The sequence below is a fragment of the Nostoc sp. DedVER02 genome, assembly GCF_034530675.2.
Lineage (GTDB): Bacteria > Cyanobacteriota > Cyanobacteriia > Cyanobacteriales > Nostocaceae > Nostoc.
The window spans coordinates 634,386-692,056 of the sequence record NZ_JAVRCP020000001.1 but is presented as its reverse complement, the minus strand read 5'-3'; the positions used below and the strand labels follow the sequence as shown (position 1 = coordinate 692,056).

Annotated in this window: 39 protein-coding genes and 1 tRNA gene (2 of these 40 cut by a window edge); 22 read left to right on the top strand and 18 right to left on the bottom strand. The window is 40.2% G+C overall.

The window, feature by feature from the left end:
* From RMZ41_RS02945 to thrC (RMZ41_RS02930), 4 genes are all read right to left on the bottom strand, one after another.
* Positions 1–750: the 5' portion of an integrase gene (locus tag RMZ41_RS02945; RefSeq protein ID WP_322644335.1), read on the bottom strand. It extends 363 nt beyond the left edge of the window; the window shows 750 of its 1,113 coding nt (coding positions 1–750); its start codon is at positions 748–750; the stop codon falls past the left edge of the window.
* 169 nt (positions 751–919) lie between these two features.
* Positions 920–990, bottom strand: a tRNA-Cys gene (locus tag RMZ41_RS02940).
* Between the two features lie 277 nt (positions 991–1,267).
* The gene (locus tag RMZ41_RS02935; protein ID WP_322644336.1) at positions 1,268–1,882 is read right to left on the bottom strand and encodes a chromophore lyase CpcT/CpeT; all 615 of its coding nucleotides are present in this window, start codon (positions 1,880–1,882) and stop codon (positions 1,268–1,270) included.
* Between the two features lie 332 nt (positions 1,883–2,214).
* Positions 2,215–3,306: a threonine synthase gene (gene thrC / locus RMZ41_RS02930; RefSeq protein WP_322644337.1), complete on the bottom strand. Its 1,092-nt coding sequence runs from the start codon at positions 3,304–3,306 to the stop codon at positions 2,215–2,217.
* Positions 3,307–4,091: 785 nt separating this feature from the next.
* Here thrC (RMZ41_RS02930) and RMZ41_RS02925 point away from each other — a divergent pair.
* Positions 4,092–4,283, top strand: a complete 192-nt coding sequence (locus RMZ41_RS02925; RefSeq protein ID WP_322644338.1) for a hypothetical protein — start codon at positions 4,092–4,094, stop codon at positions 4,281–4,283.
* 104 nt (positions 4,284–4,387) lie between these two features.
* On the opposite strand, the gene RMZ41_RS02920 is transcribed toward RMZ41_RS02925, so the two are convergent.
* A complete protein-coding gene (locus tag RMZ41_RS02920; protein ID WP_322644339.1) occupies positions 4,388–6,763 on the bottom strand; it encodes a hypothetical protein in 2,376 nt (791 codons plus the stop codon).
* A 270-nt stretch (positions 6,764–7,033) separates the two neighbouring features.
* Here RMZ41_RS02920 and RMZ41_RS02915 point away from each other — a divergent pair, with 270 nt between their 5' ends.
* Both RMZ41_RS02915 and RMZ41_RS02910 read left to right on the top strand, forming a co-directional pair.
* On the top strand, positions 7,034–8,689 hold the full coding sequence (locus RMZ41_RS02915; protein ID WP_322644340.1) for an iron uptake porin: 1,656 nt from the start codon (positions 7,034–7,036) through the stop codon (positions 8,687–8,689).
* 592 nt (positions 8,690–9,281) lie between these two features.
* Entirely contained in the window at positions 9,282–9,635 is a 354-nt protein-coding gene (locus RMZ41_RS02910; protein ID WP_322644341.1) for a hypothetical protein, read from the top strand.
* Between the two features lie 544 nt (positions 9,636–10,179).
* Here the strand turns inward: RMZ41_RS02910 and RMZ41_RS02905 are convergent.
* The gene (locus RMZ41_RS02905; protein WP_012407540.1) at positions 10,180–10,455 is read right to left on the bottom strand and encodes a ubiquitin-like small modifier protein 1; all 276 of its coding nucleotides are present in this window, start codon (positions 10,453–10,455) and stop codon (positions 10,180–10,182) included.
* Positions 10,456–10,532: 77 nt separating this feature from the next.
* Positions 10,533–11,849 carry a threonine synthase gene (thrC, locus tag RMZ41_RS02900; protein WP_322644342.1) on the bottom strand — a complete coding sequence of 439 codons (1,317 nt, stop codon included), beginning with the start codon at positions 11,847–11,849 and terminating at the stop codon, positions 10,533–10,535.
* Positions 11,850–12,682: 833 nt separating this feature from the next.
* On the opposite strand from thrC (RMZ41_RS02900), the gene RMZ41_RS02895 reads away from it, so the two are divergent.
* The 5 genes from RMZ41_RS02895 to RMZ41_RS02875 all read left to right on the top strand — a co-directional run bounded on the left by RMZ41_RS02895 (position 12,683) and on the right by RMZ41_RS02875 (position 24,869).
* On the top strand, positions 12,683–15,199 hold the full coding sequence (locus RMZ41_RS02895; protein WP_322644343.1) for a hypothetical protein: 2,517 nt from the start codon (positions 12,683–12,685) through the stop codon (positions 15,197–15,199).
* 278 nt (positions 15,200–15,477) lie between these two features.
* On the top strand, positions 15,478–16,041 hold the full coding sequence (locus tag RMZ41_RS02890; protein WP_322644344.1) for a hypothetical protein: 564 nt from the start codon (positions 15,478–15,480) through the stop codon (positions 16,039–16,041).
* A 259-nt stretch (positions 16,042–16,300) separates the two neighbouring features.
* On the top strand, positions 16,301–17,848 hold the full coding sequence (locus RMZ41_RS02885) for a hypothetical protein (protein ID WP_322644345.1): 1,548 nt from the start codon (positions 16,301–16,303) through the stop codon (positions 17,846–17,848).
* Entirely contained in the window at positions 17,845–21,678 is a 3,834-nt protein-coding gene (locus tag RMZ41_RS02880; protein ID WP_322644346.1) for a TonB-dependent receptor, read from the top strand. The genes RMZ41_RS02885 and RMZ41_RS02880 overlap by 4 nt, the downstream gene beginning before the upstream one ends.
* Positions 21,679–21,929: 251 nt before the next feature.
* Complete coding sequence (locus RMZ41_RS02875; protein ID WP_322644347.1) at positions 21,930–24,869, top strand: lamin tail domain-containing protein; 2,940 nt, start codon at positions 21,930–21,932, stop codon at positions 24,867–24,869.
* 47 nt (positions 24,870–24,916) lie between these two features.
* On the opposite strand, the gene miaB is transcribed toward RMZ41_RS02875, so the two are convergent.
* The 3 genes from miaB to RMZ41_RS02860 all read right to left on the bottom strand — a co-directional run bounded on the left by miaB (position 24,917) and on the right by RMZ41_RS02860 (position 29,821).
* Complete coding sequence (gene miaB, locus RMZ41_RS02870) at positions 24,917–26,281, bottom strand: tRNA (N6-isopentenyl adenosine(37)-C2)-methylthiotransferase MiaB (protein WP_322644348.1); 1,365 nt, start codon at positions 26,279–26,281, stop codon at positions 24,917–24,919.
* A 417-nt stretch (positions 26,282–26,698) separates the two neighbouring features.
* The gene (locus RMZ41_RS02865) at positions 26,699–26,917 is read right to left on the bottom strand and encodes a type II toxin-antitoxin system HicB family antitoxin (protein WP_322644349.1); all 219 of its coding nucleotides are present in this window, start codon (positions 26,915–26,917) and stop codon (positions 26,699–26,701) included.
* A 198-nt stretch (positions 26,918–27,115) separates the two neighbouring features.
* Positions 27,116–29,821: an NACHT domain-containing protein gene (locus tag RMZ41_RS02860; RefSeq protein ID WP_322644350.1), complete on the bottom strand. Its 2,706-nt coding sequence runs from the start codon at positions 29,819–29,821 to the stop codon at positions 27,116–27,118.
* Between the two features lie 105 nt (positions 29,822–29,926).
* On the opposite strand from RMZ41_RS02860, the gene RMZ41_RS02855 reads away from it, so the two are divergent.
* Complete coding sequence (locus RMZ41_RS02855; RefSeq protein WP_322734405.1) at positions 29,927–30,751, top strand: Uma2 family endonuclease; 825 nt, start codon at positions 29,927–29,929, stop codon at positions 30,749–30,751.
* Positions 30,752–30,829: 78 nt separating this feature from the next.
* Positions 30,830–31,684, top strand: coding sequence for a bifunctional class I SAM-dependent methyltransferase/HIT family protein (locus tag RMZ41_RS02850; protein WP_322644352.1), 855 nt, complete (start codon positions 30,830–30,832; stop codon positions 31,682–31,684).
* A 487-nt stretch (positions 31,685–32,171) separates the two neighbouring features.
* Here RMZ41_RS02850 and RMZ41_RS02845 read toward each other — a convergent pair whose 3' ends face one another.
* The 3 genes from RMZ41_RS02845 to RMZ41_RS02835 all read right to left on the bottom strand — a co-directional run bounded on the left by RMZ41_RS02845 (position 32,172) and on the right by RMZ41_RS02835 (position 35,090).
* Entirely contained in the window at positions 32,172–32,891 is a 720-nt protein-coding gene (locus RMZ41_RS02845; RefSeq protein WP_322644353.1) for a Uma2 family endonuclease, read from the bottom strand.
* Positions 32,892–33,224: 333 nt separating this feature from the next.
* Complete coding sequence (locus tag RMZ41_RS02840) at positions 33,225–34,874, bottom strand: PRC-barrel domain-containing protein (RefSeq protein WP_322644354.1); 1,650 nt, start codon at positions 34,872–34,874, stop codon at positions 33,225–33,227.
* A gap of 18 nt (positions 34,875–34,892) precedes the next feature.
* A complete protein-coding gene (locus tag RMZ41_RS02835) occupies positions 34,893–35,090 on the bottom strand; it encodes a hypothetical protein (RefSeq protein WP_322644355.1) in 198 nt (65 codons plus the stop codon).
* An 839-nt stretch (positions 35,091–35,929) separates the two neighbouring features.
* Here RMZ41_RS02835 and serA point away from each other — a divergent pair.
* From serA to RMZ41_RS02810, 5 genes are all read left to right on the top strand, one after another.
* Positions 35,930–37,510, top strand: coding sequence for a phosphoglycerate dehydrogenase (gene serA, locus RMZ41_RS02830; RefSeq protein ID WP_322644356.1), 1,581 nt, complete (start codon positions 35,930–35,932; stop codon positions 37,508–37,510).
* A gap of 177 nt (positions 37,511–37,687) precedes the next feature.
* Positions 37,688–38,608, top strand: coding sequence for a 50S ribosomal protein L11 methyltransferase (gene prmA / locus RMZ41_RS02825; protein ID WP_322644357.1), 921 nt, complete (start codon positions 37,688–37,690; stop codon positions 38,606–38,608).
* 199 nt (positions 38,609–38,807) lie between these two features.
* The gene (locus RMZ41_RS02820) at positions 38,808–40,097 is read left to right on the top strand and encodes a hypothetical protein (RefSeq protein WP_322644358.1); all 1,290 of its coding nucleotides are present in this window, start codon (positions 38,808–38,810) and stop codon (positions 40,095–40,097) included.
* A gap of 368 nt (positions 40,098–40,465) precedes the next feature.
* Complete coding sequence (locus tag RMZ41_RS02815) at positions 40,466–41,017, top strand: hypothetical protein (RefSeq protein WP_322644359.1); 552 nt, start codon at positions 40,466–40,468, stop codon at positions 41,015–41,017.
* 331 nt (positions 41,018–41,348) lie between these two features.
* The gene (locus RMZ41_RS02810) at positions 41,349–41,771 is read left to right on the top strand and encodes a hypothetical protein (RefSeq protein WP_322644360.1); all 423 of its coding nucleotides are present in this window, start codon (positions 41,349–41,351) and stop codon (positions 41,769–41,771) included.
* A 5-nt stretch (positions 41,772–41,776) separates the two neighbouring features.
* On the opposite strand, the gene RMZ41_RS02805 is transcribed toward RMZ41_RS02810, so the two are convergent.
* Positions 41,777–42,628: a hypothetical protein gene (locus RMZ41_RS02805; protein ID WP_322644361.1), complete on the bottom strand. Its 852-nt coding sequence runs from the start codon at positions 42,626–42,628 to the stop codon at positions 41,777–41,779.
* Positions 42,629–42,765: 137 nt separating this feature from the next.
* Here RMZ41_RS02805 and RMZ41_RS02800 point away from each other — a divergent pair, with 137 nt between their 5' ends.
* Genes RMZ41_RS02800 through RMZ41_RS02775 form a run of 6 tightly spaced genes read left to right on the top strand, consistent with a single transcriptional unit; the run spans position 42,766 to position 49,742 of the window.
* Complete coding sequence (locus RMZ41_RS02800; RefSeq protein ID WP_322644362.1) at positions 42,766–43,545, top strand: hypothetical protein; 780 nt, start codon at positions 42,766–42,768, stop codon at positions 43,543–43,545.
* A 34-nt stretch (positions 43,546–43,579) separates the two neighbouring features.
* On the top strand, positions 43,580–44,407 hold the full coding sequence (locus tag RMZ41_RS02795; RefSeq protein WP_322644363.1) for a hypothetical protein: 828 nt from the start codon (positions 43,580–43,582) through the stop codon (positions 44,405–44,407).
* The gene (locus RMZ41_RS02790; protein ID WP_322644364.1) at positions 44,391–45,296 is read left to right on the top strand and encodes a hypothetical protein; all 906 of its coding nucleotides are present in this window, start codon (positions 44,391–44,393) and stop codon (positions 45,294–45,296) included. Before RMZ41_RS02795 ends, RMZ41_RS02790 begins: the two co-directional genes overlap by 17 nt.
* A gap of 9 nt (positions 45,297–45,305) precedes the next feature.
* On the top strand, positions 45,306–47,300 hold the full coding sequence (locus tag RMZ41_RS02785) for a hypothetical protein (RefSeq protein WP_322644365.1): 1,995 nt from the start codon (positions 45,306–45,308) through the stop codon (positions 47,298–47,300).
* A 20-nt stretch (positions 47,301–47,320) separates the two neighbouring features.
* On the top strand, positions 47,321–48,415 hold the full coding sequence (locus RMZ41_RS02780; RefSeq protein WP_322644366.1) for a hypothetical protein: 1,095 nt from the start codon (positions 47,321–47,323) through the stop codon (positions 48,413–48,415).
* On the top strand, positions 48,387–49,742 hold the full coding sequence (locus RMZ41_RS02775) for a vWA domain-containing protein (protein ID WP_322644367.1): 1,356 nt from the start codon (positions 48,387–48,389) through the stop codon (positions 49,740–49,742). The genes RMZ41_RS02780 and RMZ41_RS02775 overlap by 29 nt, the downstream gene beginning before the upstream one ends.
* Here RMZ41_RS02775 and RMZ41_RS02770 read toward each other — a convergent pair.
* The 4 genes from RMZ41_RS02770 to RMZ41_RS02755 are packed head-to-tail and all read right to left on the bottom strand — an operon-like array spanning position 49,723 to position 56,374.
* Entirely contained in the window at positions 49,723–50,277 is a 555-nt protein-coding gene (locus tag RMZ41_RS02770) for a hypothetical protein (RefSeq protein WP_322644368.1), read from the bottom strand. The two genes, RMZ41_RS02775 and RMZ41_RS02770, sit on opposite strands and share 20 nt — an antisense overlap.
* 50 nt (positions 50,278–50,327) lie before the next feature.
* On the bottom strand, positions 50,328–53,255 hold the full coding sequence (locus RMZ41_RS02765) for a hypothetical protein (RefSeq protein ID WP_322644369.1): 2,928 nt from the start codon (positions 53,253–53,255) through the stop codon (positions 50,328–50,330).
* 2 nt (positions 53,256–53,257) lie between these two features.
* Positions 53,258–55,306, bottom strand: a complete 2,049-nt coding sequence (locus RMZ41_RS02760) for a hypothetical protein (protein WP_322644370.1) — start codon at positions 55,304–55,306, stop codon at positions 53,258–53,260.
* Positions 55,307–55,333: 27 nt separating this feature from the next.
* Complete coding sequence (locus tag RMZ41_RS02755) at positions 55,334–56,374, bottom strand: hypothetical protein (RefSeq protein WP_322644371.1); 1,041 nt, start codon at positions 56,372–56,374, stop codon at positions 55,334–55,336.
* 295 nt (positions 56,375–56,669) lie between these two features.
* Between RMZ41_RS02755 and RMZ41_RS02750 the strand changes: the two genes are divergently transcribed.
* Positions 56,670–57,671 carry the 5' portion of an EcsC family protein gene (locus RMZ41_RS02750; protein WP_322644372.1) on the top strand. It continues 168 nt past the right edge of the window, so only the first 1,002 of its 1,170 coding nucleotides appear in the window; its start codon is at positions 56,670–56,672; the stop codon falls past the right edge of the window.

The following is a 57,671-nucleotide window of genomic DNA, read 5'->3' as shown; positions in this document are numbered from 1 at the left end:
ACCAGTCTTTCCGCGCAGTACCCGCACTACTGGGAAATCTTCCAAGTCAAGACGGAAGACCTCATGCGATCGCAGCCCATAGGTAGCAATCATTCCATACAGCCATTGCCAAGATTGACTTTTGATATTTTCCCGATACTCCGCAATCAGCTTATCGCTGGGTAATTTTCTCGGCTGCACTGCGGACGCAGAGTAGTTGCCAATCAGATCCTTGATCGCGTCCACGCCCTCGATGGCGGCGAATTTCCCCAGCTTATATAGATAGGTGCAAGTCTTTTTCCTTGTCCGGGAATCTGGTTCTGTTGTCCTCACAACTTCCAAAAGAGCATCAAGGGTGAGGGTGCGATCGCAATCCAGTTTGTTGAATACCACCCGATAGTCTTTCCAGGTTGTCAGCGCTGCGTCTGTGCGCTTGGTTCGTTGCCAGTGGTCATCCTCAAATCGTTCCAGCCAACTGGAAATGGTTTGTGTTTCCTCTGGTGTTTCAACCCAATTATTCCAAGAAAAATTTCCAGAGTCTAGCTCAAGCCCCATTGACTTGGCCTTGATAAAGGCTGCCTGCACACCTGCTGGTGTGGCGTTTATATCAAGGGAGACTTTTTGCTGATATGGCTTCTGCTTATTGATGTGGGGTTTAGGCGGTAGGGTTGCCCTTAGCCAAAGCTTGTTTCCTCTGCGTTCAATTGATACTCTGGTGTTCGCAGCCCGAAGCTTGTTGTTAACCTCGTCAATTCTTTCGTCAATTGTCACTAAATTTGTAACTATTTTGTCGGCATACTTTGACGTATTTTGGCATATTTTGACATATTATGAACCATTTAGTTTTATCCCAGTTGAGGGTTTTGGCTGCTTTTTATTTGCTATAATAGACAGCAAACCCCTTGTGTTGCAAGGGGTTGTGACAAATAATTTGTTAAAAAGGCGGCACCCGGATTTGAACCGGGGGTGGAGGTTTTGCAGACCTCTGCCTTACCACTTGGCTATGCCGCCATGCCTACGCTAGAAAGCCTTTTTGCTTACCGCTTGATAGCTTAAGCAGTCAACAGCGTTAGTCCAACAATAGTAGCACAAGATTGTGAGGTAGAGATAGTGGGTTAACTGGATGTTTCTGGTAATTTTTAGTCTTCCTGTTACCGTCCAGGTTATCGTTATATCTGGATTAGCGATCGCTAACCAAAACTTCTCTTATGATGAGGCAGGGATAATTTAGCATACCTTAACCCGCTCTTGTTGAGCTTTCTGCTGGTCTAGGAAGATTGCGATGCGGCTAAATGTGAGAATCTAGCTCGTTAATTAGCTTGACTTCATCAGCAAAATTCGCCCATCGGACAAAGTGAAATGGGCCAGCTATGGAACCCCACAAACGCTCATCAGTGTCTAAATCCCTTCCCCGGTCGAGGCTGAAAAATTCTTTAGCGTCAATCTCAAATTCGTTATCTAAATAAGTATTTTTACCGTCACGAACCACAATACAGCCTTTACCAGGTTCAACTTTGCCTTTAAAGCTCTTACCTGTCCACTCTACAACCATGTTGCAACCTGACATTTTTTCTAATTGGCCAAGGGATAAAACTTTTAAACGTTCAGGTTCACGAGATGCACCGTAAAATTTTTGTTCTTCTTTAACTGTGTAATGTTCAATAATAATGTGGTTTTCTGCCGGAATCAAGTTCATTACCCGCATCCGGTAGGGTTGATTGAGCATAAAATCATAAGCTTGTTCGAGAAATAAACTTACCCCTGAAAATAATTCCAACGGAAGGGGACGTATACACACGCGAATGTGGGCATAAAAAGGCGGATTTTCAAAAGCTTGTTCTTGATTACTAAAGTCAGCCGCCATCCACCGGGCTAAGGTAGCAATATCAGTAGAATGAGTCACGTCGCTTTGCTCCGAATTCAAAATTCAAAATTCAAAATTCAAAATTAATAATCCGCACAAATAAGCTTAGTTGCTCTGTATGCTTTTTTATCGATTCTTATTAAGATAATCAATCTCTTGTTTAAAATTTATTTAGTGATTATACCATCTTAAATTTTAGATTTGGGATTTAAAATCATCTGGCTGTGTCTGGCTTGGCGTAAATTCATTTATCACAATTATTTTGCGATTTGGGATTATTTTGACACTTGCTAGACTAAAAAAATATTAGGTGCGATCGCAATTTTTAAATTAACAATTTAATATTACGATCGCTTGTTTTTCCAGGCTGCTTAAAATCCCATTGCCTGGGCGACTGCGCCCAATTCGGCTGCAATCCCCTGTTTAAATTGACTGTGATTGTGTTTAATGGCTGTATCTGGGTCTTTTAGACCATTGCCTGTGAGGACACAAACCACTGTTGCCCCTGTTGGAATTTGGTCTTTTACCTGCAATAAACCGGCTACAGAAGCGGCGCTAGCAGGTTCGCAGAAGATCCCTTCTGATGATGCCAAAAGTCGATAAGCGTCGAGAATTTCTGCATCGGTAACGGCGTGAAAATTTCCCTGACTTGCGGTTTGGGCTGCAACAGCTAATTCCCAGCTAGCAGGGTTGCCAATGCGAATTGCTGTCGCTAGGGTTTCAGGATGCGCCACGGGCTGACCGTGTACTAATGGGGCTGCACCTGCGGCTTGGAATCCCATCATTCGGGGTAAGCGATCGCACTTTCCATCTTGATGATATTGACAAAAACCCATCCAATATGCTGTGATGTTTCCCGCATTGCCCACAGGGATACATAGCCAATCTGGTGCATCACCCAGCGCATCGACGATTTCAAAAGCTCCTGTTTTTTGCCCTTCTAGGCGGTAGGGATTGACCGAATTCACCAATGTTACCGGATAGCTTTCGGCCATCTCGCGGACAATTTCTAGCGCTTGGTCAAAATTACCTTTAATTGCCAATACTTCTGCACCGTAAAGTAATGCTTGGGCTAATTTGCCCAGTGCTACATAACCGTCGGGAATTAATACGAAGGCATTCATCCCCCCACGTCTTGCATAAGCTGCGGCGGCGGCTGAGGTGTTACCCGTGCTGGCACAAATTACTGCTTTTGCTCCTGCTTCCTTGGCCTTGGAAATTGCCATAGTCATCCCCCGGTCTTTGAAGCTGCCGGTAGGATTCAGACCATCATATTTTACAAAAACCCGTACTTGTCTGCCAATACGTTCTGCGATCGCTGGCGCTGGTATTAGAGGTGTGTTGCCCTCCAAGAGAGTGACCACCGGTGTTTTTTCGCTCACAGGCAAGTATTGGCGATAGGCTTCTATCAGTCCGGGCCAGGATTGGCGATAAGATTTAGCAACAGACAGGCTCAAAGTCACAGGATTTAAAATTTCTTAATGTTAAGGATTGGATATTTAGAGAAAGTGGCAGATGGAAACGGAAGAGGAAGAAAGCTAATTTTTCTTTGCCCTGTCCCAGTCCTTATAATTCCAAAAGAATATTACTTATAGAATATTATTTTTTGTGGTGCAGGTGTTTCACTTGCCATTTTTATTTAGAATACCAGTTAAGTAGGCAATGCGCTGCCTTTCCTTGGCCGTAGCCTTGGGCGAGTGCTTGCTTAAGTCATTCCTAACATTTTTTCAATCTTGCGCTTCGTTGCCATTCCACCTCAAAAGTTATTCCAAGGCTAATAGTCCTCTCAAAAAGACTAAATCCAAAATTTTCATCCAAAAATGTGGATGAAAAGTGCTGAGTGCTGAGTCAATTTAAGAAGTACTCAGTACTTCCGCACTACAGTAAAAGCCCCGCCCACAAGTGGCGCGGAATCTTCTTATAGAGAGAAGGTTGATAGCCCGACCCTTATGGGCGGTCTTTCAACTCTTAGCCGAGGCACTTGGAACTCAGCACTCTTCATCATAGTGCGGAAGTAGTGAATAATCTTCTTGCTACTCAGCACTCAGCACTCAGCACTGAGTGTTGTAAACAGACTTGGAGTAGTGTTTTCTTTGGAACACAGCCATTACGATCGCCGTCTCTTATGATTGAACCTGAAATCCATTAGAGTAATTGATGAAAAATATACAATATTTTAATAAAGCTTAAAAGAGCATTATTATAATATTTCTAATGGTGTGAGTTAAATTGTGGATTTAATTAGGCTATGTCTACTTGTTTATCTAGTGTTTCCGATCGCGAATCCCACGCTAACTGGGTCAATAAGCTAACGAAGTCTTATTATCAAGACGATCAGCAAGCTAAATTTATGCATTTACAAGCAGAGGTAGACTCTCTGTTGCAGCAGTTGGAAAACCTGAAGAACCAACGTCTAGCTGAAACTAACCAAAAAGAATAAGTCAATTTTGGAAATAGCGATGTCTACGACGGGCTATGACGCTCGCAGACTCAGCTATCTGCATCGCCAGTGCCTCTTTAATTTAAATTTGATGAAGAGGCGTACTATTGAAAGCGCTGATTTTTCTCTGACCAGCGCCTCAAACTGTAGTTATGAGCATTTTCTACTAATAAAGCTAAGGATTGCATATCCGAAAGCTTGGCGATCGCAGAGAGTCTTTGTAAATCATTTCCTGTAAAATCAGTGTAAATGACTTCATTGCGATCGGACAAAATTATAGTCCGGTCGCGGCGTTGCTCTGTGTTTTCTAGCTGAATTTCAGGTGTAGACTGATTCAAGGATGTTATTGCTGCTGCTGAGATAGTCAGTATTATTTCTGGTTGAGCATTATTTGTTAAATCAATTACTTGAACAGGCCAATCACCCAACTTTTCCTGCATCTGCTCAAAGCTAGGAATAGCACCAACTGCAACTTCACCAGATTGCTGTAAAGATTTCCACAGACTCGATAATATTACCTTCACCCCTTGGGGATTTTGTTGATACAGTTCTTGTAGAGTAATGGGAGATGGTTGTACCCATTCCAGCGCTGCATTTGTCAAAGCTAGAGGTTTGGGTTGGATAACATCGTTTTGATTCTCTGGAATTTTTGGGCTAGCAGCTAATAGGCGTAAAACATTACCCCGTAGTTGCACCGCTTTGATAGCCGCTATAGTAATTTGTTGTTCTCCATTTGGCAACCAGACTACAATCTGGATTTCTGGGTCAGAAGTGATTCCCAAAGTTTTCCAGAAAAATTTGGCGGTATCAGTTTTGGGCGGGTTCAAATTCTCAAAGGGGGAATTTAACCAGCGTTTTCCATTATTAAATGCACTCACCTCTACCTGATACCAAACTTGATTATCTGTGAGTTTCAAGTCTGCTGAGGACTTTTGTTGCAGCCACTCGCTACTATTAACTTGAGTAATTGGTTTCACTGTACCAACAATCTGACTAAGGTGAGTAGAGGATATTTGCGATGCACCCTCACCATTGAGTCTTGCTAACAGACCTTGAATATAGGCAAGATTATCTTTTGTAATTTTTGGTTGCCTCTTTAACCAGGAATCAGCATGTTCTTCTCCCTGTTGAACTGCTAAAATCAAGGCGAACCAAGCTTGCACCTCTACTCTATTTGGGTTCACCCGCAACGCCGCCGCAGTGCGATTCCACAATCGGTTTTTATCCGCTTTGAGTAGAGTAGCAATTTCTTGGGCATTCTGTGGTGACGCTTCAAACACCTGTAAAGCTTTCTCCCAGCGACCATCAATCAAGTTTGCTAAAACCTCTTGACTAGGACTTGCCCATTTCTTCTGGGCTTGGGTTTTAGTAAGTTGGGAATGCAAGCGAATCAAATCCATTTGCGCTTGCGCCGCCTGTGGAAAAACTCCTTTGCGCTGTTTCTTAATAAATTTCAACCATTCAAAAGCTGGTGTCCACAGTCCACTACGGGCAATTGCTAGGGCGTTTTGATATCCAGAATCCTTGAGGACTGGTGATTTGAGGCTAATCGCCTCCAATTCAATTGGTTTGAGTAATAACTTCACAGGCTTGACTTGGTAAACCTGTAAATACGGTTCTAAACCTATAGTTTGCTCGATAACTAACTCTTTTGCACCATCACCAGTTACCTGTTCCCATTGGGGTAATTGTCCGTTTGGGCTTGTCCAAGACAACATTTGTATTAAATTGGTGCGCTCTGGATTGTAGTATACAACGTGACCGTAAGCGATCGCACCACTTCCTTGTTGGCGTTTACCCCACAAATTAAACCAAACCCCTGGTGATGGTGTCCCACTATCAAAGCGTTGCACTTCAGTTAAAGGTAAGGGAATACTGATATCTTGGAGTTCTAATGTCCCATCAAGTGAGGGAGAAATCGCAAAGGATTCTTCTGGCCCAGTTACAGATAGTTGAGTCGTTAGATAATAGTAATTTTCTGACTGGGATTTAAACTCTAACTCTTCTGAGCGCTCGTAAACCCTGATTTCCACAAGTGTTTTACAATCAGATTGACAATTAGCACGCTGTTGCAAAACTGGCAGTAAAAAAGAGTTTTTCCCATCCTGATGTAAAGGCAGAGTTTCCCCAAATATTTGGTTTTTTTGACTCAAATCGAGTTGAATTTGTTTGATAGTTTTGGGGCGTTCGTGCTTACCAAGGGGGATTTGCGCCCATGCAGGTAAAATTTTATTTAGCCAGCTTACCTGGTCAGGATTGAAGATGAAGAGAACGCTAATCCAGGCAAAAGCCATAATTAGACTAGCACTACTCACCAGAATTGCGTAGCTTGCCGCCGTAGGCATCGCTAACGTTGACGATAACCAACTTCCCCCTTTAAGCTTCTTTCGGGGTTTTTTTACGATGCGCTTTATCACACCTGCATGAGGTTTATTTTGTTTAGAGGCTTTTGGTATCAGCTTGCGTGGACGATTTGCCATAGATTGGGGATTAGAAATAGAGGATTGGGAATTGAGAAAACTCTTTCCTAGTTCCCAGTACCTAGTCCCCAGTCCCCAATACCCAATACCCTGTTATACTCGTCCTTTCAGAAGTTGCCCAGAAACATTAAAGTCGAATTTTGAACAAAATCCGTAAATTTTCCCAGGTGAACGCTAAACAATAGCGAATACACTCTTCACTTAAGTATGTGAGCAGAGTGTAAAAAGTTGAAAGGTATAGTTATTAGCCGCAGTCATCAAAAAACCTGGATGCTCGCATGGTTACTAATTGCGGGAGTAAATGGAGTTGCCCAAAAAGCATCAGCACAAGAGTATATCAATATAGAAACTACTCAAGCGCACGAGAGTACAGATTTAAATTCTCCTCCCCTGTCCCCAATAAATCCGATGGCGCAAGTTACATCGGTATCTCAACTCAAGGACGTACAACCCAACGATTGGGCATTCCAAGCATTACAGTCTTTGGTGGAACGCTATGGCTGTATAGCAGGATATCCAGATAGTAGCTATCGCGGTAATCGCGCTTTGACTCGGTATGAATTCGCTGCCGGGATAAATGCTTGTTTAGATAGAGTCAACGAATTAATCACTACAGCCACCAGCGATTTAGTCACCCGCGAAGATTTAGCAATATTACAAAAATTGCAGTCAGAATTTGCCCCTGAATTAGCAACTTTGCGGGGTCGCGTCGATAGTTTAGAAGCCAGAACCGGCGAAATTGAAGCCAACCAATTTTCAACAACTACTAAACTTAGTGGATTACTAATAGTTGGTATTCAAGGGCGGACTAGCAATCGTGGTGATGTAAATCCTAGAGATGGGCAAAAAGATACAAATGATACGGGGACAAACACTAATGTTATATCTCTGGCGCAACTATATTTAACTAGTCAAATTACTCCTAGTAGTTACTTATTTACAGGTTTGATAGATGGTAATGGTAAAACTACACCTAGATTTACCAATAGTGTTTCTCGGAATGATGTTTTACTTGGCTATGAATTTCCTACAGATGGCTTGATTGTAAGCGACCTCAATTTTCATTGGTTGGTGACAAATAAATTAGCAGTGATGGTGGGAACAGAAGGTGTAAGTATGCCTGCTGCTTTCCGAGGCCCCAATCGGGTAGAAAGCGCTGCAACAGGGCCGTTATCTTATTTTGCCCAAAGAAACCCAATTTTAAATATGGGATACGGTCACGGCGGTATAGCTATTGATTGGCAATTTGCTAAACGCGCTAGTTTACAAGCAATTTATACTAGCTATCAACCAGGAAATTCCGAGAAAGGTAGCGGTTTATTTGATGGAACCACCACTACAGGTGTGCAATTGCTGTTAACACCAACCGATAGTCTAGATTTAAGTTTGTATTACGTTAATAATTATTCCTCTGATGGTTGTTTACTAACCTTTGTTGGTGATGAATGCTTAACTGCGGTTAATAGCACTACCGGAAAATCAGCACCTTTGCAAACTAACGCTGTGGGTGCGACTCTAACTTGGCAAATTTCACCCCGGATTAGTGCAGGTGCGTGGGGTGGTTATACTAAATCTTATATTCCTGGGCAATCGGGGAATGTAGAAACTACAAATTATATGGTATTTATGAATTTCCCTGATTTATTTGCTAAAGGAAATTTGGCGGGAATTTATGTCGGTCAGCCTCCTAAAATTACTAGTAGCAACTTACCTGTGGGGAATAATGTCCCTGATTTTATTAATACTGGTTTAGGACGTGCAGGTGGACAACCAGGGACAACTACTCAAATTGAGGCATTTTATCGTTTCCAGTTAACAGATAATATCAGCGTTACACCAGGAATAATTCATATCTTAGAGCCTGGTCACACACCAAATAGTGACTCAGTTACTATCGGCATTCTACGGAGTACTTTTAGTTTTTAATTTTGTTTGCAGATAAATATCATAGGAATGACAGCATTTTAGATGGGATGACCAGTCGATAAATTAAGCTTGTTGCTGATTTTTGCGTAAGTTCTGAAGATATAAAAAAAGGTTTGGTGGTGAACCGAACTTCGTTTGTATTATTTGTATTTTAGCTAATAGAGCGCAGATTAATTGTAATGTAATGCCAAAAAATCAGCAACAAAAAAGACGGGGTTTAGCCCGTCTTCTGTATAAAAAGTAAAAACATCTTGGTAATTTCTGCAATATATCAAAATCCTTTAATTACAATCTGCCAAATTGCCAAATACTTATCAATCAAATACGAATATTAATTTCTCTATCATTAGATATTTTTATCAGCTATAAATTTGACTCTCAACACAACTTAATAGCTACTTAAAGGGTATAGGGATGAATTCTAACAAACGATGCAGTTTTATATTTTGTTAATCAATATTGCATAGGGCGTGCCAATTAGGTACATTAAAAAAGCTGTAACCCCGCATAGCCCATCGTAGACATCGCACTATCAGTTGAATATACTTTTGCTTTCTCTAGATAGAAAAAATTACTGACGACGAAGTTCATCATGAACCTAAGCATAGTTGATGACAAATTGCAGATAGAATTTACCTTTAAAGAACAACTGCTAGCTGTTCGCTTGAATAAACTTTGGGAAATATCACTAGCCCATATTGAACAAGTTACAACAGCCGAACCCCAAAGTAATTGGCGAGAATTACGTGCCCCTGGTAGCTTTATTCCTGGAGTGATTAAGGCTGGAACTTATTACACTAACCGAGGTAAAGAGTTTTGGTATGTGAATCAAGAGACAAATTATTTAACTATTCAATTGCGAGATGAATCCTATAAGAGGATTATCTTAACTCTTAATAACAATGAGTCTTGGCAAGAAAGACTTGCTCAGATAATTGCCGCATAATATTAAACGATAGGATTACTATCTGATTTTTGAACGAAATTAGGTATTGTAGTAACGCACTATTATCACGGCTTTAATCCATTACGCTGTCGCTAACACATCCTACGTCGTATATTTTTTTTAGTATTAGATGTAGGTTGAGTGAAGCGGAGCGCAACCCAACATATATCAGAATGTTGGGTTACGCAAAGCCTCCAACGCCACTTGCTACAACGCGGGAAACCCGCGCAACGCAGTGGCTCCCAAACCTACAATTTTTTTGCAACATTTTAGCCTTGCCGCTCCAGTAAAGTGTCTTAGAACGGAGTTCGTAACGCACTACTTACTATCACCGATTTGATGCGTTACGCTGTCATTAACACATCCTACATATATTTTCTCCGAATCAAACCGGATTTTTATATCTACACTAATCTTCCCTGCGAAATGCTACTGCGAGTAGGGGAAGCAGCCCTCTTAAATAGGCATTCCCAGTCTAAGACTGGGAACGAGGTAATCTATCACAGATTTGTCTAGTCAGTCTTCTGCTCTATTTGATGTTCTATTAACCACCAGCAACAGCAGGGACAATACTTACTTCATCGCCATCTTTCAGGGTTGTGTTGATACCATCTAAATAGCGGATATCTTCGCTATCGACGTAAAAATTTACAAACCGACGTAGTTTGCCTTCGTCATCGCATAATCGGGATTTGATACCAGGAAAGCTTTGTTCTAAAGAATCCAACAATTCGGCAATGGTGCTACCGTTGGATTCTAAAGTAGCTTGATTATTAGTCAAATTCTGAAGAGTTGTAGGAACTAAAACTGTTACAGCCATAAAAATACAGAGTGAATTAGGAATACAGTTAAGAGTTAAGAGTCATGAATAAAAAACTCATAACTCATAGCTTTTAACTAAACGAGGACTTGTTGCCATTCCAAGCGATCCAGAGTCCGCGATCGCTCTAGCGCACGTTCAAAACTATCTAGTTTAGCATCAATAGTCAAGGGTTCACCAACATAGCCTTGAATTGCTTCTTGGGTTTTCAAACCATTGCCAGTGATGTAAATCACGGTAGTTTCATCTGGATCAATTTTGCCAGCTTCTACTAGTTTTTTCAGCACGGCCACTGTTGTACCACCAGCCGTTTCTGTGAAGATGCCTTCAGTTTCTGCCAGCAACTTGATGCCATCAATAATTTCTGCATCATTGACTGATTCAATGTTACCACCAGTTTTCTGAGCTAACTCTACAGCATAAATGCCGTCTGCTGGATTACCGATCGCCAGCGATTTCGCAATTGTATTCGGTTTAACTGGTTTAATAAAGTCACGTCCTTCTTTGAAGGCTTGGGCGATGGGCGAACAGCCTTCAGCTTGAGCGCCACTGAAACGGACGCTCTTATTTTCTACCAAACCAACTTCGATAAATTCTTGGAAACCCTTATAAATTTTTGTAAACAGCGAACCAGATGCCAAAGGAGCAACCACATGATCGGGTAGTTCCCAGCCTAGTTGTTCCGCAACTTCAAAACCTAGCGTCTTGGAACCTTCAGAGTAATAAGGACGCAGATTAATATTGACAAAACCCCAGCCGTGTGTATTAGCAACTTCCGAGCAGAGACGGTTTACTTGATCGTAGTTACCTTTGACGGCCATCAGCGTGGGACTGTAGATTAGACTACCTAGAATTTTACCGGCTTCTAAATCTGCGGGGATAAATACACAACAATCTAAACCGGCGTGGGCTGCGATCGCAGCTGTAGAATTTGCCAAGTTACCAGTGCTAGCGCAAGAAACGGTAGTGAAACCCAACTCTCGCGCCCTGGACAGAGCAACTGATACTACCCGATCCTTAAAGCTAAGGGTGGGCATATTAACCGCATCATTTTTTATATAAAGCTTATTTAGACCCAGGCGACGGGCAAGACGGTGAGAACGAACCAAGGGAGTCATCCCCGTTCCCACATCTATAACATTGTCAGTTGCGACAGGCAAAAAGGGACGGTAGCGCCAAATTGAATTTGGCCCGGCTTGGATTGTTTCACGAGTGACAGTCAGACGAAGGGCGCTGTAGTCATACTTGACTTCTAACGGCCCAAAACATAACTCACAAACATTACTGGCTTTGAGTTCATATTCCGCACCACATTCTTTACACTTTAAGGCTTGAAAGTAGGCAGTACTGGTTTGAGTTGGAGTTGGGGTTTGGGTTTTAATTGCCTGAGTCATAACTAGCTTTCCCTGTTTGTCTGTCGGCTGTCGAATGATAGTAACACGAGCAAAAATACTAGTCAAACATACCCGACTAAAAACATCGGGTATTCTTAGTATTGAAAAAATGATTGCTGTAAAATTTTCATACACGTAATTGTCATATTTGGTATTTACACTTGCATTCACTTGTTCTGAAATCAGACAATAGTTTCAGTTACTCAGTGTTTAGACCGAGTAAAGATATGATTAAATCGCATTAAAGTTATGATTTATTTGCATTTAATTAAATCAGTATCACTTAATTTAGCGATCCAGATCACTTAAACGAATTTTTGTTTGTTTATGCCAGCGACTTTAGACATGATTTTGTATACATAGCAGCAAATGCCTAGAATTACTGCTATATATAGGTTGTAGCTTGTTTAATTTTTGTTTTAAATACTAAAATTGCTATATGTATTGCCAAAATAAAGTTAGTTTTTTAACTTTGACGCGCTCATTGCATCCTTAGAGAAGTTACTTATTTATACGGAAGATTTTTGAGGCTGCAAAAGTTACATTGCTATTTGCATAGATAATTTAGCAGGACAGAATAGTAAGTTAACCATATTTGCGATCGCTAGCTTTGATAATCAACGGTAAGTGTAAAGCAAGTAGGCAATAATTTTTCTGCCTATAGCCTTAATCTCGTTTTTCACCAGTAGTCAATAAATCAACTTTTCCTATACAAACTGCCCAAAGCCTTAAGGTTTTGGGCAAGTGTAGTCGGTAATTCTTTAAGGAATTGCCGAACTTTATCCTGTCTCGAAACCCAAGATACAAGTTCAGCAAGTAAACAAACTACTTTTATGGTAAACCGAAACAAATCCATCAACAAGCAGATTCAGCCTTACCAATCTCTAGTAGCAACAGCATTATTAACTGGTAGCTTTTTCCAATTTGTTGCACCTATATTAGCTGAAGGTACTACAGCAGGTACATCTATAAGCAACACAGCCACAGCGACCTACGAAGATCCCAACGCGCCAGGGAGTCCCATCAATTCCACATCTAACACTGTCACTGTAACTATAGCAGAGGTGGCTGGTATTACTGTTACAGGTTCTGGGATTGCAAATCAAACTACCCCAGGTGGTATTACTAAAGCTGGTGATACGCTCGTTTACACTTACACTGTAACCAACGTTGGTAACGACCTCACCAAATTCCAAATTCCTAACTTAGCGACAACAACAGGGCCAGCCACCGTTTCGGGTCTATTACCTGGTAGTACTACATCTGGTAACTTGCAATACAGTACTGATGGCGGTACAACCTGGACAAATATCCCTGCTGGTGGATTAACTACAACTGCCGTGGCAGTTAATGGTACTGTGTTGGTGCGTGTACCAGTCACCGTGCAAGCTGGCGCTCAAACAGGCGATACTATCACTGTCAGATTAGGACAAACTCCTGGTGATGCTCAAAACCAACCCCGGATTGCTGATGGTGGCGACGTTTACACTGTAGATAATGGCAATGCAGCAGGAACGCCAGTCAATGGTGTCAGAGAAGCCAGTGCTACCCAGCAGACTCAAGTAGGAAATACTGCTAAAACTAGGGCATTAGCAACAGTCCTCAAAACTAAGACAGCCTATGATAATGCTGGCACTTCTACTCCCTTGACTGATGACCTGCTAACTTATGGTTTGAGCTTGCGGGTTGAAGCTAATGACGTAACTAATACTGGTATTACCCCCGCAGCTTTGGCTGGTACAAATATCAGTGTTGATGGTGCAACAGTCAGCCGCATCTTAGTTTCTGATGCTATTCCAGCAAATACAGTGCTTAATAGCACTCCAACTGCTCCCTCTGGGTGGAAAGTAGTTTACACTACTACTGCTACTACTACAAATGCTGAAGCAGCTTTGTGGACAACTACCGCCCCAGCATCCTTAAGTTCAGTTACACGGATCGGTTTCATTAACGATCCTAGCCTTGTCACTTCAGTTGGTACTGGGACAACAGTTAGCGGTTTTAACATCCAAGTTAAGACTACTGGTGCAACTGGCAATGGCCCAGTAAACATTTACAACATCGCTCAAGTCACTGGTACAACTGCTGGAGATCCGACCACCAAAATCTATGACGATTCAGGAGACCAAAACCCAGGTAACTTTAACTCCACTAATAGTACCTTTCCCACTACACCAGACTCCGGTTTTGCTCCTAATGGCACGACACCTACTCTAATTGACACACAGAATAATAACACTGGTACTAATAGTCCAACTGGGGATTACAACGTAGCTACCCTCTCAGTACCCAATGCCAGTTCTCTGTTGAATGGGCCAAATGGAGTGCCTGATGCAGTTGGGCCTACCAACAACAATGATGACTTCACCAATAGATCGGCACTAATTCCACCTAATGCTGCTCCCGGCTCAAAGGTCGATCCAGCTGCGGTATCCTTTACCAACACGGTTCAGAATACTGGTACATCTATAGCTAATATTTCTCTCATACCTACACCACCAGTAACACCAGGTGATTTACCTACGGGTACAGTGGTGACGGTATCCTATCAAGGTTTATCAGCTGCTTACACGTATAATGGCACAAGCTTTGCATTCACAAGTGGTACGGGTACTGTCGGGGGCAACCCAATCAGCGCCACTAATCCAGTGCGAATTGATGCAGTTGCAGCAAATGGTGGTAAAGCTAACTATGGTGTAAGCGTCGATCTGCCTACTGGTACGCCACTTTCAACTGATACCACTGCTCAAGGTGCAGCTGTCACAACTACTCTCGAACGCGGCTTCCCTACACCGGTTACGGCTTTTATTGATGCAAACAGTGATGGTTTACCTAATGACACAGCTACTAACATCACTATTGATCGTGTGTACACTGGCTTCTTGCAATTGCTGAAAGAGTCACGAGTTTTACAAGGAACTGGGCCAGCACTGCCAGCAGGTAGCACTGATGGCACATTTAGTACTACAGCCAAAAAACCTGCTCCAGGAAACATTATTGAGTATCGGATTACTTACAAAAATATTTCTACTCCTCAAGTGGGAACCGGAAATGTAATTCTCAATGCTGACAAGATTGTGATTACTGAAAACGGTACAGCAGGGGGTAACAACTGGGCGCTAGACAATGATAACAACAGTCAAATTGATACTAGTAACATTGTTGGTTCAGCTAAGGATTCTGGGGCATCAACTATTCAATTCTTCAGTGGTAATCCAGCAACTAACTCTGGTAACGACCAAACTGGAACTACGTTAAACACAGATGTTACCAAATATGTGAATACCGTAACCGGACAGGTTGGCCCGACTGTGCAAAGAACATTTACTTTCCAGCGCAAGGTTAACTAGATAGTTTGATCTCACCCCTCTTTGTTTGGAAAGAGAGGTGTAATCAATACTGCTGGGGTAAAGCATTTTGAACTCGGAATTGGATTTGGGTAAAGGGTAAAGGTTTTTTCTTTCCCTTTTCCCCAAAACCCGACAAGTATTGGGGGTGTAATGCACACCTGTATTTGTAGTTGGTGATTTACGACTAAAGCGCTAACTACAAACTGATTATTTTCTGGCGAAAACAGGGAAAGATAAATTAGCAATCGACATTATAAAAGTTTTTTGAGGTTATTAATATGAAGCGTCTTTCTTTTGCAAGTTTAGGAGCGTTCGCACTTATTGCTACAGTTCCATTTGTTAGTCAAGTGCCAGGAATGGCTTCTCTATGGCACTCTACAAGTGCTGCTGCCCAAAATGTCAAAACTCAAGGGCAAATACAGTTGCGCTTAGAGGCTGAGAAACAAGTGCTAGCAAAAGATCAGAACGGCAAGCAAAGCAAGACATGGCAACCTTTAAAAGGTCAAACCTTGGTACAACCAGGAGATGTGTTGCGATATACATTAAGTGGCGAAAATAAGAGCGATCGCCCAGTGAAGAATTTGGTTCTCAATCAACCTATTCCCAAAGGAATGATCTATGTGCTGAAATCACTCGTTGCCACCAATGATACTAAGGTGACTTACAGCATTGATGGCGGACGTAGCTTTGTTGAAAATCCCACTGTTAAAGTTACTCTTCCTGACGGGAAAGTAGAAACAAAACCAGCACCAGCAAATGTTTACACCCACATTCGTTTGCAAGTGCCATCAGTTGCAGCCAAGAAAACGGTTAAGACAACTTATCAAGTTCAAGTGCGCTGATTCGTTATGTCTGCCTATACAGTTAACAATTCAAAATTCAAAATTCAAAATTAAAGACAATTTCAGACGGGGATTTAAACTCAGACTGAAACTGGGACTACCTGTAGGGGTAGGGGTCTTAAACCCTTTTATTTACGATAAAATACCCCCGCTTTTTAAGGGGGGTAAAGGGAAAAAATGGCTGATAAGGAGAATCGGAGGGATCTTCGATAGATAAACAAGTGCTTTTATTAATAAAAAAAGTGTCATTCCCGAGGAGATGTGTTCAGTGAGCCGTCCTCAAAAGCAAAAACCAATTACTTGTAGTGCCTGGTATCAAAGGTTAACAACTATTGTTCTTCTGGGAAGTTTTTTGCAAACTACTATAGCGATAACAGCGATCGCACAATCGACTAATAATCTGGGTGCGTCTTCAGGATTAATAAATCAAGCTACTTATACATATACAGACTCTGCTACTAATCAAAAATATGATGGAACTTCTAGTCAGCTGAATGTTAGTCCTAGCCCATTATTCGATCCGTTAGGGCGGATATTAGGTTGCGCTGGTACTATTTTGCCTGACTATACAGGTTTTTCAGTTGGCGTATACGAACCTAACCCTAGCGACCCAACGGGAACAGAATTAGGCAGTTTAGTTTCTTTGACTCGAACAGAGTTACCCGATATTCCTAATAACAACATTCCTGGTGGTAAGTCGCCAAATACCGAGAATAGTAATCCTTACTTCGTTACGAATAACCCTGCGGGTGTCTATAATTTCCTACTCGATCCGAATAAGGGTCAAACCAATCCTGGTAGAACTTATATTTTCGTAGTTAATCCACCATCCAATTCTATCTATAAACAGCGACGGATCAAGATTGAAATCATTGGTAGCACTGGCACACAAGGTAATAATATTGTGCGATATCTTGCTACTTCTTTGGATGGTCAACCAATTAGTCTCACAGGCGAGACTAGGGTAGAGCAAACAGTTGTTTTAGTTCCTAATGCAGAAGTCGTAGGACTGGATTTATTAGCTTTTGAATTCAGTACAAATTTGTGCCAAGCCAATCAGTTGCAGATTATCAAAACAGGCGATCGCGCAACTGCTGAACCTGGAGATACGGTTATCTACCGTATCTCGGTAAAAAATCTCGCTGATGCTGCTTTGAATAATATATTTGTCACCGACAACTTACCTTTAGGATTCCAATTTTTACCTAAATCTGTACGTGGAGAGTTAGATGGTCAAGCAATTGCTATCACCTCAGAACGTAATGGAAATACGCTGACATTCCGCACAGACACAACAATTCCAACAGAAAAAACTCTGAATATTGCTTACGCAGTTCAACTAACAGCCGATTCACTGCGTGGTAATGGTCGTAATAGTGCGATCGTTAATGCCCAACGATCTGATAACCGTTTTAGCACCAAGGATGGCCCAGCAACGCACCAGTTAAAAATCCGTCCAGGAATCGTTTCTGATTGTGGCACTATTATCGGTCGCGTGTTTATTGATAAAAACTTTGATGGTGAACAACAACGTGGTGAGCCTGGAGTCCCCAATGCAGTGATTTTTCTGGAGGACGGAAACCGCATTACCACAGATCCTAATGGTTTGTTCTCTTTAGCTAATGTCTTACCAGGAAGTCATACGGGTGTACTAGACCTCAGTAGTGTACCTGGTTACACTCTAGCTCCCAACCAAAAATTCCGCGAACGCAATAGCCAATCTCGCCTGGTGCGTTTAGAGCCTGGTGGTTTGGTACGTATGAATTTCGCTGTCACCCCCGCCTTCCAGGAGCCAGTCAAAAAATGAAACCCAGACTGCACCATAGAACTATTTTCCACCTGAAAATGCTGGGGGTGATGCCAGTAGCTCTCAGCCTCGTTTTGTATCCTGCCATAGTTAAGGCAGAACCTACAAATGAAAATCTTGTTTTCCCCGATTCGGCTTCGCAAGCAGACAAGGGTGTTGAAGATCCTGATTTTTCAAGGGATCTAGAAAACCTCTCTCCTAAGAAGGGAGAGGCTTTGAATTCTCCACCTTCCCTTGAAAGGAAGGAAGTCGGGGAGTTAGGTTTCGCTTTGATTGTTGCAGATGATGTGAAAAATCAAGATCGGAACAAAGTGCCTGAAAAAAGTATGGATTCAAATTCCTCCCATATTTTGGGAAGTTCCGATATTACCTCAACTTTTTCAGCACCACCTCCTGATACTTCAATTCCAGATATTCAGCCAAGTAAAAGAGAAATACAACCATTTCAACCAGCTTTTTCTGCTCAATTACCTAGAGGCTTACGCAAAATAGCTGGAGTAACTGAGGAGAATCAAAAAATTCCACCTGCTTCCCCCATCTCCACAGGAATAAAATTCCTGATGCCAACGCCTAACAACGTTGTGGATGTTCCAGCTACCACAGTGATTGTGCAATTTCCTGTTGGCACTAAAGTAGAATTACGGGCGAATGGTGTATTAGTAGATCCTTCCTTAATTGGAAGAACAGAAAGTGATGCTAATACCAGCTTAGTAACGCAGACATGGTTTGGTGTCTCGTTAAAAGAAGGTAATAACACCATATCTGCACAAGTAGTAGGAGGAACAGAATCCCCTGTAACGGTGCAAGTCGTAGTCAGGGGAGCGCCACAGAAACTAACCTTAGAAACTGTTGAGTCTCGTATCCCAGCCGATGGACGTTCTACAGCGACAATCAAAGGTCAATTGATTGATGCAAGGGGCAATCGCTCTAATCGTGATGCTGTTATCACTTTAGTACCCACTGCTGGGGAGTTTGTTGGGAAAGACTTCAAACCCGATCAACCCGGATTTCAAGTGGAGGCGAAAGCGGGGCAATTTACAGCGATTTTGCGATCGCAGCTAAAAGCGGAAACTGTCACAATTCGCGCTATAACTGATAATTTAGAAGCCTTTACCCAACTACAATTTGAAACGGCACTGCGTCCGAGTTTGGTGACAGGGGTAATAGATTTACGTTTGGGCGCTAGAGGTACAGATTATTACGGCAGTTTCCGTGATTTTCTCCCGCCTGACAAAGATAACAGAACGCAATTAGATTTCCGTTCCGCGATATTTGCCACTGGTGCGATCAGAGAATGGTTGTTTACAGGTGCATACAACAGTTCTCGTAATCTCAATGAAGATTGCAATTGCGATAATCGTCTGTTTAGAACTTACCAATTCAGCGAGCAAAATTATCCTGTCTACGGCGATAGCTCGAAAGTTGATGTCGTCGCTCCTTCCATTGACAGCGTATATCTGCGTCTGGAGCGTTCAACTCGTATCCCCGGAGCCGATCCTGATTATGCCATGTGGGGTGATTACAACACAGAAGAATTTGCGCGGCGATCGCAGCAATTTACTTCTATTACCCGACAACTCCACGGTTTTAAAGCTAATTACAACTTAGGAAACCTACAAATAACAGGTTTATATGGCAACCACTTAGAAGCATTCCAACGAGATACCATTGCTCCCGATGGTACTAGCGGTTATTACTTCCTCTCTCGCAGAATACTACAACCAGGTAGTGAAAATGTCTTCATTGAGTTAGAAGAACTCAATCGTCCTGGAACTGTACTAAAACGCAAACAGCTTAACCGCGGGCCAGACTACGAAATCGACTACGATCGCGGTACTTTATTATTCCGCGAACCCATCCTCCGTACCGATATCGATCAAAGCGGACAAGTATTGGTACGCCGGATTGTTGTTAGCTACCAATATGACAGCGAAGACTCTGATAGCAATATCTATGCTGGTCGTTTGCAATATAACCTTTCCCGCAAACTTAACCAGGAAAGTTGGATCGGAGCAACTTATGTCCAAGAAAGTCAGGGAGTGCGTGACTTTCAACTCTATGGTGCAGATGCGCTAATTTCTTTAGGCGATCGGGGTAGGTTAATCGCAGAATATGCCCATTCCACTAATGATTCTGATGTTGTGGGAAAGGTTAGTGGTGAAGCTTACCGATTGGAAGCTGAAGGGCAAATTACTAACGGAATTCAAGGCCGTGCCTATTATCGCTTTGCCGATACAGGTTTTGCCAATAATGCTACTATCAGCTTTGTCCCAGGGCAAACTCGTTATGGGGCGCAGGTTACAGCTAAACTTTCTTCAACCACTAATGTCAGGGCGCAGTACGACCACGAAGACAATTTTGGTATTGCTCCCCAACCCCTAGATACCTTTGAAGAACTATTTGCACCTCGTTATGAGTCCATACCTGGTAGTAAGGTTGATAATTCCTTAACGACCATTTCCGCCGGGATTCAACAACGCCTGGGTAGCGCCATTATTGATGTAGATTGGATTCATCGCAATCGGGAAGACCGCATCCCCGACAGCGCTTTGAGTAGTAACTCCGATCAATTGCGATCGCGTTTCTCTGTTCCTATTGCTAAGAACCTGACTTTCCAAGCCCAAAATGAACTAAGTTTATCTTCCCAAAAAGATAGTGTTTACCCAGACCGTACCATCTTCGGGCTAAATTGGGCAGCAATTCCTGGTGTCAATATTAGTCTGGCCCAACAGTTTTACACTAGTGGTCAATATTCGGGTAATTCCATCACCAGCTTGAGTGTGAACGGCGAACACAAACTCGGATCGGATACTACCTTGACTGGTCGTTACTCAATTTTGGGTGGTGCTAACGAAATAACTACCCAAGGGGCGATTGGTCTAAATAATCGTTGGACTATTGCTTCTGGATTACGCCTGAATGTTGCTTACGAACACGTATTTGGCAACTTCTTCGGACGAACTGGAGCAGGCCAACAATACGCCCAACCCTTCGCTGTTGGTCAATCAGCATCTGCGATCGGATTTGATGGTGGTGATAGCTATAGTGTGGGTCTAGAATACAGTGATAATCCGCAGTTTCAAGCCAGTGCCCGTTACGAACATCGTTCCTCTTCTGGTGGTAGCAATACAGTAATTACCGCAGGTGCTACGGGTAAAATTTCTCCGGCTCTCACCGCCTTGGTACGTTATCAACAAGCTGGTTCTTCCAATCAAAAGCTTTCAGGATTGGGGGATACAACTAACTTGAAATTGGGTCTAGCCTACCGCGACCCCAGTAGCGATAAATTCAATGCCTTATTGCGTTATGAATATCGCAAAAATCCATCAACTATCCCTGACACCATCCTCTTAGGTAGTGGTACGGGTTCCGAAGACCATACATTTGCTTTAGAGGCTATTTATGCTCCTAACTGGCAATGGGAGTTTTACGGTAAGTATGCTTTGCGTAACAGCACTTCTTACATAGCCAGTGATTTAGCTGGTACGAGTACGGTAAATCTAGGCCAATTACGTGCTACCTATCGTTTGGGATATAGTTGGGATTTGGTGGGTGAGGCTCGGGTAATTAGTCAGTCTAATTACAGCGAAACAGGCTTTGTCCTAGAAACAGGCTATTACCTCACGCCTAACCTGCGCGTTTCTGCTGGATATGTGTTTGGTAAAGTTGATGACCGGGATTTTTCAGGAACACGTTCCGCAGGCGGCGCATATTTGGGTATCAGCGTCAAACTAAATGAATTATTTGATGGCTTTGGACAGCAAAAACCAGTGCCACGTCAGCAACAAGAATCCACGTTGACAAGCCTGTTAAAGAAAGCACGACAGTGAAATTCCACGTCTAATTATTCAGGAATTAAACCATGAAATTTTCATTTAAATATATTAAAAGCGATCGCCACTGTGAATATAAAGCAAAATGGTAGATTCTCGTACAACTTGGGTAAGCTAAAAACACACATTGTCTAAGTGCATGAGAATTTTTATTCTTTTTTATATCTTTTAAATTTTGGCTAGACAGGGAGTGGTTTGTCGCAGACATCGCACTCATCCAATTAAAATCAGGAGCTAGTGAAGTATCAATGAGTTTACTGTTAAAACAACTTTTGGCGGTCACTAACACCGACAAAAACCGTTATAAAAAACTACTAAGTAGCTTTGCTCTATCACTATGCGCCCTGAGTTTCTCTCCACAAATTGCTCAGGCTGAAGGTAGTCGCACGCTGTATCCTAGTAACGCCCCAGCCAGTAGTAGCAGAGCTAACCTAGAGTGGCGAACCAACACTTATGGCGGTCTTGTGCTGCGACGAACTTTACTAAAAGTCTATGCCAACAAAGATGAGTATATTCTTTTGGGTTCCAGCGCAGTTGGGGTAAATAGTGGTAATATCCAAGTTTACAATCCCGGTCGTGTGAGTGGAAGCATTGGTAGTGAAACTGTTCCTAACACAGCAGATTTTGTGTGTACTTCTCAAGCTGGACGGGGCTTTATCTCAACTCGCCAACTGGAGTTAAATGGCCCCCGTGCTATTTCTGGTGGAGGCAATCCCAGCGGTTATATTCCATGCTACTACCAGGCTCCATCCACAGGAGTTTATGACATCGTTTTTTACGGCCCTTTGGGAGGTAACTCCTCAAGTGAAATTGTTCCAACTGGTGAAATTAATTTGAGTAACGCAAATAACTTTAATGCTCAACAAGGAACCAGTGTTGCAGCTTGGGATGTAACGGTACGCAGTAATCAAACTTCAACAACCGACTTAAACGGGCGGTTATTTAGCTATTATCTAGCCTTATTTACTGGTAGTAACGGTCGATATCTCAATTTTCCAGTTTATCCAGTAACCACAGATGGATTCCGATATAAAGTAGAACTCAGAGGTACAGATCCGAATGGATTTGTTCTCTATGGTAATCAAACTGGCTTTTTTGATAGTGACGGTAAAACTCCTCTCTACCACGACATACTGGGGGCAGATAGTCAACTGGCAAATCCCCAAGGTGGTGTTAGCTTGGCTCGTCCTCAATACGCTACCTTTTTTAACTCCATCGATGCCAATGTACTTCCATACGTTGAACGTTATCAACGAGATGGCACTTTAGACGGAACTGGCATTCCCCTTAGCCCAATTATTCCTGTTGTTAGTAATTTACAATTCAACGGTACAGTTACAGGAAATAACAGTTCTTACCGCACTGGCGGTACTTTCAACTTTGACAGCAACGTTACAGGTGTTTACGAACTCATTATTAGCCAAGATGGTAGCAATTTTGATCCTACCAACTCGCAAAACCGTCTTTTGCGAGGGATTATGACTGCAACGGGACAGCAAGCAGTTAGTTGGAATGGTAAAGATAACAGTGGCAATTTTTTCCCTGTTGGCAGTAATTACAAAGTTCGTGTCACAACTTATGGAGGTGAATATCACTTTCCCTTACTGGATGCAGAAAACAATTTTACTGGTGGCCCTACCATTACAATGCTGAATGCTACTAATCCCATAGGCAACACCAGAGGATTCTACGACGATCGCGGTTATAAAACCATTGGTGGTACTCAAATCGGTACTTCTGGTCAAGTACTTTGTGGTATTGCTCCACCAAACCCAGCTTTCAGCGACCCAATTAATGGCTTTGACACCGCCAGCAATGACCGGAAGTTTGGCCAGTCTGGTAACGCTGGTAATGCTGGGACATCATGCAACGGCTCTTTTGGAGATACCAAAGGGTTGGATTTATGGACTTATTATCCTGGTCAAACTCAACCAACTCCATTTAATATCATTGATACAGTTTCACCTAATGTTGGTAAAGTCATAATCAACGAAGTTTTATATAACGAAACTGGTACTGCTACTAATACTAATGATGAATTTATTGAACTTTATAATCCTTCTTCATCGCCTGTAGATTTGAGTGGTTTTAAGTTAGCAGATGGACATTTGACTGCTAATGATATTGATATTACTAATGGTTTTTCTTATACATTTCCTAACGGCACAACTTTACAACCAGGGAAATATGCTGTGATTTGGATTGGGGATAACAACGCCAATCATCAAGCAACAGGAGCAGCTTTTCAAGCTTGGTTGGGACAGACTGCAAAACTCAACAACTCTGGTGATGATATCTGGTTGTACGATAACCAAGATAAAATTATTGACTACATCGCTTATGGCAGTGGTAATGAGGTTAATACACCTCCTGCAAGTGTTCTAAATCTCTGGGACAACACATATCAGTCTTCCTTAATTGGGGCTAGCACTGGACAATCTATCAGCTTAACTCCCAATGGACAGGATACAAATGCTAGTGCTTGTTGGGAAGCAAGCACTAGTAATAATGCCAGCACACGTTGTTCAAACTACTTACCAACTAGAGACACTGATACTACAGGTACTCGCATTACCAGCGTTGGCGAAAATAATAATGGTGCTACTGGTGTGAATGCAAAGCTTTTGTTAGTGAAACGTATCACCCGCATCAATAAACAAGATGTAACCGACATTGTAGATGGTCGCAGCGACGTAGCGATGACTGCTGCAAACTACACACCAGAACCATTTGCTTCTGATGATAACGATTCAAAATGGCCTGCTGGCTATCTGCGCGGATTGATTAATGCTGGCACTGTCAAACCTGGCGATGAGTTGGAATATACTATCTACTTCCTCTCTAAGGGCCCGAATGATGCTACTAATGTCAAATTCTGTGATTTAGTTCCTAATAATACTACTTTTATTCCCACTGCATTTAACGGTAACAGTCCTGGTGATGGCGGCTTACCAGGAGCAGATCAAGGCATAGGTCTTGCAGTTAGTTCTAGTAACCCTACATTTTACCTTAGTAATGTGGAGGATAGCGATCGCGGACGCTTTTATTCTGCTAAGGAGTCAACCCCATCGTACTGCGGTAGTAATACTAATGGGGCAGTTGTAGTTAATATTACGAGGAGTCCAGATTTACCTAATCTCGCTAAAGATTTTTACGGCTTTGTTCGCTTCCGCGCTAAGGTGAAGTAGCTTTGAGAAAAAAAGGTTAAATATGAGGTTCCCTTTCCCCCTTTTTTTCATACTGATATAGCTTGTCTCACTTCAACTGGTTCACCAGTCAAACTAAAAGGACGAACTTCGGTAATTTTTACCTTGACTAACTGCCCTTTCAATTCTTTGATGTCGCCACTGAAGAATGTCAGACGATTACCATCAGTGCGTCCCATCACCTGGGTTTGATCTTTAGGATTTTGGTCTTCTACTAAAACTTCTTCGATGCGTCCGAAGTAACGTTGCGATCGCTCGGCTACTTTCAAGTTTCCCAGATGATTGAGGCGTTGGAGGCGATCGCTTTTAATTTCTTCACTTAGTTGATTGTCCCACAATGCGGCTGGTGTCCCTGGACGCGGCGAATATGCTGCTGTATTCAACATATCAAAGCCAATATCTTCCACCAGTTTCAAGGTATTTTCAAACTGTGCTTCTGTCTCCCCAGGAAAACCGACAATTGCATCAGCACTAATGGAAGCATCTGGCATATATCGCCGAATAGTATCGATAATCCGGCGATATTTCTCATGGGTATAACCCCGCGACATCGCCTTTAAAAGTTCATTATCCCCAGATTGAAAGGGAATATGGAAGTGTTTGCAGACTTTGGGCAACTCAGCACAAGCCTTAATTAATCTCTCTGTAAAATAACGGGGATGGCTAGTAGCAAATCTTAACCTTTCAATCCCTGGTACATCATGGACGTAATAAAGTAAATCTGTAAAGTTGTGCAGATGTCGTCCCTCTGCTGTTGCTCCTGGCAAATCTCTACCGTAAGCGTCAATATTTTGACCAAGTAAAGTGATTTCTTTATAACCTTGCCGTCCTAATTCTTCCATTTCAGCCCGGATTGCTGATGGTGTGCGAGATTGTTCGATACCGCGCACATTAGGAACCACGCAATAGGTGCAGCGTTCGTTACAGCCGTAAATTACATTTACCCAAGCTGTGACTTTACTATCCCGTCGTGGCTGGGTGATATCTTCAATAATATGAACCGACTCGGTTGCGACAACTTGATTGCCGTCAAACACCGACTCCAGTAAATCTTTGAGACGGTTGGCGTGTTGTGGCCCCATTACCAAATCTAATTCTGGAACTCGCCGCAACAGCGCTTCGCCTTCTTGCTGGGCAACACAACCAGCAACGATGAGGGTTAAATCAGGCTGCTCATGCTTGCGCTTCGCTTGTCTGCCAAGGTAGGAATATACTTTTTGCTCGGCATTATCTCGAATTGTGCAGGTATTGTAGAGAATCACATCTGCATTATTTGGGTCTTCAGACCATTCAAAGCCCATGTCTTCCAAAACGCCAGCCATGCGCTCTGAGTCAGCTTTATTCATCTGACAACCGAAGGTAGTAATGTGGTATTGGCGTTTAGAAGTGGTCATGGTCAATTTTGCTTAATTAGCTAATGTATATAAGATTTATTTCTATTCTATAACGCTCTTAGAGGATGTTTTAAACGCTATCAATCAATTCGTTTTGGGTGCAGCAGCGCCACAAGTAGTAATGGTTTTCTGTTCTTTGAGCAAGATGGCGGTGCGATCGCTAAAATAAGATTATTTGGGTAAATGTTGAGAGAGCGCTTTTTTGGAGTTTTGCTATTTTTTACCACTGTTCTAGTGTTTTCAGCTTGGGTAACAGTTCACCATGAATATCTGCTCAGGATGATTCATTCAATATATCTAAAAGTTCTTGAGGAATTTTGAGAGTCTGTTTATACAGCAGTTTTCAAATGGATAGCTGTGTAACGACTATCTTAAGTGTCAAGCGATGCCTACGGCGGTAAACTATGCTCTTTAGAGTTATGCTACTTTTAAGGACTTTTCTAGCGTTTTTGGCTCTGGTAGAGGTTGACTGTCAGCCAAAGATGATTCAATCAGCATTTCTAAAACTTCTTGAGCATTTTTGAAAGCTTCTTCGTAAGTATCTCTGTGAGTATGACAAAACTCTCCCCATTCAGGAAGACTTACAACAAAACACTCATCTTCATCAGACCACTGAATAACGATTGTATATTTCATTCTTCTGAAACATAATTACGAATTACGAATTACGAATTACGAATTATCAAGTAACTCTTGGGTAGCATCTTCACTTTCTTTATCTGCTAGATCAGCTAAGAAGTCAGCAACCAGTTATAGGCGTTCTGAAGACAATCCATTTAGATATTGGTTGATTTGTTGACGAACTTCTGTGTAGTTCATATTTTTGAAACTTTTTTACTTCTCTAATTCTGCCAACTTCTGTTGAGCAAACTGTCGTACTTCCTCATCTGGATCATTCTTGGCTCTGTCGCTTAACAGTGCTAAAGTCTGGGAATGCTGAGGATATTGCTCAATGATTGCCTCAAGTGCTATTTGCCGAGGGTTATCTTCAAGTATCAACTGACGCTCAAAAGGGTCACTGATAGCAATATTGCACAATAGCTCAAACACACTAAGGTCATTCTTCCATTCTCGGATCAATTGTCGTATTGCTCCACGTCGGATACTTGAAACATTATCCTTAGTAGCACGTTCTTTGATCCAAAGTAAGGTATCAGGGTGATCTTTCCACAATCTTACTAAACGGTACACTGCCTGTTGTCGATCAAAACCAAGGTCATCATCGATGGCGTGTTGTTTGAAAATTGATAAAGTATCCGGATCATCTTTCCATCCATACACTAACTCTTCTACAGCTCTATCACGTACCTGCCAATCTTTATATTTAGTTAAGTTTTTGAGCTGATTAAATAATTTAGTAGCTGCTGACGCGATCGCCGAGCGATTTCTCACTTCTCCAAGACACTTAGCCGCTAAAAAGAGATTGACAAACTTTTCTTCTTCGCTATCTTGCGCCATTAAGTAATCAAGAATTTCACCAACAAATTTTGCCTCAATCATTCCGGCAATTAACAGCAACACCTCATGCCAAGTTTCATCTTGCCAGTGTTTGCCAAAAACTTCAGTTTTGAGATACTCAATTGTAATACTGCGTTCCTTCTCAAACTGCCAGACAAACTCCCAAGCACAGAAATATTCTAAAAAAGTCCGATGCACAAAGGCATAGTAATCTGCACCCAAGAAACATAAAATAAAATTGCGATCGCGCAGTTGTTTCATTAACCGTCTGGCTTTATCTCTGGCATCACTCACTGGTATGCTTTGCAGATATTTAGTGAAGATTGCTTCTAAATCATCTGCATAGATAATGTTGCCAGCTAAACCTTTTTCACTGGTTTGCATTTGATAAGCAACTTGACGCAACATTGCCTGTTTATCTTTATAATCAATAACATCCAGACGTTCATCCGGTTTTAAATTGCGTCCGTCGTCCCAATTATGCAGCAGAACCTCTGAAGCATCTTTATACAGTTCACTTCTATCTCTGGGTAATTCCCGCTTGAGGTTGAGAATTGCCATCATAGTTAACAGCAGAGGATTTTGTGCTAGTTCGGCAATTGCTTTCGATTCATTAATTACTCTTTGTAGACGCTCTCGTTTGATATTTTTATCTCTTTCTTCCGCTTGACTAAAAGTTTTATCATGCCAACGTTCAATAAAATCTATAATCTGTGCTGATTCTAAATCTTGCAACATGAAGTGGCGAAACTCTGCATCTCGCAATTGTTGTTGCTTATAGCCGATAATCCGAGAAGTCACAATTACCTGCACATCGGGATATTCATTAGTGAAACGATGAATAGAGGTAATTACTTCTTCCCGCTTCGTCGATTCAAAGATTTCATCCAACCCATCAAACATAACTAAAGCGTTACCAGCCTTTAGCTGCTCATGCAATTTATGCTGATTGAGGTGATAAAAACAATTAGGACTATTATGGTAAAATTGGAGAAAATTATTACAACTACCTGCATCGCGATCGCGCATATAATTGCGTAATTCAATCAGCAAAGGAATTGGCAGATTAAAATCATTCTGTTCGAGAGTTTTTTCTACCCAATCTAATGCTAGGTATTGCAACAATGTAGACTTACCGGAACCAGGATCGCCTAAAATAACTAAATAATTTTTGCGTTGCTTATCTTGGATAACATCTAATACTGAACGGATTGGCTGCTCAAAATAATTGCGTTGATAACGTTCTGTTTCTTCTTGAAACTTTTCTATTTCAAATTCCGTATCTAATTGGTTACTTTCTTGTAGCCTGCGGAGATGTTCTTTAGGCAGTTCTGGTAAAACCTGATAAACTTGCCGCACATTTTGCGGGATAAACATTTGCCATAAATTTACCGGATGTTCGCGGGATGTAGTTTCTAAGCTATCTAACTTCAGATTGCCGTAACGTTCGCGAATAGTTTCTAAATATTGTGGTAAATTAAAATCCTTGGGAATATCAGCGTTTTCTTTTAAAGTCTTATCAATACTGAATAATTTTTTAATTTCCAAGATATAGCGTAACTCTTCTGAATCCGAAAGAATATCTTGAACTTGTATGAGATACTGTTCTATAATTGTTTGCCAGTTAAATTTAGGTGGAAGAGGTTGGAGTTGAAGTCTTTTCCAACTATCTGCTAGTGTTTTAAAATCTAGAGAATCACATTTAATATCAAAAGCCTGACCAAGAACTTCCTTAACCGATTTTTCACGGATAAATATCTTGATATCTTCAACATAATTTTTAATTTCAGCTTCATCAAGTTTGCAACGAACCTTTAACTGTTGCTGCATCGCTTGCAAAAATTCTGTTAGCGCCATAACTACAGCTTTCTGAAGCGGTTCTTGCTTAAAGGGCGCAGTTACAGCATTATTAAAGATATTTTTGAAAAAATCTTTAGCGTAGTCCTTAACTAAATCTTTGAAAAATTCTTCGCTAATAATAGTTTTGACAAGAAATCCAACCGCTTTTTGACCTATCCAGAGAGTAAACCACTCAACTATCATACTCACGCCTGCTAAGTGCTTGACTACGAGTATATACATCTGTCAGAGAATCTTTCCAGATTTCTAGTAGGAATGCACAGTTGTGCGCCCTGAAGATTTGTTAAAAGTAACTAATAACTGTGCATTAATATTAGGAGTAGTTTTATGGTTTTACAAGTTAACCCCATCCAAAAAGAACCTACTGTTACTTGGGAAGCACTTCCTGCCGACTTCATTTTACCCGACGATCCAGTGGAAAATATTCAACAACCTGCGATCGCTGCTGCGCTTACCGATGCTTTGGGAAGCACAGGACGCATCCAACCTCAAATGCTGATTGGCTCTAATTTTGGACTTGTAGCCACAGTCAATAAAAAAATCGTTGTCAAAGCCCCAGACTGGTTTTATGTCCCTCAAGTGCAGTCTGTAGGGACAAATGTAGTTCGTCGCAGCTATACCCCGAATTTAGAAGGCGCTGCTGTGGCTGTGGTGATGGAATTTCTCTCAGACACAGAAGGCGGAGAACTATCAGTCCGTTCAACTCCACCCTACGGTAAACTCTATTATTACGAAAAGATTCTCCAAGTTCCAACCTACGTAACCTACGACCCTTACGAGCCAAGTATAGAACTACGCTGCTTACAAAATGGACAATATACCTTGCAGCAAGCAGACGCTAATGGACGTTACTGGATTCCTGAGTTAGAGTTATTTCTCGGAATTTGGCAAGGTGAAAGATTATGTCAAACCATGAATTGGCTGCGCTGGTGGGATACCCAAGGAAATATGCTCTTGTGGAGCAGCGAACAAGCCCAACAGGAACACCAACGTGCTGAACAGGAACGCCAACGTGCTGAACAGGAACGCCAACGTGCTGAACAGGAACGCCAACGTGCTGAACAGGAATACCAACGTGCTGAACAGGAACGCCAACGTGCTGATATATTAGCAGCTAAGTTACGTGAGCTAGGTATTGACCCTGATGCGTAGGCGTAGCTCGTTGTAGACATCGCATAACCTCAAGCAATGCTGGGAATAATAATTTTGGGACATCAGCACCAAAATTCTATGAAACAGCAAAAAAATCAATTTAGCCATCTGACTGCCATCGAAAGAAGTTATCTATCGTTTCCTGCACAGTTTTTATTGAATCAAAACCTTCTCCAAGGCAAAATACTAGACTTTGGTTGTGGCTTTGGTAATGATGTTAAGATATTACGCCAAAAAGGTTTTGATATTACAGCCTATGACCCTTATTACTTTCCACAATATCCTGATACTAAATTTGATACCATAATTTGCTTCTATGTTTTGAATGTTTTATTTATTGAAGAACAAACTAATGTTATTATGGAAGTATCACATTTATTAAAACCAGGAGGTAAAGCTTATTATGCTGTAAGAAGGGATCTCAAAAAAGAAGGATTTCGAGAACATTATGTTCATAAAAAACCTACTTACCAGTGTATTGTAAAACTTCCCTTTACTTCAGTCTGCTTAGATGAATATCGGGAATTATATGAGTATGGTCACTATAATCATCAGCGAAATTCATCTAATTATTGTATATTCTGTAATCCTAATAAAAATCTCAAACTATTAACTGAATCAGCAACTGCTTATGCTATGTTTGATGGCTATCCTATAAGTAAAGGACATATTTTAATTATTCCCAAACGTCACGTTAGCAGTTATTTTGAACTGCCGATGAAAGAGCAATCTGCTTGTTGGTTCATGGTGAATAAAGTACAAGAAATTCTCAAAGCAGAATTTGAACCTGATGGCTTTAATATAGGAATGAATATCAATCGAGCCGCAGGTCAAAATATTATGCACGCCAGTATTCATATTATCCCTCGCTACAAAGGTGATACTGTCTCTAATAAAAGTGGAATCAGGAATGTTATTCCTAAAAAACAATAGTTTTTCTCTCAAAATTCATTCATGAGCCAGAATTCTAATACTTCTCGGTTAAGGCGAAAATGGGAAAGGGTAAGGGTAAAGAAAAAACTTTAACTCAAACCCATTACCCTTTTCCCCAAACCTGATTCCGAGCAATGGAAGCAGCTGCAAGATCGATTATTTTAAAAATGTTAATGATACATTCAGTCATCAGACTAGCGATCGCGTAACTCAGCTATTTGCAGACCTTCTTCGCTACTATAGTGATAGTGATTCTCAAAATGCAGAGCTTTCCTTGCTCCACAGCTGAATTCTGCTGTATGAAAAATACATAAATCTGAGAAATCGGATTTTTCAGTCCAGTTGAAAATATTGCAAAATATTCCAGTTAAGTAGATGGGCGTGAATAAATATAATATATTCCGTCATTGCGAGCAAAGTGAAGCGATCGCAAAGTCTCTAGGATTAGCTTCGTAATGACATCTTATATTTAATTATGCCTACCTACTTAACCCTGATTATCTGGATCTATTCCTAGCGCTCTTAATTGTTGTGTCAATTGTTGCACCCGTTCTTCTGCTTGTTGAGCGCGTTGTGCTTCTTGTTGAGCGCGTTGCGCTTCTTGTTTTACCTGTTCTGCGGGCGTGAGATACCGTTGTCCTTGCTCATCATACCAATACATCCATTCCCGCGTTACACCGCAATAATTTCCCCTTTCACAACCAATTCCTAAGCCGATTTCTGGTAGCCAAACGGGGTTTCCTTCTTGCAATTCATACTTACCATTAACTAACTTATGTACTTCCAGATGGGGTTTGCGGCGGCGACGAGAGGAATAAATGACGTAGTAAAGTACACCCAAAGCCTCATATTCATCCAATTTAGTCGTGTATTCCTTGCGATAATTTTGGGAAACTACTTCTAACACGAAAATCGGTACAACATTTTCATCCCATAGCACATAACTGGGACGCAACTCTTCATCATAAAACCGCTCTACCCCCAAGCTCAAAAACCCATCTGGCACAATGGGCGGTTTATCGGGGTGATAATAAATACCCATATCTATGGCAAATAACCAGTCCATGCGCTCTGACCAAAGCATCAGCAAGATCGCCTTCAGCAAGCCTGGTATCAATTCTTGCAGTTCATTATCCACAGGCGTTTCATCAGAGTCTGGTAGTTCCTCGGCTGAGGGCAAGTACCTTGGCAAGTTGTACTCTAACATGGCTGGTTTTCCCAAAACTCAAAGGATATTTGGTTCTATTTAGCTCACCAGAATTATAGCGATTTCTCTGCTAGCAATTAACGCCCATGAATAGTATTGGAATAGGAACGTGCATCAAGCCCAAAATTATTTGTGTATTTGAGCTTGAGCAGTTGCCCTAAAATATGTCCATTTCTGCGATCGCAATCTCTATCCCAGGAAAAATGATATGTGATGTAGAAATTTGATTGCGATCGCACAAATCAGTGGTTAGCGCATATTTTTGTTCTACCTAACTTGCTCGCACACGATAAATAACCATCTTGACCTTTTTTGATTATTTTATGGGCAAAGTTACAAGATCGATTCGGCTTCAAGTTGCGATCGCCCATTACCATGATGCACTAAGGCTGCTGTTCCATGTTCTGAAGCACGTAACTCTTTGTCAGAGATTTGTGGCTCCTTGCTATAGACCGAACTTAGTAAGATATTCAGAACTCCACTTGTTTCAGCTTGACTGACGGCGCGATGTGTAATCAATTCACCTACATTCAATATCACGTTGTCTTCTGGGTCAAGAATGACACGGGTAACTGGACGACCCAATGCTTGTTCAATTCGTTGATTTTTTATTGCCCGTCTGCTGCGTCCTTGTAACTTTTCTGCCTTCGCTTTCAAGGCTTGCCAGAAAGTGTTGAGGTTCTCTTGAGCGATGCTTACTCGATCGTCCAGTTGAACTTTGTTTTCTAACCATGTGTCACTTGCGGTAGAACGGACTGCGGTTGCCAGATTTAGACCGACAGCGTTCAGCAATTCTGCTTCTTTGGCGTAAATCTGAGCGCGATCGAGAAGGGGTTCTGTCACAATCTGCCCAGATGCCGCAATAATTAAGCCATCGTCAGTACGCACTGTTCGCAGGACTCTGCGCCCTCTTGCCTGCTGGATCGCTACATTTGCTGCCAAGGAATCAACTGACTGACGCAGACTAGCGGCACTGCTCTGAGTTACGCTCCCAATTCGATTGCCAATAGATTCTGTTGCTGCTTGCAAATTGCGGCTGATGTTGGCAGTCAGACTGCCACCCGTGGCTCGATAGAGTTCATCAAGGATACCCAGGCGATCGGCCGTTTCTGCATCAATTAGGGTGACTTCTTGACCCTTTAGTAGCAGTACATTCCCATCTGGAGTCAGCACATCCCGCTCGAGACGCTTGCCAATCACATATACTTTTTGTTCGGCAGGATCGACCAAATTGTTAGTCAGGGAAGCAGTTGCATCTCGATTGAAGTCTTGTAGTTTGCTGCTAGTAACATCAGTTGCGGCTTGCAATTGCTCACCTGCATTCTGGCTTGCTGAGAGTAGCTCGCGGTTCACTTTCTCTACCGAGCTTTGTAGTTGCTCATTCACAGTTTGAGCTGCTGTTTGCAGTCTGCGGTTAGTAGTCTGGGCCGAGTCCTGCAATTTATCTCCAGTTGCCTGAACGGCTCCTCGGATACCACCAACCTGTTCTTCCATCAATTGAGCAATTTCTGGAGGTACAAAAGCAACATCATCACCAATTTTCAGTGTTTCGCTAGCAGGAACAAACGATCGCCCAGAATAAGCATCGGCAAATACACCGCCAGAAACTTCGTATCCTTCCACCAGTCCACTATGCTCATCAAAGAACAAATCCACCAATCCACCGAGATAAAGTCCCTCTGTAGTTAGAATTTTCTTTTTTTTCAGGACGATATTCTGGTGCAGAATCTCTTTAATTACAGGGACACGATGTGCCTTCACAACCGATTTTTTCGACTTAACTACGATCGCATCTGACCCGATGGCTTGTACTTCTTGTAAAGGAATCACTTTTGCGTCTCGAAACAGTCCCTTCTCTGCAACTAGAAAACCCAAAAGTTGATTGCGTTCTTGATCGACAATTAAATCGATGATTCGGACAATTTTCTTACCTGTGTCGTAGGTGACGACCACTTTATCGAGAATATCAGTACCTTTAAGCATTATATATCCCTGGTCTTTTTATTGATTTGGTTGTTGAATCATTTGTTCGTTAGTCACCCGAAACTTCAGTTGAAAATATCGTCCTTCTCGTCCAAAGCCGGGAACTATATCAATCACACCAAGGTATTCGGAAAGTACCCCAAATATGGCAAGCAGAATGATTAAGCTGGTGATATTCGCTCCAGTATTAGAGCGTTGTCCTACAAGTCTAGGCATTTGTTATTTTATTTATTGTTGTTTTCTAGGGCTAACCTTGCTGAAAAAATCATACAAAACTATTGATATATTTTTTATCTACAATTTGCCTTGATTAAATTTAATCTTTAGGAAGAAAAAAAGGAAAATTAGTAATTCTAAAGATAGCTACAATCCGGTTTGCCTTCAATCTTTTGGAAGTAAGTATTTTTAGTGAATTGAGCTTTATTCATCTTCAATAGAACATTAAACTTCTCAGAAAGTTTTCACGACTTCCTTAGACTATTGCACAAATATTTTATGGTAAGATGGAGGTTTGACCAAAAAGCTAATGGTAATATGCGATACGAGCAAGTCAAAAGCCGATCGGTTGGTGAATTTAGCGCCTGTTTGGGATAAAAGTTGCAATATTTTGCTTTGACTAAGGGATACCACTTGTGGTATCTAGAAATAGCCAAGATTTGATAGATATAATAGTTACTCGCTCGTTTCGTGGTTGTCTATAGTATTGCCCGATCTGAAGTTGTAGCCCAGTCAAGAATACGGGCATTTTTACCCCACTCAGAAAGTTGCTTCAGCCGATAAAATTTTGGTAACTCTTAACTATTAATAAATATATCGGTGCTTAGTGCTATTCATGCTTTATATTTAGCGACAGGATGATGCAAATAGCCACTCACCTTCAAATACTTAGGAGGCAGTATCCACCGAAAGCAACTCATGCTTTGATACCACCACTAGATAGTGTAAGTTAAGGTTAAGTCGATATTCAAACGAATAATTTTTGCTCAATTGCGACAGATAAAGACTAAACTAAAAAGTCTTGTGCAGCAAAACCTGTAGCTTTAAATGAAGTAATCATGTCTAAGGTTCTTGTCTCTGATTCGATTGACCAAGCTGGAATTGACATTCTTTCGCAAGTTGCAACTGTTGATGTCAAACTAGGTCTAAAACCAGCCCAACTGCTCGAAATTATTGGTGAGTATGACGCACTGATGATTCGCTCTAGTACACGTGTCACTCAAGAAATCATTGAAGCAGGCACTCAGCTAAAAATCATCGGTCGTGCTGGCGTGGGTGTGGATAATGTGGATGTTCCCGCAGCCACACGCCGGGGAATTGTAGTAGTCAATTCTCCAGAGGGAAATACAATTGCTGCGGCTGAACACGCGCTAGCGATGATTTTGGCTTTATCTCGCCATATCCCTGATGCTAACGCTTCGGTGAAACGGGGTGCTTGGGATCGCAATAGCTTTGTCGGCGCGGAAGTCTACAAAAAAACTCTTGGCGTTGTCGGTTTGGGTAAAATTGGCTCACATGTTGCGGCTGTAGCTAAGACAATGGGGATGAAACTCCTAGCTTATGACCCTTTTATTTCTACAGAACGAGCCGAACAAATTGGCTGTCAGCTGGTGGAGCTAGATTTACTCTTCCAGCAAGCAGACTATATCACCCTACACATCCCCAAAACCCCAGAAACCACTCACTTAATCAATGCCACAACCCTGGCAAAGATGAAACCCACAGCCCGGATTATCAACTGCGCTCGTGGTGGGATCATTGATGAAGTAGCTTTAGCAGCAGCTTTGAAAGCGGGTAAAATTGGGGGTGCAGCCTTAGATGTGTTCGAGTCAGAACCACTGGGTGAATCGGAATTGCGATCGCTAGGCAAAGAAATCATCCTCACCCCGCACTTGGGAGCCTCTACCGCCGAAGCTCAAGTAAATGTGGCTATTGATGTAGCCGAGCAAATTCGGGATGTCCTTTTAGGACTACCAGCCCGTTCAGCTGTCAACATTCCCGGACTCGGCCCCGACGTGTTGGAAGAACTCAAACCCTACATGCAACTAGCAGAAACTCTAGGTAATCTAGTAGGACAGCTAGCTGGCGGACGGGTGGAAGTACTCAATATTCGTTTGCAAGGGGAACTTGCAACCAATAAAAGTCAGCCTTTGGTAGTAGCTGCCCTGAAAGGATTACTTTACCAAGCTTTGCGGGAACGGGTAAATTACGTCAATGCCAGCATAGAAGCTAAAGAACGCGGAATTCGGGTAATTGAAACCCGCGATGCTTCCATCAGAGACTATGCCGGAACGCTTCATTTAGAAGCCACGGGTACTTTAGGTACTCATTCTGTCACCGGCGCTTTGTTGGGTGAACGGGAAATTCACCTAACGGATGTTGACGGTTTCCCCATTAACGTCCCACCCAGCAAATATATGCTGTTTACCCTGCACCGCGATATGCCGGGGATTATCGGCAAACTTGGTTCCTTACTCGGCAGTTTTAATGTCAATATTGCCAGTATGCAAGTAGGCCGTAAAATCGTCCGTGGTGATGCGGTAATGGCTCTGAGTATAGATGACCCTTTACCAGAAGGCATTTTGGATGAAATTATAAAAGTCCCTGGTATTCGGGACGCTTATACAGTAACTCTATGAGCGCTGAGTGCTGAGTAGTGGGTGCTGAGTGAAGAAAAGTTAGGAGTGAATAGCGAGGAGTGAGCAGTTAGACAGGAGAACTCCTAATTCCTAACTCTCAAACTCATAACTCAGCACGGGCTAAACGCCCCGCTAACAGCACTCAGCACTCAGCACTCAGCACTCAGCACTCTAAAAATGGCAAACACCTGGTGGGAACTACAGATTTTATGTGAGCCAGACCTAGAAGATTCAATCTTTTGGCGACTGGAAGATTTTGGCTGTCGTGGGACAGCTAGTGAAAATAAAGAAAATTCATCTTTAGTTAGGGCTTATTTATCGACACTTCAAACACAACTGCTAGATTTGGCAGCACTATCGCTGTGGCTGCGTCAAGATGCTCTCTGTGTAGGACTCTCATCTCCCTCACTGCAATGGCAGTTAATTGATGAGGAAGATTGGGCAACTAGCTGGAAACAATATTGGCATCCGCAAGAAATTGGCGATCGCTTCCTAATCAACCCCGCATGGCTACCACTACCAGAAACAACGGAACGGTTAGTGATTCGTCTCGATCCTGGTGTAGCATTTGGTACGGGCAACCATGCCACCACTCAGCTATGTTTAGAATCCTTAGAAATGCGGCTAAGTGGAGTTTCTCAATCGTTTGTGGGTAATAGTGGGAAACATGAACATTTGGTAATTGCAGACATTGGCTGTGGTTCTGGTATCCTTTCCATTGGGGCGTTGCTATTGGGAGCCGAAAAAGTCTATGCAGTAGATAATGACCCTTTAGCGGTGCAATCAACTATCAGTAATGGTGTCCTGAATGACATTGGCTCAGAACGTTTACTACCAGCACTGGGAAGCGTAGATGTTTTAACAAAACTGGTTGAGAAACCAGTGGACGGTATTGTATGCAATATTTTGGCTCATGTGATTATTGAGTTGATTCCAGAAATGAGTGCGATCGCAAAACCTGAAACTTGGGCAATCTTCAGTGGTATTTTACTAGAACAATCTAAAGCTGTTGCTGACGCTTTAGAACAAAATGGTTGGGTCGTTGCTACCCTGTGGAAACGAAAAGAATGGTGTTGTTTGAATGTACGGCGTTCTTAATCTACGCAAAACTAAACACTGTACGGGTGATTAATGGATTGCCCATAGCTGAAACCTTCGTTTTCAGCTATGGTTTGCGTAAGTTTTGTAGAAAAAATGGATGATACGTTTTAACATTATTCGACTTAAGTATAAGTAATCAAGCAATCTGAAGTGACATAATATATAAATTATCCACTATTGACTTTTGAAACCTGCGATGAAAGAACGGCTACAAATCCACAAAAAAGCTGACTCATCCGCTTCTAAGTCAGAACAAAACCAGTTGCGATCCCATTTGTTAACTACTCACTCTCAACTTGGCTCTCACAAACCTATAGTACAGGCAAAAGTTGAGAATCAAGAATTTCAACAAGATCGGTTTGAGGCAACAAAACTCCAAATTCAAGCCAAGCATGGGACTATCACCCCAGAAGGACAAGAACGACTCACTGTATTACAGGCAAAGATGAATGAGTCGCTACAACAAGGGAAGGAACACTCTTTCCGATTTGGTCATAATATTGACAAAATGGCGATCAAACGTGCTGATACTATGTCACTAGCACAAATGCAACCTCTGGGGGAACCACTAATACAGCCAAAACTCACTATTGGTCAACCAGGAGATCAGTATGAGCAAGAAGCCGATAGAGTCGCTACTTCTGTAGTCAGCCAAATTAATTCACCTACTTTACAAAAGCAGGAAGGAGAGCAGACAAACCTACCAGGTAGCAGCAACAAACAAGCAAGCTCTGAACAAATATCAGCAGATAAAAAACAAAAATTTTTACAAGAGTACTCTTTAGCCAAAACATTAGTAAATGGCATAGATGATACATTGCCAGAAGATAAAATCCTGGAACAACTATTCAAAAACTTTGGAAATATCCAATTTCAATACACGATGGTGAGCAAGAGTCAAGAAACTCTTTTGAAAGGTTCTCCCGAAGGAGATTGTCAAACATTAGCCCGTGCGTTTAAAAAGGTTGCAGAAGAATATTTTGGTATCCAAAAAATAACAGTTGAAAGTATTGCTAAACCTTTTTTAACTGAAGCTGGAACTACGCCGTATCAAGGGAAGAAACCCAATTGTGATGATGGAAAGCGATGGTTTTTCCAAAACCATTATTGGGCTAGCTGGAACGGAAAAGTTTACGATGTTTTATTTCTCAGCCATAAACGAACTGAAGCAGATATGGCAAAACAGGTACAACCACTTACATCTATGTTGATGCCTGAGCAAGAGTACTATGAAACAGAAAAAGGAAAAGTTGTATACCCAATCGTCCATAAGTACTCCACTGTAGACATTAATATATTTGATAAGCTGAAAAACTTTGTTAATAATCTTGGTAGATTTTTCTCTGATAATATGAGTGCGATCGTAAATAAAATTCAGTCTTTATTAGCCAAAGGTGGAAATAACGCTAGTGGTTTTGATTCTTTAATGAGAGAACTAGAAAACGACAAAATCAGTACTGTAATCTCAAACAATCAAAATCAATAATCCTAGACTGATATACAGCATATTTCAGGTAAATGAAGTACACGGGTAGGGGTACAACATGTTGTGCCCCTACGATTATCTGTACGTCATAAACTTGCAAGCTGATATAACTCAATACGGTTCAGTTAAGACTAAAACTATTTGTCGTCAAATTTTTTAACGTCGATGCTTACTCCTACCGAGAAGCAAGCTATGCAGGGCATCTGATAAACAAGTAGCTTAAGGTAGTGTACAGCCAAAGACGTTGTTTTGCCGATCTGGTAGGAATTAACTTAACATTAGGCTACACTTATTTCAGTATTTCACCTTTAGTACAACTGCTGCTAAGTTCAAATAACAGAACAAATTGATATGCCGGAGATAAAAATATGAGTGACAAGCAAAAAATGCTGGAAGTTTATATTCATGAGTATGAGAAACTAAAGGATGAGCAAACCCAGAGAATTGGTTTCCGGGACAACTTACTGTACGTTACATTAGGAGTGTTTGGTACTGTAATCTCTTTTGGTATTTCTAATCAATCTAATTATTATGCACTCCTTGTTATTCCTTGGGTTTGTCTCATACTAGGTTGGACTTACCTGATCAATGATGAAAAAATTACAGCCATTGGTAGATATATTCGCTATAAACTAACAGAAAAAATCAAAGAAGATACTGGATATGCAGATATTGAATCAATTTTTGGCTGGGAAATAGAGCATAGAAATGACAATCGTCGAAAACGCCGTAAAATAGAACAGTTAATCATAGATGAGATTACTTTTGTTTTTTCTGGTATTGTTGCATTATTAGCATTTTGGTTGCTGATACCAAAATCTACTTTGGCTATTAATATCCTTGGCTTAATAGAACTTGTCTTGCTGATAATCCTGGGTGTAGAGATTGTCATTTATGCTGACTTAGGAAAGGGGCGATAGTTTTCAAATACTTCTAGCGCTTCCCGAGCTAGTGAGATACGTTTTTAAAGCTACTAACCTTGTTAAAAAATTTGGATCTACCTCGTTTGCTTAAGAAAGATTATATAAGCTTCAGGATATTACTGAATTACGTAATCATGATAATATTTATTTAAAACAATGCAAACATATATAATGTTTAAACAAAATTGAATAAAAAATCTCTTAAAACTTTATCTTATTCGATAACTCAAGCCTCAAAATTTGCTTAAATTTTGCGTTATAAGACTTTTAACTATGGTTGTTAGTTGGATAAACTTTAGGACTACTTGTATTAGCATGGAGATTTACTGTGTTCAACTTCCGTGAATCTATTTCAACCATCTCTCTTATAACAACAACTTTACTTCTAACAAGTTGCGGTAATAAACCTATCCAGTGTAAAGCAATTCTGGAAATTACTCGCAAAGCAGATTTGATTACTGACACTGCCAAAACAGGGAACCGTGAAGAGTTGATGAATATTGCTAAAGGATTGGATCAATTAGCCACAGAACTGGAGGCGCTGAATGCTGGAGATCAGAGACTAGGATTATACCAAGGTAGTTTTGTGAAATCTTACAGAGATATTAGTCAAGCTTTGCGTAGTACTGTAGCTGCAATTGATCGCCCAGCCTCCGACACAGTAAGCAGTGCGCTCAACTCTCTAGAAAGGGCTACAAGCCGTAATCAAATTTTAGTTGAAGACATGCGTACACTCTGCCCTAGCCAATAAACAGTTCAAGATGATTTAGTCGTAATTAGATGCTGGATGTGCTTTTTAGCCGTCTTTTTTGCCAACTCTAACATAAGTTGTTTTGCTTGCTCATCGTTCGGGTGTTCTCTCCATACCCTTTCTGCGATAATAAATGCATCATCAGTTGCTCCCTCTTTTGCTAGTTGAGAACTCAGAAACATAGCAAAGGTATAAAACTTACTGTTTCCATTCGCTCTGGGTACAACTTGATGAATAGGAGTTTTACTCTTGAAATACTCTACTGCTTTTTTACCTATAGCTTGTTTGATGCGATCGCTCTTTATCGGTTCGTTGGGGTAACGCTTCCAGGCCGTTTTCATGACAACCAGAGCAGTTTCGTAATCATCTTCTTCAAGTAGTTGTAAACTGAACTGCATTGGTTTTGCATAGCCTATATTTTTAATTGCCTGTAAAGAGCGAACATCTTGAGGGCGTTGCTCAAGAGCTTTTGAGAAGCTTGCAAGAGCTTCGGCATACTTTTCTTCCTTAGACAATCTGTACCCTTGATTGATCGAACGGTAGTAGGTTTGAGTCACAACACAAGCTTTCGTATTCTCAATTGCTTTGAGAACTAAAGGATTTCCTTTACGCCGTTCCAAAGCTTTCTGAAAAAAGCCCAAAGCTTCCTGACATGCTTTTTGCTCGGATAGCCTGTAAGCTTTCCTCATTAATCGATCGTACTCAGTATCTCTGACTGGAGTCTTAACCTTGGTTTGACGAGAGGTTGAAAATTGCTTGCTGTTGAAAAGGTGTTGACAAGAGGCAAAAATGACCATGAGGATTATCAGCCATACAAAGCAGCCAAGATATCCTTGCCTTTGTTTATTCCTACTCATACCAACTCATCCCAATAGTTGCCGAGCATTTTTACTTTCTGTATTGTTACTGAGGAATAATTCTGGTATGGTCATACTAATTTAATAATTTACCATGTTTACGGCAATCAATGATACTTGGTGGAGTAAACTAGCAGATGGATCTTGTAGTAATCGGCGATCGCGCAGTTGGCAAAACCAGTATGGTGGCATCTTTAGCTCACTATAGTCTGGACAGAGACAGTAAAGTAAAGATTACTACTCCAGACCCCAAGAGGCTAGCAGAGGATTTGCGCCCAGAAACTGGTATAGGTGCAGGTACGGCTGATGCTTCACCAAGAGAACTGATTATGACAGTACAGCGTCCAACAGGTGCATTTAAAGAAATTAATGTTGTCTGGATCGACCTGCCGGGTGAAATATTTCAGGAAAACAGCAGCAGGCGACAAAATGGAAACGAAGACTGGCAGGTAATTAAAGATACAATTCAGCAAAGCAAGTATGTAATATTACTACTGCCACCTCATCGAGGCATGGTCAAAGAAGAATTTATCCGAAACGCCCCCGAAGAATTAAAGCCTCAAAGGGCACTACCAACTGAGGAACAGTGGCGCACAAGGTTGAACTGGTGGTTTTTTGACTTTCTCAACCAGAACTGCTCTAGAGCAAGGCGGATCTTAATATCGATTCATAAGGCAGACATGTTTTGTGATGTCGATCGTGCAGGTGTTGATTGGTTCTACAAACCGGAACGTATTGGCACAGACTTCTGGCGAAAATATGATGACTTTGCTAAAAGCTTTTTAGGTGGTGTGCGTCAAGATATACGTAAATATAACAATACCGACGTTGGTGCAAACACAGATTTTTTCATTACCTCCACTGTCAGCAGGGATTTACTACAGTTACCCTGGCTTTACATCGGACTTTATCTTTAAAATCAAGAACACTATTTAGGAGACTAGCAGGTTAATGCAAGAAATATGCATTATTGGCCCTAAAAAGTCTGGTAAAACGACCTACCTAGCAACCCTGCTGAGACTACCCGATAGCTTGACTAGGAGATACCCTGGACTGCGAGTAGCTCCCAGCGACGACAATGCCGAAAAGTTGAGCAAAAATGCTGCTGAGATTCTCGAAAACGGTAGAGCAATTCATGGAACTGATTTGTCAGAAGGCGATGAGCCATTCTACACATTTCAAATAGACCTTCCGAAAACGAAAGGTTTGAACAAGACAAGCTTGGAAGTAACTGTCAGAGACTATGCCGGTGAGGTCATTCAAATTGCTGCTTCAGAGCCTGATAAGCTAAAACCTTATATTCAAGAGTGGTGTAAAACGACATCTTGGATGATTTTACTCAGTGATTGGCAACCTGAGCGCGATCGCTCGCTTTACGAACCCGCATTCCAAGAAATTCTGCGTCATGTTTCTGAAGCTAGAGCTAAAAACCAAAGCTTTGACAAATTATTACGTGTAGCTGTTGTCATTACAAAATGTGAGCGCGGTGAAATCTGGCCATGCCGACTCGATCCTGAAGAAGATTTATTTAAAGTCAGACTACCCAAAACTCATGCTCTTTTACAGCAGAATTTGTCTACAAGGTTGAAGTTTTTTGCTTGTTCTTCCTTCGGTGTACTCAATGAGCATCACGACCCGCGACCAAACCGCAACTTCGACAGTGATAATCCGGAAGCAAAAGCTTATCTAAAAAATCATCGAAGCTGGTGTCCTTACGGTTTATTTTCTCCCATTTATTGGCTCTGTACGGGGAAAACCCTTTATGATGAATCTCTTTAAACGCAAACAAAGCAATCAATTGCCTCCAGAACTAGAGAGTAGAGAAGTGAGAATAATTGGCCCCCGTCGAGCCGGTAAAACTACATTCCTAGCCGCTTTAGCGCACCTACCAAAGTTAGAGCCAGAGGGTTTTGTAAAATCAGTTGAATCACGAGATAACACTACAGAAGAATTAGTTGAAATGGCTAGAGATATCCTCGAAACCGGAAGTGATTTCGCACCTACGGATATTTCTAGACAACCTCTATACTCCTTTGATATCTCTCTAAAACCAAGTTCTCGCAACTTTCCCTTAATAAGCATTAGCAAGCCAACTTCGATACGTGTCTCTTGTCGGGAGTATGCAGGTGAGTTCCTGAGTCAACTTTGTATAAATAAAGATTCTGAAGATTTGAGTTCTTTTATTGATGATTGCTCTTTTGCATCTGGTTTAATACTGCTAATTGATGCCACAGCTTCTAAATCAGATGCTGAATATGGTCGAGCCTTCGAGATATTACAGCGCGAATTAAAACAACGATTGCAACGGCAAGGAATACCGCTAAATGATTACCGAATTGCTCTAGTACTTTCTAAGTGCGAACAGAGTGAAATTTGGGTACACCGTAAGGATCTCGATAGATTTATAGAACTGAAGTTTTTTGAAACCCAATCTGCAATTGCTCGGTGGAAAAACGATTGGAATTGTACAACAAATAGCTTTTTCTGTTCAGCATTCGGGATGAAAGGAAGCAATCCTCCCAGAGCAAATGTAAAAGTGCTGAATAAAGCGAAGGGAATTACTCGTGCTGTTATTGATAGTCCTGAATTCTGGCGACCTTTCGGGTTAGTAGCACCTCTCTATTGGTTACAAACTGGAATTGACGATCGCAAGTTTAGAGAAATTTAGGAGAAATCTATGGCTCGCAAAATAGAAATTTACGAGTTTTCCAGAGCTTTTGAAAATGTTCACTATTCAGATAAGTACAACAGCTGGGTGTCGGGTGGCTATGCATCAGAGAAGATTAATCGTTTTAATAAAACTCCGCACCCAGATATTAGAAAAGCTGTGACTAGTGGCTACTTCTCGCTTAATGATAGCTATCCTCCAGTCAATGGAGAGGTAGCACTAATTGGATGTGATTTGGGTATTTACTCTCTATTGGCTGTCGCCAACGGGCAAATAGATGATGGAAATAGACCAACAATCGGCTATCGCTATTTTTGGCTAGAGAAAGAGAAAGATGATACAGAAATCGATGGCTTGGGAACCATCCTGTCCTGGTGGCTGCAATCAGAGAAGCCGCAATTTGATATGGAAAAAGCACGTTATCAAGAAACTCCAGAAGTCAGCCTGACAGATGTCGTTACCAGGGAGACATTCAAGGCAGAATTTGAAGCAGCGATCGCTAATATAGTATCAGAGCCTTTAATTCCCTATATAAAAGTAGTAAATTCCCCAAATTATTGGTTACAAAAATATCCTGACTATATTCAGTGTCATTACATAGCTTATTATTTTTCTCTTGACTATGACCGTAACCTAACTTGGGCGTGGAATGTACGTCGATTGATTCATCCAGAAAATTTTATTAGTATTTATGCAGCAACAGAGCGAGATTTGCCTAATGTTAGTAGAATACGAGTTCCAAAAATTACTGAAGATAATCAACAGCCAATTATTAAAATTAATCAACAAAATTCTCAAATTGAAGAATGTTTGAAAGATATTGAAAGTAGATTTACTTCTCAAAAAAATTTACAAAATAGTTTACAAAATACAGGTAAGCTCAACGAATTACTAGAATATTTAGCCGAGCCTGAAAATTTTAACATCGACCGCAGATTCTATGATAATTCACAAATATATAGAGCTTTACTAGCATTGATTGTGCCAGATGAAACTAAAATTTGGTTGAACAGTTGTTTGTGTACTGATAACTTAGAAACATCTAAATTGAAACTTTCTTTAAGTTTACACCAGCAGCTTTTTGCGGCAGCTAAACAGCATAATCAAAGAGCTTATGAGTATTTATATAAAATAGTTGATGTGCATATTGCTGATTTATTACTAAAACTTGTCTTAGATAAGAATAAGCAATACGTAGCAAACATTAAGTATCTACTTAGTGAAACTTGGAATTTACCTTTTAAGGAATATGCTCAAAATCTGAAAACAACTTTATTTAGCTTTTTAGAAAATCAAGAGAGAAATAAGGAATCTGATAAATTTCATAATTATGTTTTGAATAATTTACAAGAGATACAGACACAATTCCGAAATAAAGAGCAATTTTTTGATCGGGGTAATAAATTTGCAGAAATAGTTCAAATTTTCAAACAAAACGGATTTACTGAGCTAACATCTATATTTATATTTTTTGATAATAAAAAACTCGACAATGATACTTCTGAATTATTAAAAAACTTCTTAATTCCTCTAGATACGAATGTGAGAGTTAAAACAAAATCTAATCTTGATAATAGATTATTTAGTGTTCTGATAACTCAGCCTATTCAGATGATTACATCTATAATATTACTGCCTATAACCATCTTGTTTGGTACAAATCGACAAGCTAAACCTATAGATAATGATGATTCTGAGTTTCCCAAAGCTGCTTTTTTGGGATTTTTATTTATACTAATTGGTGCAGCTATAGTTTTTTTACTTGGAAATCAGAATATAGCTCGAATTACTTCAATATTTAGCTGTATTATAGGTGGTTTTGTACTGCTGGGTAGTGCTGTGAGATTTCAAGGCAATGATATACTTTCAAAGTTATTATTTGCATTTATGTTACTTGGAATTGGAGGAATTACTTATTATTTTGCTTATAATCATCAATTGCCACCTTCTCAAAATACTTCGATGAATTACATAACTAGTCTTGGTAATCTTAAGATTTTGTAACAGATTAATTTATCAAATATATGTATTTTTTGAGAAGACTAGGTTTTTATATCTCAGCAGGAATTTTTTCCGCTTTAGTGGGTTGGAGTGTTAGCCAAATTATCTGGATTGACTTAATTAGCTTTTTGAGATGGTTTTTGCAGATTTTTGGACTTGGCTCTACAAAATTTACACTTCCATCCTTGCTAATTTTGACAGTTATTACACCATGTATGGCGATCGCTATGGTAGCGATGGAAATTTTTATCAGCAATCCTACACGCTATAAAGCCAACTGGAGAATCCTGTGGCCTACCTATCTACGTGCAGTAATTATTACAGGAATCATTTCTGGAACTTTGCTAAGTCTGCTTAACTGGCAATTATTGGTTAGTAATTGGTCAAGCATTCATGTCAGGTTACTTTCTTGGGGGTTGATTGGCTTGTTTGTTGGTTTAGCCGAAAGTGTAAGTTGGAGCTTTCGTAGTATTGAAGGTTCGGGAAGTAAAGCAAGAAATCGCATTTTGCAAAGTACAATTTTGGGAATATTTGCAGGCTTGCTTGCTGCTACTATCTACAGCAATATTCGTCAATACTTTGGAGAATATCAAGAACCTGTCGGTTTTGCACTGTTAGGAATACTTTTAGGTGGTTGCTTAAGTTTTACATCTCGTCCAAGTTATCAGGTTGCACTGAGAGCAGGATATGGGTTTGAATCAGTACCTACTAATAGTGGTTTGTTCTCTCAAATAAATTGTAAAAGATTCTCTCATAAGGTTTTTGGTTTTGTGCCAATACCTGAAGGTAAAAACAATAATCAAATTGAAGAAGGTCTATCTATTAAACTTCCTACTAGTGCTAGCGTCAAAAAGCCGATTATCATTGGGTCTAATCACGACGCAGATATATTTATTCCTGGTATACCAGAAAAATGTTTATCTTTATGGTTTGAAAGTAATGGCGTAAACATAAAATGCGAACACGAAAAAGCTGTAGAAATTCAGCAAAAAAAGCTATCTGAAGGAGATACTACAACTCTCAGACATAACCAAATTCTGACGCTGTATCATAAGACCAACTCTGAAGAATTTTATCGGTTTATCTTCTATGATCGGTTCCTTGACCCGCAAGCTTAACGCACTGACTGTAACCCTTGTTTGGGTAACTTGGAATTTACCTGTTTTAGCAAGTTCAAAAGTAGAGGTTACTCCTACACTCCCTGAAGGAAACCTTGTAACACTGTCGGTTAGAGTACTAGATGAAAATAATATTCCTGTGGATGGGTTGAATGTTGAGGACTTTAAAGTAAAAACAGCTAAAGTCTCAAGTCTAGAGGAACAAGATAAAACTGCACAACCTACTTTCTCTGCTGTCAATAACCTTCAGCTTCTTAAACCAGATGAGCAAGCTAAATCTGATCTTGCTTATGTGGTAATTTTGCTGGATATGAGTGACAGTATGAGGGAGCAAGATTCTTCAGGGGTGAGAAAGTTAGATGGAGCGATCGCGGCAATTAGGAATTTTATCACCTTAGCTCGCAACAGTAAGCTCGACCTAAAAATTGCTATCGTTCCCTTCGGGGAGAATAAGCAAAAGTTACGATGTAATTATGAAGTAAATTCTACTGAAATTGACAAAAAATTACTTGATGTTAAAGATTCAGTGTTAAATATCCTGGTAGATCAATTTGCTGCTGCTGAACTTTGTTCTGCCACAAATCTATACGATCCTCTAGAACAGGTCGTTAAATATTTAGGAAAACCAAACCGCTTCACGAGTAATTCTGAACGTCCTCCCCGAATTTCAGCCATTCTTTTTTCTGATGGGTTTGATACTGCTAGCCGTAACTCAAATAACCCGACTAGTGAAGCGCAGCGATTTGCTATTCTCAAAAATACGCTCAAAACAAGTTCGGGAGTCACTGTACATACTTTAGGATATGGCGAGAGATTGAGTAAATTACGCAGTCGCGTTAGTTGTAGCCAGCAAGTAAGTGATGGAGAAAACTTAGTAAGCGATTTACTCAAATATTGTAAAGTTGCTAATGGCAAGCTTGAACCATTGATTGTTGACGAGCCTCGTTTGAAAGAAATAGCATCTGTGACTGGTGGAATTAGCCAATTTCCTGAGAATGCGGATGAAGCAGCAAAAAGTTTGGAAACATTTTTTAAAACGTTTCGTGAATATCAAATACAGTATAGTCAACCAACCGCCGATGCAGCAGATCAATATCAAGTCATAGTACGAGTTATTTCACAACCAAGAGGTATTAATTCAGTTGCAGAACCTCAAAAGATTCGTTTCTCTAACTTCATCTTTTACCAATTACCTTTAATTCCACATCGACTGATAATTTTTCTTATCTCATTATTAGGAATGGGTACAACAGTCTGGTTGTTTTACAACTGGAGTCAGCGTTTAAAGGCAGAATATGAGCGATTCATTAAAGAGACAAGGTTGTAGTTTGAAAACCTTGACAAATGTCCTGACACCACAATTCAATAAGTTGGTTTATCTCAGTATAACTAATACTTTTTGACACTTTTTCTTTAAAAAAATTCTCGAATTTTAGACGACCATTTATCTTTGGATTATTGAAGTAATTTTCTTTAGGGGAATTTTCACAACGTCTATTCAAGTAGATTGAGTACTGTGGGTAAAAACTAATGTTTGGAACTTTTAAAGTAAGTGTGTATGTCACCAGAAATTGAGCTTCTTCATCCAACAAAACAGAGTCTGGAGTATTTTCATGAAGAATGAATAAGAGCTTATCGTTATCTTGAACTCCCTCATTTAAAAGAGTTGAATATATATCTAACAGTCTTAGTGATTTACTACTTCTTTCCAAGACTAGCTTGTATCTTGTATGGTTGTGAAGTTCAAGCTTGTCTGCTAAAGCAACTAAAAGTTGTCCAATGTTGAGATCGCTAGCAACGTTATTCTCAACTTTTTCAATTTTACTCCCATACTCGCAATATCGAATGCGAAACATTTTCATTTTTAACCTTACTATATTTGAGGCAAAATCTCTTCTTAATTTTCATCAATTTATGCTTTTGAAGGTGGTTTAGCACTCTTCATATATTGAGAAGTGGAAACATCATTGACTTCTGATTGTTGAATATTATTGGATGCTTCTGGAAGAGATTCTTCTTGTTTATCTTGGATTACTGAGCTAGACTTAGGCAAATTAAATGTAGGTGATTTTTCAGTTTTAGGTAAATATCTCGCTTCCTGAACTTTTTTTTCTATTTCGTCTTGCAGCTTATCTTGCTGAACATACAATTCATCAAGCTCGTTTTGTAATTCTTCTTTTTCTTCTCGATCGCGAATTTTAGTTGCTTGCAGTAGAAGTGTATTGGTAATAGCAATTTGCTGATTAACTGTTTCTAGACGTTCCTGCAAAGATGCAATCTTAGGTAACTTGCTTGTTGGACTATTATCTGATTTTAATATCTCCCAATCCACTTGAGAAATGTTAACTATTAAACCCAACAAAGCTTTAATAGAACCTGGAGCATTTAATTTAACTCGCTGGTTAAGATAGTTTTCTAATTCTATCCATTGATCTGTATTATTAGACCTGAACGCATCAATATCGCTTCTGCGTAAGATTCTGGTAAAATCATCTTGAATTGCGTTTTGAATATCTCCTAGACCATATGCTTCTAATTCCATCTTCGAGATTTGCTGCTGAATGTCAGCAACGTCATCAGCACTATCTGGTTGCTGCATTAGTCGAATTTTGTCACTATTCAGTTTGATAATTCCTTGGAGATATTTTTCGCGGTAATCAAGCTTTGATCTAAATCTCGCATAAAACTTATTCCAATCATTATCTCCTACTTCTACAACCTCAAACTTACCTTTACAAATAACTTGCTCTCCATCATGATTGGCAGGTAAAAAATTAAATTTAAAGTCTCCTAGTTTTCCTTGTAAATCTCCATAAAATTGTAAAAAAGGAGTATGTGCAACTTTGGGAATAATGCTAATTACTGTAGCAGCAAAGTTTTGTTCTAGTTCTAATTTTACTAACTTAATTATTACCGATTCAACAGTTTCAGTTTTAGCTTCTCTTTCTACGTTAAAGCTCATGTGAAACCGTTCTGGATCAATTCCATTTAGATAGCGACTCACAGCATCATGTATCGTGTCTTTCATTTGAGCTTCTAACGAAACCTCTGACTTTCTGAGTCTATCTTTAATAGTCTTGAGGTTATCAATTCGCACGATCGCAACTGTGTCTAGTGCCACCCTCAAATTAGCAGACCTTGTTGCATACTCTTGTTCACCTGTGTTTACGGTGAAATTTCCTTTGTACCTAAATTGTTCTAGTTCAGGAATAGAGATAATCTGCATAACTGAGTAGCCAATTGACTTAGCTTCAGTTTGCATAGTTGTTTGAATCTTCTGATTAACTTGAGAAGATTCGATAATTCCCTGTGAATTGATTTGGCTAGAAGTCTCTGTGGCTTGATTTTGCGTTTGCGGCTCAAATTCAATTAGTAAATCAACATAGTTCCACTCGAATAGTACAGACTTGACTATAGTCTCAAGCCTTATTTTTACCCACTTTTCTAGATCGGGTTTACCTCTCTCATCCAAAGGAATTAAGCTAGAGGTAAATGCTTGACTATACAGAGCTACATTCTCAACTTCAAGACGCAAGATATTCTTGACATTGATAGGCTGATCGTATCCTTTAACATTACAATTGATGTAGTAATCTTCAATTTCCACAAACTCCTTTAGTGAAAGACGTTCTCTAATTTCATCTATTGATTTTGTTGCGATCGATAGGTAGCCAACCTTACGTCCTTGATCTGCAACTGCATGATTCAGAACCCCAACAATTTCTGTATGAATTGAGTTTTGAAGTTTACTGTAGAACTCATGCAAACTTTTTTGTAGGAAGTACTTCTTTACTTCCTCTTTAATTAGAGGTATTAATAAAATTTCTTTACCAAAGTTTTTGACTGCCTGTTCTTGACGCGCTGGATCAACATCAAGTGTAACTATTAGCTCGATATCTAGTTCCTGATCGTAGTCCTTTACCCGCACTGGAAAACGTATGGATTCTGTATCATATGGTTTTAACTTGTTAGAAGCTATACGTACTCTGCGATCATTTGTAGAAAGTCTGAGTTCCAGAGTCATTCTAATCTCTTTCTTCGCTTCTTCTCGAAGAAATTGCTTTAAATTATCGATTTCTATATCAAAATTTTCAATAATTTGAGGTATTCTACTTTCAGGTATTGCTGCTATCCATGCTTCAATTCTTCGATTAAGTTCCGTGACAGGAGTATTTTCGCTATAAAGGGCAATAATGGCTTGCCCTACACTTTCTGAAGAACAACTTGCACGATAATCGATAATGAGATCGAGAGAAACTCCACTTGAAAAGTCGGAAATTGTGTATACGAGATTTTTTGTTTCAATAACAAAGGGTGTAAATTGAGAAGCATCAATAATACTGATTTTGGTGTTGAGATTAAGTCTGACTTCATTTAGTATTCTTTGAGATATTTGACTCTGTAATAATCTTATATTCTCAAAGCAATTACTTGGGTTGCTGAAAAACTCATCCGTTATTCGTTGAGCAAACTCACTAACTATTGCCCGGATTTTTTGCTCTAACAGGTCAATAGGATAAAGATTCTCACTATGCAATGCTTCTGCTACTTTAATCGCATTCTCCTGATTACAACTGGCAATATAGTCAATGCTAAGTTCAATTGAACGTCCACTAGTAAAATCTGAAATTTTGGAAAGTAAATTTTTACATTCATTGACATTAGTTGGATTTCTTATATCTCTAACCAGGTAATATTCTATATCTTGCCAAAAACGGGGTCTTGGCTCAAATTTTCTAGTTCGGTTATTAATGGTAACAATGCTCTCAGCAGAGCTACTCGCTTTATATGATGAGTTGACTTTTTTTATGACTTGATCTAATGAGTGATTTGGCGACATACTTAACTCCTTGATTTTATTTTTGCAAGTTGCTGTAATTCTTTAAAGTTTTTTCTCAATTGACGAATAGAATTTTTCTGTTGTATGTACAATTTCTGCATTTTAGTTCTATTTAAATTTGATGCTCTTTCAGCTTGATCAAGCTTGTATTCGGTTAATTCATTCCATTTTTCAATTAGCTCTTGCTGTTGAGATCCATCAGTTTTAAAAATTATACACATAAGTAGTTTATCTGCAATTGCTTTGAGGTTAGGGTTAGATTCCTTCTTAGTATCTAAACCGCAAAGAATGCTAAACCAGTCAGCTATTAATCGACTAGCTTCTTTCATTGGCACTTTGACAAAATCTTTATGTCCAGGATGAAATACCCAATCAACAAGTAATTTAAGTTTTTCATCTGTAGAGCGATCGCCTACGCTTAAACTAGCAAATAGTTGGTACTTTGGGGGATAACATCCGTAATCGCTAAGCTGTAGCTTGTCAATTAGTATACGAGAATACTTGTAAATCAGTCTTAAGGCATAAATTTGAGCTTGAGTATATTCAGCTTTTTTAGTCTGTTCTCTAGGAACCCAACTCCAAATTTTAATCAAAATCTCGTAAATGTTTTTTTGGCTTTGCTCTAACTGAGAAATAAGTATTTGGCGTGTGTAAGAGCCAATTAATGCACTTTTTTCGTTTAGAAGTTTTTCTATCCAAAATAACCAATCAAATGCTTGTACAGACTGTAGCAATGTGATGAGAGCTAGAACAGTTTCTTGGTTTTTTCTATTTATTTCCTGTTGTAGAAAATTATTAACAACAGGCTTTAGTTTGGGATATTCAAGCATTTTTTCTATCAGGAAAGCAACTCGTGAAATTAGAAACTCACCTCTGTCGTTTTCATCTATTTGATTCAGTAATTTGGTGAATAGCTCGAATTCTTCTTGCTTTTCATGATTTGAAAATAAAAGTTGCGCTACTTCAGTTGTACTAAAACCTCGCGCTGTTAGTTGCTCAAAATTGGTAAATAATCTGAATAAATTCAGAATATCAGCTAGCCATTCTCCTCCATGAATGTTAGGGTTAGAGTCAGCCATTTCTACAGAAAGCAAAATTGCATTTTTCAGCACGGCAACAGAAAGGTCAAATAAAAGCAGCTTGGCACGCTTAAACTTTTTATCTAAATATGCTGATGGATCATTTTTGAAACAAGTTTTTAGGTCATTTCTCAGGTAAGCAAGTTTAAAATCTACCGCTTGTGTAGAATCTTCAAGATAAACTGATACGAGATGACATTCCTCCATGATTTTGCTAGCTTTAATGCCGTCATCTTCTTTCCAATCAGAGTATAAATCTTTATTTTCAAAAAGAATTTTTGTAGATTCCCCTTTATCATCTGTGTCTGCTGATGTAACTGGAATGTTAATTGATTTTCTTTCTAAGAAAAAAGCAACTACACGTTCAAAGTCCAGCCTGCTTAGTTTTGGGAAAAAGGTAGCTACATAAAGAACAGTTTTCTTGATAGGATCTTCAGTTTTGATTAGGTCTATGGCTTGAATACTTTTAGAAGCAACATTGTCTTTTGCAGTAGATGTTGTTATTCTTGTTTCATACTTTTTTAGTTCTTCAAGACCCAACGAATAGTAATTTCGCCGGATATTACCAAGATATCCAAAATCACTTGGAATTGATGATTCTTTTTCGTCATAATTTTCTGAATCATTAACTGTGAAATCTGCGGCTTGTGCTTCTGTATTTACATAATCATCCTCTTCTGAATCCTCAGTGTTTGCTTCGTTAGAGGTGCTGTTAGAGAGCTTTTCTAGTTCTCTTTCAAATTTTTCTATTTGATCGTGCAGTTTATCAATTTCTTCATCTACTGTAATTAATGATATTTTTTTATCTGTTATTGCATGTTGTAATTCATCTTTTTGTAGAATAGACGCAAAGTTTCTTCTGTATTGGAGAGTATCTATAAATTCTACTAATTTATGACGTTGGTTATTTTGACGATCGAGGTCTTTTTTATTACTTTCTATTTGCCTGATAATTTGAGATATTTTAGACATATTAAATCTCGAAAAACTACCAAATTTTTATTTATTACCTATTTGTTCTGCCAGTTCTTCTATCTCGTCATAGAGAAGTTCTATTTCTTCTACAAGCCTATCTAGTTCTTGACGTAAATCTTCTAATCTCCCTTCATACTCATCTTTTTGCAGAATATTAGTCAAATTTTTTCGCCTCTCAATCTCGTCTATCTTTTGTTGCTGAAGCTTAAATTGGGCTTCTTTTAGAGCAAGTTCTTCTTGTTTGCGTTGTAATCTTGCCTTCAATTTAGACAAACCAATTGTTGTGAGAGGAGATGTAGAATTAGTTTTATCTATTGCAAACTTTGCTAGAATCTCGAATGCAAAAGCACTAGCATGGCGAGATGCAATCTTTTGATGACCTTTGCTATCTGCATCGCTCTTGTTATCAATTAAATCCGAAATTCCGCGAATAATTAAGCCGTCAATTTTTGGATATGCCCGCAGTGCATTAAGAATACCATAGCTCTCCATTTCTACAGCTAAAGCATCACCATAATTTGACTTTAAGAGTCGATATGTCTCAGAATTAGTGGATGCAACTACTTTATCTCCTGCGGCGATCGCTCCCACAAATATCTTTGGTTGGCTCGTTGCTTCTTCGTTGTCGTCTTTGATTCGCTTAAGCCAATCTCCCTGTTTTCCCTCAAATCTAGCTATTTGTTCTAGACGGTAACTCACCATTCCTACACTTGGTCTAGGTAAAAATGTGGTATCTATAACTTTACCCGATTCGTAGCCATAGACTTTTGTGGCAGCTACTACATCCCCTAGCGCAACATCCTTGAGTCCACCAGCAACACCAACGAAGCAGACAAGAACTGGTTTAAAGTAAGTAATGGCACGCTCTACTTCAACTCCTGCATTAGCGTTACCTGCACCTATTTCGACAATTCCAACTTGCCATAACTGACCATTACTAGAAAAGTTACCTCGCTCATAAATCGTTTGCGTCGTCGGATGTCTCTCTTGTTGTATATCTGTAAGATGAGCGCGAACAGCCATATACTCTTCAGTAATCGCAGTCAGTATAACCGCGCAAGGCATAGTTTAACCTCATGTTGAAATTGCTATTTTCTTATTTTTGCTTTTTTTGTCAGTATTTGCACTCTCAGTACTTTTCACTAATTTTACTTTGCAACATACATGAGTAGATGCGATCGCTAAAAAATTACTGAATAATACTTGTCCATCCTTTAATGGAGTTGCCTTTCAGCCTCCATCGGGATAAGCAGGATAAGCCAAAGGATAGGTTTTCTTGAGATTTACGTTTAAAGAGAGATGTAGAGCCGCTTATAATTCGCTACAAATTGAGAGAGGCTTTACAGCATGGTGTTAAGTAATGGCAGACAAATTCCAATCAGAAATAGTAGTCAATAAATCAGTTAGTTCACCCGAAGAAACTTCAGAAATCCAAATTCAGGCTCAATCATCAGCAAAAAATGAACCGTCTATAGTAGAGTCTTTTGTTATAACTGTTGCTCAGACTGGCAAAGCAGTTTTAGACACAGCTGTAGAAGCAGGAGAAGCAACAGCAAAACAAACACACAAGTTCATTGAGGAAACAACTCAAAGCAGTGGCCAAATTGTAAATCACCTTAGTGAGAATTGGCTAATTAGAAAACTATCTGGAGTATTAAATCTAAATTGGCTAATTAGTGATACTAACCTTGTTGATTTGGAAAAAGCAGAAGCGGCGGTAAATAAGCTTAAGCAAAAGTATCCCAATGAATTACCCAGCCAGATTGCTCACCGAATCATGGTTGAAAAAGCAACACAAGCAGGCACAGTTGGACTAGCCACTAGTATTTTGCCAGGAATAGCAGTTGCATTGTTAGCAATTGATTTAACAGCTACAACCAAATTGCAGTCAGAAATGCTTTATCAAATTGCATCTGTCTACGGGCTAGATTTAAAAGATCCTGCTCGTAAAGGTGAAATTTTGGCAATTTTTGGTCTGGCTTTGGGTGGAGGTCGCCTTTTAAAAGCTGCGGGATTAGGCTTGCTGCGAAATGTGCCCTTAGCAGGTGCAGTGATTGGAGCTAGTTCAAATGCGACGATGATCTATTCATTGGGGTATGCTGCTTGTCGATTTTACCAAGCCAAGCTAGATGAATCTATTTCCCTAGCATCGCCACAGACATTGGCAACATTAAAAGCAGACAGTGAAAAGTATCTAGAAAGTGCGATCGCTCAAGAAGCCGTGATGGATCAAATTTTAGTTCACATGATCCTTGCTAGTCATCCAGACAAGACATTGGAAGAAATTTTGCCAGAACTACAAGCTGTAAAACTCAGTCCTACCTCGTTGGATGCCATTGCCCAAAATATCAAATCACCAAAG

Coding starts and splice junctions, on each gene's coding strand:
- RMZ41_RS02865 (WP_322644349.1), bottom strand. CDS start 26,917: ATGAAATATACAATCGTTATTCAGTGGTCTGATGAAGATGAGTGTTTT.
- RMZ41_RS02835 (WP_322644355.1), bottom strand. CDS start 35,090: ATGCCTAGACTTGTAGGACAACGCTCTAATACTGGAGCGAATATCACC.
- RMZ41_RS02790 (WP_322644364.1), top strand. CDS start 44,391: ATGATGAATCTCTTTAAACGCAAACAAAGCAATCAATTGCCTCCAGAA.
- miaB (WP_322644348.1), bottom strand. CDS start 26,281: ATGACCACTTCTAAACGCCAATACCACATTACTACCTTCGGTTGTCAG.
- RMZ41_RS02755 (WP_322644371.1), bottom strand. CDS start 56,374: ATGCCTTGCGCGGTTATACTGACTGCGATTACTGAAGAGTATATGGCT.
- RMZ41_RS02925 (WP_322644338.1), top strand. CDS start 4,092: ATGTCTACTTGTTTATCTAGTGTTTCCGATCGCGAATCCCACGCTAAC.
- RMZ41_RS02775 (WP_322644367.1), top strand. CDS start 48,387: ATGATCGGTTCCTTGACCCGCAAGCTTAACGCACTGACTGTAACCCTT.
- RMZ41_RS02815 (WP_322644359.1), top strand. CDS start 40,466: ATGAGTGACAAGCAAAAAATGCTGGAAGTTTATATTCATGAGTATGAG.
- RMZ41_RS02765 (WP_322644369.1), bottom strand. CDS start 53,255: ATGTCGCCAAATCACTCATTAGATCAAGTCATAAAAAAAGTCAACTCA.
- RMZ41_RS02890 (WP_322644344.1), top strand. CDS start 15,478: ATGAAGCGTCTTTCTTTTGCAAGTTTAGGAGCGTTCGCACTTATTGCT.
- RMZ41_RS02780 (WP_322644366.1), top strand. CDS start 47,321: ATGTATTTTTTGAGAAGACTAGGTTTTTATATCTCAGCAGGAATTTTT.
- RMZ41_RS02855 (WP_322734405.1), top strand. CDS start 29,927: ATGGTTTTACAAGTTAACCCCATCCAAAAAGAACCTACTGTTACTTGG.
- RMZ41_RS02910 (WP_322644341.1), top strand. CDS start 9,282: ATGAACCTAAGCATAGTTGATGACAAATTGCAGATAGAATTTACCTTT.
- RMZ41_RS02785 (WP_322644365.1), top strand. CDS start 45,306: ATGGCTCGCAAAATAGAAATTTACGAGTTTTCCAGAGCTTTTGAAAAT.
- RMZ41_RS02840 (WP_322644354.1), bottom strand. CDS start 34,874: ATGCTTAAAGGTACTGATATTCTCGATAAAGTGGTCGTCACCTACGAC.
- RMZ41_RS02875 (WP_322644347.1), top strand. CDS start 21,930: ATGAGTTTACTGTTAAAACAACTTTTGGCGGTCACTAACACCGACAAA.
- RMZ41_RS02850 (WP_322644352.1), top strand. CDS start 30,830: ATGAAACAGCAAAAAAATCAATTTAGCCATCTGACTGCCATCGAAAGA.
- prmA (WP_322644357.1), top strand. CDS start 37,688: ATGGCAAACACCTGGTGGGAACTACAGATTTTATGTGAGCCAGACCTA.
- RMZ41_RS02915 (WP_322644340.1), top strand. CDS start 7,034: ATGCTCGCATGGTTACTAATTGCGGGAGTAAATGGAGTTGCCCAAAAA.
- RMZ41_RS02860 (WP_322644350.1), bottom strand. CDS start 29,821: ATGTATATACTCGTAGTCAAGCACTTAGCAGGCGTGAGTATGATAGTT.
- thrC (WP_322644342.1), bottom strand. CDS start 11,849: ATGACTCAGGCAATTAAAACCCAAACCCCAACTCCAACTCAAACCAGT.
- RMZ41_RS02905 (WP_012407540.1), bottom strand. CDS start 10,455: ATGGCTGTAACAGTTTTAGTTCCTACAACTCTTCAGAATTTGACTAAT.
- RMZ41_RS02795 (WP_322644363.1), top strand. CDS start 43,580: ATGCAAGAAATATGCATTATTGGCCCTAAAAAGTCTGGTAAAACGACC.
- RMZ41_RS02800 (WP_322644362.1), top strand. CDS start 42,766: ATGGATCTTGTAGTAATCGGCGATCGCGCAGTTGGCAAAACCAGTATG.
- RMZ41_RS02760 (WP_322644370.1), bottom strand. CDS start 55,306: ATGTCTAAAATATCTCAAATTATCAGGCAAATAGAAAGTAATAAAAAA.
- RMZ41_RS02885 (WP_322644345.1), top strand. CDS start 16,301: ATGTGTTCAGTGAGCCGTCCTCAAAAGCAAAAACCAATTACTTGTAGT.
- RMZ41_RS02920 (WP_322644339.1), bottom strand. CDS start 6,763: ATGGCAAATCGTCCACGCAAGCTGATACCAAAAGCCTCTAAACAAAAT.
- RMZ41_RS02820 (WP_322644358.1), top strand. CDS start 38,808: ATGAAAGAACGGCTACAAATCCACAAAAAAGCTGACTCATCCGCTTCT.
- RMZ41_RS02845 (WP_322644353.1), bottom strand. CDS start 32,891: ATGTTAGAGTACAACTTGCCAAGGTACTTGCCCTCAGCCGAGGAACTA.
- RMZ41_RS02805 (WP_322644361.1), bottom strand. CDS start 42,628: ATGAGTAGGAATAAACAAAGGCAAGGATATCTTGGCTGCTTTGTATGG.
- serA (WP_322644356.1), top strand. CDS start 35,930: ATGTCTAAGGTTCTTGTCTCTGATTCGATTGACCAAGCTGGAATTGAC.
- RMZ41_RS02895 (WP_322644343.1), top strand. CDS start 12,683: ATGGTAAACCGAAACAAATCCATCAACAAGCAGATTCAGCCTTACCAA.
- RMZ41_RS02880 (WP_322644346.1), top strand. CDS start 17,845: ATGAAACCCAGACTGCACCATAGAACTATTTTCCACCTGAAAATGCTG.
- RMZ41_RS02770 (WP_322644368.1), bottom strand. CDS start 50,277: ATGAAAATGTTTCGCATTCGATATTGCGAGTATGGGAGTAAAATTGAA.